At 58.1% G+C, this 57,671-nt stretch carries 49 protein-coding genes (2 of these 49 cut by a window edge); 36 read left to right on the top strand and 13 right to left on the bottom strand.

The window, feature by feature from the left end:
• The 4 genes from B150_RS21560 to B150_RS22660 all read left to right on the top strand — a co-directional run.
• On the top strand, window positions 1–597 hold the 3' portion of the coding sequence (locus B150_RS21560; protein ID WP_040565490.1) for a class I SAM-dependent methyltransferase. 63 nt of this gene lie to the left of the window's left edge; only the last 597 of its 660 coding nucleotides appear in the window; its start codon lies beyond the left edge, outside the window; its stop codon occupies window positions 595–597.
• Between the two features lie 44 nt (window positions 598–641).
• Window positions 642–1,646 (top strand): phytanoyl-CoA dioxygenase family protein, encoded by a 1,005-nt coding sequence (locus B150_RS0116105; protein WP_020400980.1) that lies wholly within the window; start codon window positions 642–644, stop codon window positions 1,644–1,646.
• A gap of 6 nt (window positions 1,647–1,652) precedes the next feature.
• Window positions 1,653–2,645, top strand: coding sequence for a class I SAM-dependent methyltransferase (locus B150_RS0116100; protein WP_020400979.1), 993 nt, complete (start codon window positions 1,653–1,655; stop codon window positions 2,643–2,645).
• Between the two features lie 91 nt (window positions 2,646–2,736).
• Window positions 2,737–4,044, top strand: a complete 1,308-nt coding sequence (locus B150_RS22660) for a glycosyltransferase (protein ID WP_162139716.1) — start codon at window positions 2,737–2,739, stop codon at window positions 4,042–4,044.
• An 81-nt stretch (window positions 4,045–4,125) separates the two neighbouring features.
• On the opposite strand, the gene B150_RS0116090 is transcribed toward B150_RS22660, so the two are convergent.
• The gene (locus tag B150_RS0116090; RefSeq protein WP_026168436.1) at window positions 4,126–5,568 is read right to left on the bottom strand and encodes a mannose-1-phosphate guanylyltransferase/mannose-6-phosphate isomerase; all 1,443 of its coding nucleotides are present in this window, start codon (window positions 5,566–5,568) and stop codon (window positions 4,126–4,128) included.
• Between the two features lie 239 nt (window positions 5,569–5,807).
• Between B150_RS0116090 and B150_RS22655 the strand changes: the two genes are divergently transcribed.
• Together B150_RS22655 and galE are read left to right on the top strand one after the other, a co-directional pair.
• The gene (locus B150_RS22655) at window positions 5,808–9,119 is read left to right on the top strand and encodes a glycosyltransferase (protein ID WP_020400975.1); all 3,312 of its coding nucleotides are present in this window, start codon (window positions 5,808–5,810) and stop codon (window positions 9,117–9,119) included.
• Window positions 9,120–9,161: 42 nt separating this feature from the next.
• Window positions 9,162–10,142 (top strand): UDP-glucose 4-epimerase GalE, encoded by a 981-nt coding sequence (gene galE, locus B150_RS0116080; RefSeq protein ID WP_020400974.1) that lies wholly within the window; start codon window positions 9,162–9,164, stop codon window positions 10,140–10,142.
• 2 nt (window positions 10,143–10,144) lie between these two features.
• On the opposite strand, the gene B150_RS0116075 is transcribed toward galE, so the two are convergent.
• Together B150_RS0116075 and B150_RS0116070 are read right to left on the bottom strand one after the other, a co-directional pair.
• Entirely contained in the window at window positions 10,145–10,960 is an 816-nt protein-coding gene (locus B150_RS0116075; protein ID WP_020400973.1) for a ferredoxin reductase domain-containing protein, read from the bottom strand.
• 54 nt (window positions 10,961–11,014) lie between these two features.
• On the bottom strand, window positions 11,015–11,644 hold the full coding sequence (locus B150_RS0116070; RefSeq protein ID WP_020400972.1) for a glutathione S-transferase family protein: 630 nt from the start codon (window positions 11,642–11,644) through the stop codon (window positions 11,015–11,017).
• 236 nt (window positions 11,645–11,880) lie between these two features.
• Here B150_RS0116070 and B150_RS0116065 point away from each other — a divergent pair, with 236 nt between their 5' ends.
• A complete protein-coding gene (locus B150_RS0116065; RefSeq protein WP_020400971.1) occupies window positions 11,881–12,444 on the top strand; it encodes a TetR/AcrR family transcriptional regulator in 564 nt (187 codons plus the stop codon).
• 68 nt (window positions 12,445–12,512) lie between these two features.
• On the opposite strand, the gene galU is transcribed toward B150_RS0116065, so the two are convergent.
• The 3 genes from galU to B150_RS0116050 all read right to left on the bottom strand — a co-directional run bounded on the left by galU (window position 12,513) and on the right by B150_RS0116050 (window position 15,465).
• Window positions 12,513–13,379 carry a UTP--glucose-1-phosphate uridylyltransferase GalU gene (gene galU / locus B150_RS0116060; protein ID WP_020400970.1) on the bottom strand — a complete coding sequence of 289 codons (867 nt, stop codon included), beginning with the start codon at window positions 13,377–13,379 and terminating at the stop codon, window positions 12,513–12,515.
• An 11-nt stretch (window positions 13,380–13,390) separates the two neighbouring features.
• Window positions 13,391–14,665: a glucose-6-phosphate isomerase gene (locus B150_RS0116055; protein ID WP_020400969.1), complete on the bottom strand. Its 1,275-nt coding sequence runs from the start codon at window positions 14,663–14,665 to the stop codon at window positions 13,391–13,393.
• Window positions 14,666–14,856: 191 nt separating this feature from the next.
• The gene (locus B150_RS0116050) at window positions 14,857–15,465 is read right to left on the bottom strand and encodes a 2OG-Fe(II) oxygenase (protein WP_020400968.1); all 609 of its coding nucleotides are present in this window, start codon (window positions 15,463–15,465) and stop codon (window positions 14,857–14,859) included.
• Window positions 15,466–15,668: 203 nt separating this feature from the next.
• Between B150_RS0116050 and B150_RS0116045 the strand changes: the two genes are divergently transcribed.
• Window positions 15,669–16,097: a hypothetical protein gene (locus B150_RS0116045; RefSeq protein WP_020400967.1), complete on the top strand. Its 429-nt coding sequence runs from the start codon at window positions 15,669–15,671 to the stop codon at window positions 16,095–16,097.
• A gap of 91 nt (window positions 16,098–16,188) precedes the next feature.
• A complete protein-coding gene (locus B150_RS0116040) occupies window positions 16,189–17,166 on the top strand; it encodes a calcium/sodium antiporter (RefSeq protein ID WP_025895711.1) in 978 nt (325 codons plus the stop codon).
• 36 nt (window positions 17,167–17,202) lie between these two features.
• Here the strand turns inward: B150_RS0116040 and B150_RS0116035 are convergent, their stop codons facing one another.
• The gene (locus tag B150_RS0116035) at window positions 17,203–17,796 is read right to left on the bottom strand and encodes a hypothetical protein (RefSeq protein WP_020400965.1); all 594 of its coding nucleotides are present in this window, start codon (window positions 17,794–17,796) and stop codon (window positions 17,203–17,205) included.
• Between the two features lie 297 nt (window positions 17,797–18,093).
• On the opposite strand from B150_RS0116035, the gene B150_RS21540 reads away from it, so the two are divergent.
• The 18 genes from B150_RS21540 to proC all read left to right on the top strand — a co-directional run bounded on the left by B150_RS21540 (window position 18,094) and on the right by proC (window position 37,441).
• Window positions 18,094–18,471, top strand: a complete 378-nt coding sequence (locus tag B150_RS21540; RefSeq protein ID WP_020400964.1) for a hypothetical protein — start codon at window positions 18,094–18,096, stop codon at window positions 18,469–18,471.
• A 223-nt stretch (window positions 18,472–18,694) separates the two neighbouring features.
• Window positions 18,695–19,240, top strand: coding sequence for a prepilin peptidase (locus B150_RS21535; protein WP_020400963.1), 546 nt, complete (start codon window positions 18,695–18,697; stop codon window positions 19,238–19,240).
• A 205-nt stretch (window positions 19,241–19,445) separates the two neighbouring features.
• Window positions 19,446–22,280: a hypothetical protein gene (locus tag B150_RS0116020; RefSeq protein WP_020400962.1), complete on the top strand. Its 2,835-nt coding sequence runs from the start codon at window positions 19,446–19,448 to the stop codon at window positions 22,278–22,280.
• Window positions 22,281–22,363: 83 nt separating this feature from the next.
• Window positions 22,364–24,982 carry a TonB-dependent receptor domain-containing protein gene (locus B150_RS0116015; protein WP_081611502.1) on the top strand — a complete coding sequence of 873 codons (2,619 nt, stop codon included), beginning with the start codon at window positions 22,364–22,366 and terminating at the stop codon, window positions 24,980–24,982.
• A gap of 58 nt (window positions 24,983–25,040) precedes the next feature.
• Complete coding sequence (locus tag B150_RS0116010; protein ID WP_020400960.1) at window positions 25,041–25,925, top strand: type II secretion system protein N; 885 nt, start codon at window positions 25,041–25,043, stop codon at window positions 25,923–25,925.
• Between the two features lie 23 nt (window positions 25,926–25,948).
• Window positions 25,949–27,931, top strand: coding sequence for a type II secretion system secretin GspD (gspD, locus tag B150_RS0116005; RefSeq protein WP_020400959.1), 1,983 nt, complete (start codon window positions 25,949–25,951; stop codon window positions 27,929–27,931).
• A 4-nt stretch (window positions 27,932–27,935) separates the two neighbouring features.
• Window positions 27,936–29,432 (top strand): type II secretion system ATPase GspE, encoded by a 1,497-nt coding sequence (gspE, locus tag B150_RS0116000; RefSeq protein ID WP_020400958.1) that lies wholly within the window; start codon window positions 27,936–27,938, stop codon window positions 29,430–29,432.
• On the top strand, window positions 29,419–30,639 hold the full coding sequence (gene gspF, locus B150_RS0115995) for a type II secretion system inner membrane protein GspF (RefSeq protein ID WP_020400957.1): 1,221 nt from the start codon (window positions 29,419–29,421) through the stop codon (window positions 30,637–30,639). Before gspE ends, gspF begins: the two co-directional genes overlap by 14 nt.
• Window positions 30,640–30,651: 12 nt before the next feature.
• Entirely contained in the window at window positions 30,652–31,107 is a 456-nt protein-coding gene (gspG, locus tag B150_RS0115990; RefSeq protein ID WP_020400956.1) for a type II secretion system major pseudopilin GspG, read from the top strand.
• A 16-nt stretch (window positions 31,108–31,123) separates the two neighbouring features.
• On the top strand, window positions 31,124–31,621 hold the full coding sequence (locus B150_RS21530) for a prepilin-type N-terminal cleavage/methylation domain-containing protein (RefSeq protein WP_020400955.1): 498 nt from the start codon (window positions 31,124–31,126) through the stop codon (window positions 31,619–31,621).
• The gene (gene gspI / locus B150_RS22650; RefSeq protein ID WP_020400954.1) at window positions 31,611–31,997 is read left to right on the top strand and encodes a type II secretion system minor pseudopilin GspI; all 387 of its coding nucleotides are present in this window, start codon (window positions 31,611–31,613) and stop codon (window positions 31,995–31,997) included. Before B150_RS21530 ends, gspI begins: the two co-directional genes overlap by 11 nt.
• Window positions 31,994–32,635 (top strand): type II secretion system minor pseudopilin GspJ, encoded by a 642-nt coding sequence (gene gspJ / locus B150_RS22645; protein ID WP_020400953.1) that lies wholly within the window; start codon window positions 31,994–31,996, stop codon window positions 32,633–32,635. Before gspI ends, gspJ begins: the two co-directional genes overlap by 4 nt.
• A complete protein-coding gene (gene gspK, locus B150_RS21515; protein WP_020400952.1) occupies window positions 32,632–33,657 on the top strand; it encodes a type II secretion system minor pseudopilin GspK in 1,026 nt (341 codons plus the stop codon). The genes gspJ and gspK overlap by 4 nt, the downstream gene beginning before the upstream one ends.
• A complete protein-coding gene (gspL, locus tag B150_RS0115965; protein WP_020400951.1) occupies window positions 33,654–34,751 on the top strand; it encodes a type II secretion system protein GspL in 1,098 nt (365 codons plus the stop codon). The genes gspK and gspL overlap by 4 nt, the downstream gene beginning before the upstream one ends.
• Window positions 34,748–35,230, top strand: a complete 483-nt coding sequence (gene gspM / locus B150_RS22640; RefSeq protein WP_020400950.1) for a type II secretion system protein GspM — start codon at window positions 34,748–34,750, stop codon at window positions 35,228–35,230. Before gspL ends, gspM begins: the two co-directional genes overlap by 4 nt.
• Window positions 35,230–35,976 carry a type II secretion system protein N gene (gspN, locus tag B150_RS0115955; RefSeq protein ID WP_020400949.1) on the top strand — a complete coding sequence of 249 codons (747 nt, stop codon included), beginning with the start codon at window positions 35,230–35,232 and terminating at the stop codon, window positions 35,974–35,976. The genes gspM and gspN overlap by 1 nt, the downstream gene beginning before the upstream one ends.
• Window positions 35,977–35,994: 18 nt before the next feature.
• Window positions 35,995–36,489 (top strand): hypothetical protein, encoded by a 495-nt coding sequence (locus tag B150_RS0115950; RefSeq protein ID WP_020400948.1) that lies wholly within the window; start codon window positions 35,995–35,997, stop codon window positions 36,487–36,489.
• Window positions 36,490–36,589: 100 nt separating this feature from the next.
• On the top strand, window positions 36,590–37,441 hold the full coding sequence (proC, locus tag B150_RS0115945) for a pyrroline-5-carboxylate reductase (RefSeq protein WP_020400947.1): 852 nt from the start codon (window positions 36,590–36,592) through the stop codon (window positions 37,439–37,441).
• Window positions 37,442–37,458: 17 nt separating this feature from the next.
• Here the strand turns inward: proC and B150_RS0115940 are convergent, their stop codons facing one another.
• From B150_RS0115940 to B150_RS22635, 3 genes are read right to left on the bottom strand one after another with little or no spacing between them, the layout of a single operon-like run.
• On the bottom strand, window positions 37,459–40,740 hold the full coding sequence (locus tag B150_RS0115940; RefSeq protein ID WP_020400946.1) for an error-prone DNA polymerase: 3,282 nt from the start codon (window positions 40,738–40,740) through the stop codon (window positions 37,459–37,461).
• A gap of 10 nt (window positions 40,741–40,750) precedes the next feature.
• Window positions 40,751–42,322 (bottom strand): Y-family DNA polymerase, encoded by a 1,572-nt coding sequence (locus B150_RS0115935; protein ID WP_020400945.1) that lies wholly within the window; start codon window positions 42,320–42,322, stop codon window positions 40,751–40,753.
• Entirely contained in the window at window positions 42,240–43,061 is an 822-nt protein-coding gene (locus B150_RS22635; RefSeq protein WP_020400944.1) for an ImuA family protein, read from the bottom strand. The genes B150_RS0115935 and B150_RS22635 overlap by 83 nt, the downstream gene beginning before the upstream one ends.
• Window positions 43,062–43,230: 169 nt before the next feature.
• On the opposite strand from B150_RS22635, the gene B150_RS0115925 reads away from it, so the two are divergent.
• From B150_RS0115925 to B150_RS0115905, 5 genes are all read left to right on the top strand, one after another.
• A complete protein-coding gene (locus tag B150_RS0115925; protein WP_020400943.1) occupies window positions 43,231–43,584 on the top strand; it encodes a hypothetical protein in 354 nt (117 codons plus the stop codon).
• 61 nt (window positions 43,585–43,645) lie between these two features.
• A complete protein-coding gene (locus B150_RS21500) occupies window positions 43,646–45,154 on the top strand; it encodes an efflux RND transporter periplasmic adaptor subunit (RefSeq protein ID WP_081611499.1) in 1,509 nt (502 codons plus the stop codon).
• Window positions 45,151–48,255 (top strand): efflux RND transporter permease subunit, encoded by a 3,105-nt coding sequence (locus B150_RS0115915; RefSeq protein ID WP_020400941.1) that lies wholly within the window; start codon window positions 45,151–45,153, stop codon window positions 48,253–48,255. The genes B150_RS21500 and B150_RS0115915 overlap by 4 nt, the downstream gene beginning before the upstream one ends.
• Before the next feature lie 100 nt (window positions 48,256–48,355).
• Window positions 48,356–48,775 carry a heavy metal-responsive transcriptional regulator gene (locus B150_RS0115910; protein ID WP_020400940.1) on the top strand — a complete coding sequence of 140 codons (420 nt, stop codon included), beginning with the start codon at window positions 48,356–48,358 and terminating at the stop codon, window positions 48,773–48,775.
• Window positions 48,772–49,947, top strand: a complete 1,176-nt coding sequence (locus B150_RS0115905) for a permease (RefSeq protein ID WP_020400939.1) — start codon at window positions 48,772–48,774, stop codon at window positions 49,945–49,947. Before B150_RS0115910 ends, B150_RS0115905 begins: the two co-directional genes overlap by 4 nt.
• Here the strand turns inward: B150_RS0115905 and B150_RS0115900 are convergent.
• Window positions 49,944–50,564 (bottom strand): hypothetical protein, encoded by a 621-nt coding sequence (locus tag B150_RS0115900; protein WP_020400938.1) that lies wholly within the window; start codon window positions 50,562–50,564, stop codon window positions 49,944–49,946. The two genes, B150_RS0115905 and B150_RS0115900, sit on opposite strands and share 4 nt — an antisense overlap.
• Before the next feature lie 95 nt (window positions 50,565–50,659).
• Here B150_RS0115900 and B150_RS0115895 point away from each other — a divergent pair, with 95 nt between their 5' ends.
• Window positions 50,660–51,142 carry a S26 family signal peptidase gene (locus B150_RS0115895; protein ID WP_020400937.1) on the top strand — a complete coding sequence of 161 codons (483 nt, stop codon included), beginning with the start codon at window positions 50,660–50,662 and terminating at the stop codon, window positions 51,140–51,142.
• Here the strand turns inward: B150_RS0115895 and B150_RS0115890 are convergent.
• The gene (locus tag B150_RS0115890) at window positions 51,139–51,972 is read right to left on the bottom strand and encodes a LytR/AlgR family response regulator transcription factor (RefSeq protein ID WP_020400936.1); all 834 of its coding nucleotides are present in this window, start codon (window positions 51,970–51,972) and stop codon (window positions 51,139–51,141) included. The genes B150_RS0115895 and B150_RS0115890 overlap by 4 nt on opposite strands.
• Window positions 51,973–52,197: 225 nt before the next feature.
• Between B150_RS0115890 and B150_RS21495 the strand changes: the two genes are divergently transcribed.
• Window positions 52,198–53,364 carry an acyltransferase family protein gene (locus B150_RS21495; RefSeq protein ID WP_020400935.1) on the top strand — a complete coding sequence of 389 codons (1,167 nt, stop codon included), beginning with the start codon at window positions 52,198–52,200 and terminating at the stop codon, window positions 53,362–53,364.
• Window positions 53,365–53,673: 309 nt separating this feature from the next.
• Window positions 53,674–56,790 (top strand): autotransporter outer membrane beta-barrel domain-containing protein, encoded by a 3,117-nt coding sequence (locus B150_RS0115880; protein ID WP_020400934.1) that lies wholly within the window; start codon window positions 53,674–53,676, stop codon window positions 56,788–56,790.
• Between the two features lie 68 nt (window positions 56,791–56,858).
• Here the strand turns inward: B150_RS0115880 and B150_RS0115875 are convergent, their stop codons facing one another.
• Window positions 56,859–57,140, bottom strand: coding sequence for a hypothetical protein (locus tag B150_RS0115875; RefSeq protein WP_155860099.1), 282 nt, complete (start codon window positions 57,138–57,140; stop codon window positions 56,859–56,861).
• A 146-nt stretch (window positions 57,141–57,286) separates the two neighbouring features.
• Between B150_RS0115875 and B150_RS0115870 the strand changes: the two genes are divergently transcribed.
• Window positions 57,287–57,671, top strand: the 5' portion of a protein-coding gene (locus tag B150_RS0115870) for an Lrp/AsnC family transcriptional regulator (protein WP_020400932.1). Its footprint extends 92 nt past the window's final position; only the first 385 of its 477 coding nucleotides appear in the window; the start codon lies at window positions 57,287–57,289; its stop codon lies beyond the right edge, outside the window.

The following is a 57,671-nucleotide window of genomic DNA, read 5'->3' as shown; positions in this document are numbered from 1 at the left end:
GGGCCCAAAAATATCAAGCCAGATTGGTGGAATGTCGATATTCGACCGTTTCCCGGTATAGATGCTGTAATGGATGTTACGAAGGTTTGGCCTTGGAGGGGTGTTCTCGACTATGTTTATGGCGAGCACTTTTTGGAGCATTTGTCACTTTCTGATGCCATTGACTTTCTAACCCATTCCCGCGCGGCCCTCAAACATGGTGGTGCCTTGCGGCTGACGACGCCTTCCGTTGAGTGGGTGCTTAAAACCCATTTCAAATTTAATGATGCTGGCGTCGATGCCAAGATGAATGAAACGTTTGCCATCAATCGCGCGTTCCACGGCTGGGGGCATCAGTTTCTCTACTCTAAAGATATGCTTGAGCAATTGATCGCAGCATGCGGTCTTACGTTGCGGGGATTCTATGACTATGGCGACAGCGATGATGAAAGCCTCAAAGGGCTGGAGCAGCATGGAGGTTGGAGTGTTACCGAAGGATATCCCTCTGTCTGGATCATCGAGGCAGTTAAGTCCGAAGAGTGTTCTGATGAAGTGACGTCGAATTTCCGCGCGCTGGCGGAAGAGAAATTTCTCCGCTATGTAGCCTCTGGACACTGACACTGGAATTTGCCGCGTTGGAAGATAAGTGAGAGACAGCAGAGATGGCAAGAAACGTATTTGCGCCTGATGGGAGTTTGGTGAGCCCACATTGGTTCGATAAATCCACCGCCCATGAGATTCTAGACCAGAAAATTTTAGCTGGAGAGATCAGTGGCGAATTGACCGAAACCCTTCATTTCTTCGTCGACAACGGATATTGCATTTACAAGGAAGACGTAAGCGATACAGTTTTGGACGTTGCTCGTGACGAAATAGAGCAACTGCTTGCAGATCGCCCATCGACAGTGCTTGCGGCATCGGTCAGGTGGCGGGAGGGGCGTCCCCAACCGCTAAGCTGGTTCCCTAAAGAGATTGGAGCAGCTCCAGGATTTAGGGTTTTGGATGCTCACTCTCATGCGCCGCAGCTCGCCCGCCTCATTTCACTAAAGAAAATGCATAGCATCATCAGAGCTTTGCTGGGGGAAGCAGTTGTTGCGACACAGTCGCTGTATTTTACGCACGGAAGCACGCAAAATTTGCATCGTGATCCTTGGTACGTCATTACCAATCCTGTTTCCAATCTTCTGGCTGCCTGGATTGCGCTTGAGGATATTACTGAGGAATCCGGACCGTTGACCTTTGTGCCTGGTTCACACACCATCCCTTATTTGCCGTTGAACACCGGTGATATTATTTTTCACGACCCTGCCGCCACTCTAGAAGCGAAGGCAGATCATCACCGACATATGCAAGAAGAAATTACTCGCCGCGACCTGAAAATAAAAAAGTTTCTGGCGAAGAAGGGTGAGGTGCTCATATGGCACGCATCGCTACTTCATGGCGGTAGCACCGTCTTGCAGCCTGAGCTTACACGCTCAAGTTTTGTAGTCCATTTTGACTGCCTCAAAGCCCACAATCGACATGCTCAGACATTAAAGTTGCCAGATGGAAGTTCTAAGGTGCTGGCGACGCATGAGATAGTTAATCGTAACGGTAGTCTTTATTACGATAATCCACTGGTTGAGGCGTCTGCTCGGTCCTTCCTCTTGAACGGTAACGCGGATTAACATGGAATGATCGAATTACTGAAGCTGGAGCCGACGGAAATTCGTGTGGATCGCGCAGGGCGTTATGCTCGAGAGCCGAGTGCGATATTTCTGCATCCGCCGGCCCCGGATGTGGACGCCAATGCTGTTTTTTATTCTAGCATTGCTATCAAAGACGAATTCCTATTTGAGTGCCAGTTGTCTCTCCCCACAGATAGTGCGCAGACCCGTTTTATATTTTCACTCATGGATCAAGAGGGGAATGTAGTTCTTGAGTGGACACGACAGCCGACGGTCGGAAAGATGACGCGCTGCCGAGAACGGTTGGATCTGCAAAAGGGTTTTTATACTTTTTCCATCCAAACGCGTGTTTTGGAAGGCCAGCCCAATAATAGCAAGGCTTGGGCGCGCATTCATGAACCTCGTCTAATTGGTCCCGCCGAAGTAGAAGGCGCGCTCGACCCTTTTCATTGTATTGCGACAAATGAGGATCATCGTTTTGCAACCGCAGACCCATGGTCATATGAACAAACACCGGACGATCTGGAACGCCGAAATAAACTGTTGAGCATCATACCCTTTCGCACGTATCGCCGGACACTTGAGATCGGTTGCGGGGATGGCTTTTTAACGTTTTCCCTTCCGGGAGCTCATCTGACTGGAGTGGACATCTCCGATCGAGCAATACAGCACATTCGTCATAGGAAGGAAGCCCGGGAGCGTTCTTGCGAGTTTCATGCTGGCTCTTTTCATGAGTTGCCGCAGATGGCATTCGAAAGGTTCGACCTTATTGTAATCGCGGGTGTACTATATCCCCACTATGTGGGGCGTGATAGTCATGCGATTAACGAGGTTATCGGAAGCTTGCTGGCCCCGGGCGGGATTCTTGTTACTTGTCATATTGTAGATTGGATGAGGCATCAGATTGCCTTATGCCGCGTGAATTCAGAGGAATATAGCTACAGGCAATTTCGGCACCACCTAGAGGTATATACAGATTATGATACTCACCTATCATAAAATTTCCCCATTTACGCCTACCCATTGGTGGATCGATGTCGATACATTTCGTGCTCAGCTTCTCGCTCTGAGAGGTAAGAAGGTGGTATACTTGGATGAGTATAACCCCCAAAATCCTGAGCATGTGGTGATTTCATTTGATGGGGTGTACGAATGTGTTTGGCGCTTTGCCATACCTATTCTCAGGGAATTTGGGTATTGTTTTGAGCTTTTTGTAATCGGCGATGTACTTGGTCAGGTGAACTACTTCGACGAACCTGAGCCGCTTGCCCGTTTCGCGAATATAGATCAATTGCGCGAAATGGTAGATGCGGGGGGCAGGGTTCAGTGGCATACCAGTTCGCATGCGCCCCTTGCGGGGCGCGATGACCATGAGTTGAAGCGAGAACTCCTCGTCCCAGATCATCTGCTCAAGCTATTTCCTGCACCTCATTTTCAGTGGTTTGCATATCCGCACGGCGAATATATGGAAGCGGCGGATGCCATCATTCGTGCGCACTATCGCGGTGCGGTGACCACTAACGAAATTAGTGAAGAGGATCCTTATCAATTTGGACGTCTGCTTGTGTTCAAAGAGACAAAGATCTCCAAGGATCGTCTTTCGCTCATCATCCCAAATTACAACTACGGCGTCTTCATTGGCGAGGCGATTTCAAGCGTTCTGGCACAGAGTGTATTGCCCGATGAAATACTTATTATTGACGATGCGTCAACGGACGATTCACGTTTAATTATCGATTACTACGCTGAGAAGTTTCCCAATCTGCTGCGGGCGGAATACAATTCCACAAACTTGGGGGTAGTAGATAACTTCCGCAAAGCCATTTCCCTCACTGAGGGCGACTTCGTTGTTTTCATCGGCGCTGATAACCGGGTGCGCTATGATTTTGTAGAGCAACACCTTGCGGCCCTGAAGATGTTTCCCGACGCAGCGGTGGCCTATTGCGACATTGTATTGTTTGGGCCTCGCGCGCGAATCCAGGCTAGCCGGTTGGAACCTCGCGAGGAGTTTTCCGTTAAACGCATTTTCGCTGACGTTGCAACTGGGGCAGAGCAATACTTATGGCGGTTCCCAGAGCCCTCGCCTGAGTTGATTGCCAATATGCATGAAGTAAACTTCGTTCATGGCTCCGCAGCTTACCGTCGGGATGCGTATGAAGGCGTCGGTGGCTATCAGGAGCGTAAAGGTGTTGCTGAAGACAAGTCTCTGTTTCATCGTATGCTTGCTTCTGGCTGGCGTGCTGTACACGTTCCAGAGCCGCTTCTGGAATATAGGCAGCATAGCCTCGATCAGGCCAATCAAGTGGTAGGGCGAGAAGCGTCTATTCATGCGCTGCAGCGTGAAAATGCTCGGTTGAAAACGAAAATTTCGGCGATCGAAAAAATACTCGGCAGCTAGAGTACTTCGCAACGGCAGGTCCGGGCCGCACAGTGACGTGCTCTACTTTCTTTTGAGTTCATACTGTTCGGGATGGCGGGTTCAGGTCTGGTTCGCTAATGAGCTCCGCCTATAGTCGTCTTCGTATCGGATGATGTCATCTTCGCCGAAATAATCTCCGGTCTGGACTTCAACGAGGCGGAGCATGCCTGTATTCTTGTTCTCGAGGCGGTGCCGGGTCCCGACGGGCAGGTAGACGGATTCGTTGGCGTTCAGGGTGATGATGTCGTCATCACGGGTGACGGTGGCCTGACCCTCGATGACGACCCAGTGTTCGGCCCGGCGGTTGTGGGACTGCAGACTGAGCCGCTTGCCGGGATAGACACACAGTTCCTTCACCTGGAAATGGCTGTTGATGGCGAGCGAGGTATAAAACCCCCACGGGCGGTAAACGGTGGTGTGGAGCTTGGCCTCGTCCCGGCCATTTGCCTTGAGCGCCTCGACAATCTGTTTGACGTTCTGGTCCTTGTCCTTGGGGGTGACCATCACGGCATCATCGGTCGCCACAATGACAAGGTTGCTGATGTCGGTGGCAGTGACAAGGCGCCTGTCGGCATAGACGAGACAGTCGCTTGAATTGAGGAGGGTGACATCCCCCTTTGTCACATTGCCGCGCGCGTCAGCCTCGCCGGTGTCATGAAGGGCGGAGAAGCTGCCAAGGTCCGACCAGCCGATGGTGCAGGGCACAACAGCGGCTTTGTCTGTCTTCTCCATGATCGCATAGTCGATGGAGTTGGCAGGCACCTTGGCGAAGCGGTCTTCAGGCAGGCGGTGGAACTGCAGGTCGCTCTCAAGCGCACCGAAGGCATCGCGGCAGGCGGCTACCATCTCGGGTACATGCTGCTCGGCTTCATCCAGAAGTGTCTGGGCGCCAAACATGAACATGCCGCTGTTCCAGAGATATTCCTTTGACGCGAGATACGCCTGTGCGGTGGCGGCGTCCGGCTTCTCCTTGAAGCTTGCAATACGGTGCGCATCAGCGGTGCCGCTTAGCGCCTCGCCGGGCTTGATGTAGCCATAGCCGGTCTCGGCGGAGGTGGGGTGAATACCAAAACAGGTGAGATAGCCACCCCGCGCGGCCGCGGCAGCACGTTCGACCGCGTCGTGGAAGGCGGGCACGTCGGTAATCAGGTGATCGGCGCTCAGCACAAGTATGTTGGCGTCCGGCGACTGCGCGACAGCCTCAAGCGCGGCGACGATCACTGCAGGTGCGGTGTTGCGGCCCATGGGCTCAAGGATGATGCGGCCAAGCGCAAGCCCGGCGTCGTCCGCCTGTTTGGCGAGGAGGAAGCGGTGCTCGTTGTTGGCAATGACAATCGGTGCCTTGAAGCCGTAGCGGTGGCCGACACGCTCAAGCGCTTGCACAAAAAGGCTCTTGTCCCCTGCAAGCGGCAGGAACTGCTTGGGCATGCCGGAGCGTGACAAGGGCCAAAGCCGGGTGCCAGACCCCCCACACATGACAACTGGGTAAATATCTCTAAACATCGACTGTCCTGAATAAAGCAAATAGAAACACAAACGGGCCAAGGCCCAAAAAAGNCTTCCCGCCGCAAATCTATAGAAATTATCCCGACCGAACAAGCGGTACCCGATACACTCGATCAATAAACCAACTCAACAAAACTGGTGTATTTGTTGCGCGCTTTTGTTACACCGCTTACGACATTGGTGTATCGGTCCTACGTTTTCGGGGGCGGGTACCAGAGATACGCGGGAGAGGGCGTTTGCGGCCTGATATATACTCACTTGGGTCAACAGTTCTTGTGCTGATGGACCACGCAGATGCAAATGACCTGACGGGCCAGTTGCCGGACGGCAGCACGGTTGAGTTTGAACGCGTTGGTCCCGAAGCGGCGCTTGCCGGTATAAACCTTCTTTGGAATAGCGACTTCAGTGACGAAGCAGTGCCGTTCAAGAGTGATGCTGACGGTGTCACCATTGGCCGCGATGTCGGCGAGGAATGGACGCTGGAAAACGCACATGTTGCCTATGCGCTCTTGGGCGACGGCGTGCCCTCAGCGCGCATCACATACCATGATCCTGAAATGGGCGACATGTTGCCCGTGGCGCCGGGTGCCCGGTTCATTTTCTCTGCAATGGTGGCTGCGCACCGGTGCGGGGCATCGCTGACGGCACAGTATTTTGGCCGTGACGGTGAAGACAAAGGGCAGCAGGTTACCGAATGCAAGGGCCTGCCTGTAGGCGGGCGCCAGCTGGACCAGTATTCACTGGAGTCCATAGAGGGTCTGGTGCCGGAAGGTGCGGCATTTGTGCGGCTGTCGTTCGTTGTCGATGATGTAGATGCCAGCGCGGGCGAGGGGGCATATCTCTTTATGGCCTTCGCGCGGCTCTATTTCTCACCGAGCCGCCTCACCCGCGGCTGGACCGAACGGCCATCGCCACTTTTGGGTCTTGTAAAGGGCGCGTTCCACGACGGGCGTGTCCTATTGCGTCCCAGCGCTGCACTAACTCGTTTCGGTACCGATACGGAGCTGACCCTGCAGTTTGAAGGAGAGGCAGTCTCGAAGCCGATTGCGCTGAAGGCAGCGCCTGTGCAGTGCGACGGCATGATGCTGCGCGGACGGCGGCTGAATGTGCTGCTTTATCATCCTGATGAGCAAAACCTCACCGACCTCTATGGTGATTTCAAGCGGCCAAGTGCGGCAGGCGCCCAAGTCATTGTGGACGGTGAGATTGATACGCTCGCTTTCGCGCATAAAACCGGTCGTCCGGACTACCGCGACCTATATGTGCGCCTGAGCCCCCACCTTTATGACGGCCAGCCGCACCATATTCTGGTACGCAGCCTTGAAGGGCAGGTGCTGGCGGAAGACATGTTGATCCTGTCGCCGCACGCCATGGACCTGAGTGCGATCAAGGAACACACACGCGCTCCCTACAAGTCGCAGATGAGTGCGCTCTCGGGGCTTCGCTACCGTTCGCTCGAAGCGCAATTGGCGCAGGCAGACAAGCTCGGGGTGGACGGCATCGCGCAGGTCGGTTTCTGCCATAGTGCGGTCGTGCTTGGCTTTGACCGGAACACGGATTTCCGCCCTCTCACCTTTCCGCACCTTGATGCGCCCAAGGTTTCGGTGATCGTGCCGGTGCACAACAAGTTCGCCGTTACCTATAACTGTCTGGCCGCCCTGCTGCTCGCCTACAATGAGACAGTGTTTGAGCTTATTGTGGTTGATGACGGCTCGTCGGATGAGACTGTGAAGCTGGCCGACTATGCGGCGAATGTCACCATTGTGCGGCACGAGAAGGCCAAAGGTTTCGTGGGTGCCTGTAATGCGGGCGCAGCGGCTGCCAGGGGCGAATTCCTCGTTTTCCTTAATAACGATACGGAAGTGACCTACCGCTGGCTTGATGAAGTGATGTTCACCTTCCAGCATTTTGATGGTGTGGGCCTTGTGGGCTCCAAACTCATCTATGCGGATGGCATGTTGCAGGAAGCAGGCGGTATTATCTGGGCTGAGGGCGCTGGCTGGAACTATGGCCGTTTCGGTAACCCGCATGAACCCAAGTATAACTATGTGCGGCCCGTGCACTACTGCTCGGGTGCGGCGATCACGGTCAGCCGGGAAGCGTGGGAAGCAGCTGGCGGCTTCGCGCGTGAATTTGAACCCGCTTACTATGAAGATACCGACCTTGCCTTCACGCTTCGCGCCAAAGGCTATAAAACGCTTTATAACCCGCTGTCGGTCGTGGTGCATTTTGAAGGCATTTCAAACGGCACAGAAGTGGCGTCTTCAGGCCTCAAACGCTTCCAACTGATCAACCAGCCCAAATTTGCCGCCAAACATGCTGACGCCCTTGCGGGTGCACCAGACGTGGGCGAAGACGCAGATCTTTATAAGGACGCAGGCGTTGAGAAGCGCGTGCTCTTCCTCGACTATCAGGTGCCGCGCACCGACTATGATGCCGGCTCCTACGCGGCCATTCAGGAAATGCGCATGATGCAGGCCCTTGGCTACAAGGTGACCTTCCTGCCCGATAACCTCGCCTGGCTTGGCAAATATGTCGAACAGTTGCAGCGCATCGGTGTTGAGGTGATTTACGCGCCTTTCTATGTCTCGACCGAGGAGTTCCTGCAGGAACGTGGTGCCGAATTCGATGCTGTCTTCATCACCCGCTACTATGTGGCGCAGGATAACATCGCCTATGTGCGCAAATATGCGCCGCAAGCCAAAGTGCTGTTCAATAACGCCGACCTTCACTTCCTGAGGGAAGCGCGCGCCGCAGTGCTTTCTGGTGACGCAGAGGCCATCAAAGCCGCCAAGAAAACCCGCAAGGAAGAGCTGGCTGTGATGAAAAAAGTCGACCTGCTCCTCAGTTATAATGAGGTGGAGCATGCGGTCGTGCTGTCACACAACTTTGAGAAAACCCGCGTGGCGAAAACGCCGTGGGTGGTGGACACCACAAAGGATATCCCGGCGTTTGACGCGCGCAGCGATATCGCTTTCCTTGGTGGTTATGGCCACCCGCCAAACGTGGAAGCCATGCAGTATTTTGTGCGTAACGTGATGCCGCTGCTGCGCAAGGCAAAAGCGGGCGTGAAGCTCTATATTTATGGCAGTGGTCTGAATGACACCGTGCGTGCACTAGAGGCGGATGATGTTGTTGTCGTTGGCCACGTGGACGATGTGGCGGAAGTCTATGAGAAACACCGGGTTTTTGTGGCACCGCTCCTTTCTGGTGCGGGTATCAAGGGCAAGGTGCTCGCCGCGATGGCGCATGGTATACCCACAGTGCTCTCGCGCATAGCGGCGGAAGGCACTGGTGTGCGCCACGGCTATGACTGTGAAATCGCGGGTGACGCGGAAGAGTGGGCGGCGTCGGTGATGCGGCTTTATGGTGATAAGGATTACTGGGCGGAAGTTTCCAGCCGCTCGCAAGCCTTCATTGAAGAGAATTATGCCTTCAAGCTGGCCTGCAAGGGTATGCGGGACGCGCTTTCCATGGTGGGGGCGCCCTATCTGGAAAGTGACGACAATCTGGTGATCAATTCGTCCACCATGATGCTTGATCTTTGATGGGCAAAAGTTTTTAAGCGCGGTTTATTTGAGGATTTGAGAATGGCGATACTGGTGACGGGCGGTGCCGGCTATATTGGCAGCCACATGGTGATCGAACTGGTTGAGAATGGGCATGATGTTGTCGTGCTCGACAACTTGGTCACAGGTTTCCGCGATGCGGTGAACCCGGCAGCCAAATTTATTGAAGGTGACGTCAGTGACGATGCCACGCTCGACACTGTGTTCAGCGAGAACAGCATTGATGCCGTTATCCATTTCGCCGGTTCCATTGTAGTGCCGGAATCGGTCACGAACCCGCTCAAATATTATGGCAACAACACTGCCGCCAGCCGCACGCTCATTGAAGCCTGCGTGCGCCACGGCGTAAAGAAATTCATCTTCTCCTCCACAGCAGCCGTGTATGGCGATCCCGAGGTGGTGCCGATTGGCGAGGACGCTGTGCTGTCGCCCGTATCGCCTTACGGCACGTCCAAATGGATGACTGAGCTGATGCTGAAGGATGTGGCAGCCGCGCACGACTTTTCCTATGTCGCACTGCGCTACTTCAACGTGGCAGGGGCCGACCCTGAAGGCCGCACCGGCCAATCAACGGCTAATGCCACCCACCTTATCAAGGTTGCGTGTCAGGCCGCGCTTGGTCGCCGCTCGCACCTCAGTGTGTTCGGCAATGACTATGACACGCCGGACGGCACGGGATTGCGCGATTATATCCATGTGTCTGACCTTGCGGCGGCGCACCGGCATGCGCTTGCCTGGCTCGATAAGGGTGGTGAAAGCGGCATGATGAACTGTGGCTATGGCCACGGCTTTTCGGTGCTTGAAGTGATCGAATCCGTCAAGCGTGTCACCGGCGTCGATTTTCAGGTCAAGATGGAGCCGCGCCGGGCGGGTGACAGCCCCAAAGTGGTTGCGAAGGTGGATAAAATTCGCGCGTCGCTTGGCTGGGAAGCGAAATACGATGACCTCGACACCATCGTGGCGCATGCCTATGCGTGGGAAAAGGGCCTGACGTCTATCTGATGTCAGGTTCTGCCTAGCCGCCTCGCGCCCATAAACGGTGCGAAGAAAAAGGCGAACAGACCGGTGCGGCGTGGGGCTGACGGCGCCGCCGGTGCTGCTGGCGCATAGAGTGCCCGCTGCCCTTCATCAAGCTTTTTCAGAAATGGTGAGCCAAAGGCAGGCGCCGCAGGTGCGGGGCCAATGCTGGCCACATGGATCTGGCTCGGCGCCACGCCGCGCGCGTTTAGAGCCTCTCTGCTGCGCTCCGTAAACTCTGTAGAGCCACAGACATAATAGTCTGCGTCGGCGGGGGTGCGGAGCGTGCTCATAAATTCAGCGTCTACCATGCCGTGGCTCATAGCTGGCCGCAGTGGGCGCCGGGCAAGCGGCTGCCTGATATGCAAGGTGAAGTGAGGCGACAGACCCCAGGCATACATGTCTGGCAGGAAAGGCGCTTCCTTGTCGCCCCGCACCTCGTGGATGAAATGCACGTCCACTTGCCGGTGCACCTGTTCCATCAGGAAACGCGCCATGGCGATCATCGGGGTGATGCCAATGCCTTCGGACATTAGCACAATCGGCTTCCGCCGGGCGCTGCCTGTGGCCGCGACAGGCAGGCAAACGTGGGAATGGCTGCCCCAGAGGCTTGAGTGCCATGACAGGTTTTTCTCCAACACCTTATCAAGTTTGATGCAGGACATGCCGCCGTCGCGGCCTTTCTGAGACTGTGGTGGGCAAGGGGGAATTGCTGGCAAGGTCTCAGCGCCTGGGTGTTCAAGGTCCGGTTTTGCCTGAGAGCGAAAGGCTGAGCCGGTGAGAAAAGAGGGGTGGTCTGTCATGATACATTCCTCTGGGGCGGGGCCGCCAGGGGGGCAGCGGCCCGGAGTGGTCGGTCAGGCTGCGGCCGCGGGCAAGGGGCTGCGCACCATGGGTTTAAATCCTGGAAGGGCCTCAACGCGGGTGAGCCACGCTGTGACGTGTTCATAATCTTCAAGCGGCACACCGCCTTCGGGGGCGTGCGCCACATAGGTATAGATGGCGACATCCGCGAAACTTGGCCGGTTACGCACAAGGAAATCGATACCCGTAAGCGCAGCATCAAGCCGCTCAAGGAACTGGAGTGCGCGTTCCCGCGTTTGCCGGGGGTCAAACGGCGCATGGAACAGCTGGATCAGGCGCGCCGCCGCTGGCCCATTCTGTAACTCAGACGCTGAAAGCGCATACCATTTATGCACTTCCGCGCGGCCTGCAGCGTCAAACGGTACCCATGTGCCGTCATCAAATTTGTCTGCCAGATAGGTGAGGATGGCTGTGCTTTCCGACAGCACCACGTCGCCGTCCACCAGCACCGGGACCTTTGCGGCCGGGTTGAGCGCAAGGAATTCAGGACTACGCTGCTCACCCGATTTCAGGTCAACGTTTTTGAGCGTGAAGGGAATACCAAGAAGCGAGAGGGCAAGCTCTACCCGGTGGGCATTGCCCGAGAGCGGAAAACTGTAGAGCGTGATCTGTTGATCCGACATGGATTGTCTCCTCCGTAAAAATCCTGCTGTAACGTGATTGTTAGTTACCTGTANTGATCGGTACATGTATGGTGTACAGATCAGTACACCCGGTCAAGTGCTTTTTTATGCGAAAATGCATTGCACTGGTGCGAGGCAGCTAAGTCACTGTTCGGTTTAAGGAAAAAAATTGATCAATCTTGACCGAACTTCATGTTATATGTACCGATCTGTACAGGTTAAGAAGGGAATCATTCATGACGGCGTCAAAAAAAGAAGAATTGATCGACAAGGCGCTTGAGGTTTTTTACCGCGAAGGCTTCCATGCCACCGGCATGGACCGGCTGGTTGCCGTGACCGGCATTTCAAAAACCTCGATGTACAAACATTTCAAGACCAAGGAGGATTTGATCCTCGCCACCCTTGAACGCCGCCACAAATATCTGATGAGCCTGATCATCGACCGCACCGATGAGCGCGCGGACACGCCGGCCAAGCGCCTGATCGCGGCTTTCGATAGCCTGAAGGACTGGATTGCCGGCGGCCGCTTCCAGAGCTGCATGTTCATCAAGGCCTCAAGTGAGTTTCAGGATCCCGCGCATCCGATCCATAAAATCTCGGCCGATCATAAACGTACCTTGCAGGACTATCTGGTCGCGCAGGCGAGGGCCGCGAACGCCCGCAATCCGGAACAGCTTGGGCACCAGCTGATGCTATTGCAGGAGGGAGCCATTGTAACCGCGCATCTGCAAGGCGGGTCTGAGGCGGCGGATGATGCGAAGGCTGCGGCTGAGGTGCTGGTTGCAGCTGCGCTGGCTTAGGTCTGGGCACATTAAAAAAGGCGGCCACATATGCGGGCCGCCTTTTTTTATGCTGTTGCCGATATGCCTTACTGGAAGGTGATCAGTTCCTTGAGTTTGGATGCAAGGTACGGGTCCTCTGCCGCCATCGACAGGTTCGCCATCAGCCAGCCAAGCTTGGAGCCACAGTCAAAACGGCGGCCTTCAAACTCAAGCGCGTGGAACGGCTGCTCGCCAATCAGTTTTGCCATGGCGTCGGTCAGTTGGATTTCACCACCTGCGCCTACGGCTTTCTCTTCCAAATAGGCCATCACCTCAGGCTGCAGAATGTATCGGCCCACAACGGCTTGGGTTGAAGGCGCGTCCTCGGGGTGTGGTTTCTCCACAAGGCCCTTAACCTCGATGTTCTTGCCTTTGCGGGCACCCGGCGTGATCACGCCGTATTTGGAAGTGTCTTCCTTCGCCACGTCCATGGTGGCAACAAGGTTGCCGCCCAGCTCGTTATAGGCTTCAACCATCTGCTTGAGCGCACCGGGCTTGCCTTTGATCAGGTCATCGGGCAGGGCAACGGCGAACGGGTGACCGTTCACGAGCTTGCGCGCGCACCAGATGGCGTGCCCAAGGCCAAGAGGGCGCATCTGCCGCACATAGGAAATGCGCCCTTCCTCAAGCAGCATGGAGCGTGAGATTTCAAGCGCTTCTTCCTTGCCCTTTTCCTGCAGGATTTTTTCAAGCTCATAGGCGTGGTCGAAATGGTCTTCCATCACCTGCTTGTTACGCCCCGTCACCAGAATGATGTCCTCAATCCCGGCCTCCAGTGCTTCCTCAACCGCATATTGGATAAGCGGACGGTCCAGCACCGGCAGCATCTCCTTGGGGATAGCTTTGGTGGCGGGCAGGAAGCGGGTGCCAAGACCTGCGACAGGCAGGACAATCTTCTTGATCGGGGCGTTCATTTTTTATCCTTTTAAATATCCAGTTCGTTCAAATACTGACGTGTCAGAACCTTGCCTTCTTCAACGGCGGGTTGGTCAAATGCATTCACACCCATCAGGTGCGCCGTTACCACTGTCTCCAGCATGAAGGACACAAATAGTCCTCCGAGGTTCTTTTCCGACAGGCTGTCGATCACCAACTCCCGTACCATGCGTCCCTTGGCGCGCAGGGTTTCCTGCGTTGCGCGGGACTGGCAGGTAACGGTATCGCCGATCGTGCGGCCCGCCATATAGTCAAGGCCATAAGCCTTGGCTTCATCCACGTCAATGCGCGGACCTTTGCCATAACTTGGAATTGTGACAAAAGTGCAGAACTTGTCATTCGGGCCATCAAGAAACAGCTGAAGCTGGCTGTGTTGGTCCACCGGGCCCACAGCGCGGATCGGCGTGGTGCCAAGGCCTTCCTTGCCAAGGCTTTCCGCCCACAGCTGGCCGTGCCAGCGGGTGAAAGCGCGCAAGCTTTCCGCGTACGGCATGATCAGTACTTGCGTCACACCCTTGTGTTCATTGAGTGTTTGCGTCAGCGCCGCACCCACAACGGCTGTTGCAGCTTCAGGCGACTTCATGAAATCGTCGCACACTTCCTCCGCACCCTCGCGGAAGGCTTTCACGGAAAGACCGGATACTGCGACCGGCAGCATGCCCACGTTCGTCAGCACGCTAAAGCGGCCGCCAACGTCTGTCGGGTGGTCAAGGATCGGCGAACCCAGCTTTTCGCCGTAGGTGCGCAAGGGGCGCTCACCCGGTTCGGTGATGAAGGTGAAATGATCGCCCAGATTGGCGCTGTGTTTGCCGCCTTCAATCCAGGCGCGGCAGGCCAGAAGCTGCGCCAGGGTTTCCGCCGTGGTGCCGGATTTGGAGATCGCCAGCACGTGCGTGCGCGCGGTATCAAGCTCACGGAACAGCAGGTCCATCTCAAAGGGGCACAGGCTGTCGGGCGTATGAATGCGCACCGGGCCTTTATTGAAGCGGGCGAGGGCGATGGCGGCTTGCGCGCCAAGGCTCGACCCACCCGTGCCGAGCACAATCAGGTCATCGCATGTGCCGGTAATGCGTTTGGCGGCGTCTGCCATTGGTCCCATGTCCGGCCCGTCGGACATCTGGCGCGCAAATGGCAGCAGACCCTTTGCGGTCAAATCCTTCGCATAAGCGACAGCCTTGTCCAGATTCGCCTTGAAGGCTGCGGTCAGGCCCTCGGCCTCAAGAAGGGTTTCGAGCGATTTTTCACCGAATGAATAGCTGAACATGATTTCCAAACTCTTTTGTTTCTGCCAATGACAACGTTGCCATATAGCCGGTGTCGGGCAAATGAATCAAGTATTTCCTGCATAGTGTCGGGACAGGTCGTTGCCAAAGTATGACAATGCACGCTCTGTTTATATCCCGAAACGCAGGGTTTTTTGTAATAATCTTATAAAATCAGGCGCTCGGTCGTTGCTCACATGTTGCGTGGTTCAGCCCTGAACCACAGATTGAATGCCCATTTCTCACCCTCAAGCACCGGCGTGCCCGCATGGAGCGACTTGGGATGCCGTTCAGTCGTACCCGGCAGGCAGTTGTGGAAAACCAGCAACTTGCCCTGCTCAGGGGGGATGCTAATGCCAAGTTTGGGAAATTCTGTGGCACCGCCCCGTGCTACTTTATTGAGGTAACCCAGCACGGTGATGATGCGTTGCCCGCCGCCCTTCATGTTGCGCTGGCCGGAGGTGGTGCTCGGGTCAAACGAGTCGAAATGCGGCTTATATTCCTTGCCTACACCGTATCGAATAAGCTGGAATTTCTCCGCATGGGTCAGGGGTACGCCCACGAGACCCGCAACTTTGAGCGCGATGCGCTTGCATGCCGGGTCGTCCGCATGGTCAAGCCAGCAAACATCATTGGTGCGCCCGTCCGAGATCACGCCGTCCGTATCGCCGGAGACGGTCGCGCGTTTCATTTCCTGCGTTTTGGCGCGGGCTATCATGTGCCTGCATTCAGGGCCATCCAGAAAATCCGCAATGGTGTAAACACGCGGCTCCAGGTGCAGGTCAATAATCGCACGTTTCATGTTTGCTCTGTCCCCCGTCGTCCGTACTGGCTCAAAACTGATTGTCGCTCGGACGCTTTCAGCCTGTCTAACATAGCTCAAGCGGCCAAGCAGCAATTTTTGCTGTTGTGCAAGCCCCCTCGGGTTTACTAAAAACATGGGAAGACAAATGCTATTTCAACCGTGTGCTCGTTTGCGTGCGGCAGACCGACGGGGAGGAAGATATGCAGCAATTTGGCAAGATGATCACGACACTGGCGCTGGCCGCCAGCATGTTGGCAGTACCGGGTGCCGCGCATGCGGCTGCCGCGGCAGCCAAGTCCAAGCAGGCGCAGCCGGTTGAACTGAGGAACGGTGAAAGCATTGGCGATGTGTCCATGCCAGCCGGTGCGCTTATTGACACCAAGAAGTCGGTAATCCTTGGCAACGGCGCCAACGCCTTCGGCAAAATCTATGTGAAAGTGAAGGCCGACCAGATGAAGGTCGCCGAATTTTTCAAAAATAATATGCCAAATGAAGGATGGGGTCTTATCAGCGAGGCTCAGGATGACGATATAATGCTGACGTTCCAGAAGCCGACGCGTGTTGCCACCATCCGGATCGAGCGTGGGTCGAGTGTCAAACTGACCGTTGTTGTGACCCCGCGAAACTAGTAAAGCCCGGCGCACGTAATCAAAAGGGGGCGTAAGCCCTGTCAGCCGCGCGGCCAGTGTTTGGGTCGCCGCTTCAGTGAGGTAGTGTCACGTGATTATGCCAGTGGTTGCCATTCTCGGCGGGCTTGTTGCCCTTGTCTGGAGCGCAGGTCTGTTTATCGACGGGGCAAAGTCGGTCGCGCAGCGCTTTGGCATGTCGCCGCTTCTCATTGGTATGCTGGTCATCGGTTTTGGTACCTCGGCGCCGGAAATGGTGGTTTCTGGCCTGTCGGCCGCACAGGGCAACCCCGGTCTCGCGCTCGGGAATGCGTTTGGCTCCAACATTACCAACATCGCGCTTATCCTTGGCCTGACAGCCATGATCCGCCCGCTTGGGGTGCAGTCTGCGGTTCTGCGCAAGGAGCTGCCGATCCTCGCGGGTGCGACGGCGCTTGTGGCGGTCCTCATGCTTGACCGGATCATCGGCTTTTACGATTCCGTTGCCCTGCTGGCAGTGTTTGTGGGGCTGACCTGTTGGTCCGTCTATGAGGGGCGCAAACACGCGCGCGACAGCTTTGGTAAAAGTGTTGACCATAGCCTCAATAAACCCGAAGGCCCGATGGCAAAGGCTGTCGCGGTATTGATCATCGGCCTTACGCTTCTGGTGCTTAGCTCGCAGGCGCTGGTGTGGGGCGCGGTACAGGTTGCGGAGAACCTTGGTGTCAGCGATGTGATCATCGGGCTCACGGTCGTTGCCGTCGGCACCAGCCTGCCGGAACTCGCATCTTCCATCATCGCGGCGCGCAAGGGCGACCATGAAATCGCGTTTGGGAACGTGATTGGCTCAAACCTTTTCAACACGCTGGCGGTAACCGGTATTGCGGGTAGCATTCAGTCCATCTCGGTTGATCAGATGGTCTTGGTGCGGGACCTGCCGGTGATGGGTTTCCTTACCCTCGCGCTGTTTGGCCTTGGTTTCGGCTTCCGTGGCATGGGGCGTATCAACCGCTACGAGGGTGCGTTCCTGCTGATCTGCTTCGTGGCTTACACGGGTGTGCTGCTGGAAAGCGCGCTGGACGGCACGGTCTAGGACCGCGCCACATCACCATACCTTCAGATTGCGGGATCAGATCTTGAGCGCGCGCTCAAGCTGGCGCATGACCTGCGCGCGGGCCTCAGCGTAGATGTCCCGCCCGTCAAGCTTTACGGCCGCCGCAATGGCGTCCTGCTCTTCAATCAGTTTGCCAAAGTGCGGGGATGATTCTTTTTCCAAAAGGATCGACTTCAGCTCACCCGCGTTGAAGTGGCTGCCGTAGATACCAGCCAGCATGTCACCCCATTCGGCACCATGTTCAAGCTGCGCCACGCGAATGGCGGACACGACCGTTTTCTGGACCTTGTCAAAACCGTACCGTTTGATCGCGGCCTGCACGTGCGCTTCGTTCTTCACGTCGTGAAGAAGCAGGAGCGACAGGTTTTTCACAACCCCGGTGTGACGCACAAAATCAAGCGCTGGCGATGCATCATCGGCCAGGCTGCTGCCCATCGGGCGGGAGGAGAGGGACGCCATGAGGGCCGCAGGCACTTCCGCGCGGTCAACCTGCGGCATGTTGCCGGGTGCCATGCTGGCGCCAGCAAACGACGGTGCCGTAATGGCAACCGTGGCAATGCCAAAGCCAAGCGATGCGATCAGGTTGAGGGTGCGAAATTTCCGCGTCATTCAGGGGTCCGATATCTGTCACAAACAAGGTGTTTCGACCCCTTGCTAGGCGAGAAATAGTGACAAATCCCCCTTTTTCTGGCACTGTCATAAAAAATTCATACACAGGTGCACGAATCACGTTCGTTCACGTAACTGATTGAACTTAAATGGTAATATTTTCGGCCTCCGCTTGAAAAAAAATTAATCCAAGCAGTTCAAAACGTTAAATCCTCCTTTGGCCCAAATTATCTCGGTGTTACATTAATCTGTAACAAACACGCCCATAATGGGAAGATTTGCCATAAGGAGGCCAGTATGCGTTTTGGAACTTTCGGTGCTCTTGTTGCTGCAACAATTATGACGGTTGGCGCGTCCGCAGATGAGACGCGATTCGCCGATGAAGCTCAAGCCGCCAACCCTGATCTTTATGCGAAAAGCGAACTCCAGCAAGGTGACTGGTCGCAAGCTGAAGCAGCCCTTCTGGGCGCTGACGTCGCGGCTGAAGACCAGGTCTTTGCAAAACTGAACCTTGCCTTTGTCTATAGCACCACGGGCCGCAAGGAACAGGCAGTCGCCATGTACCGCGAAATCCTCGATGGTCGCGACAATCCGTACGCGCTTCTGATGAACGGTGAGCCGCGCCGCGTGAAGACAATTGCAAAAACTGCACTCTCCCGGATGGGTGAGAACTAGTAAGCGCTGAGGCGCGTTCCTATATAGAAGGGACAACCCCGAACCACGTACGACAATTTGTTGGTGGTTTCATTTCCGCCCCCGCCGGTCCCCCTTGCGTCAACAAGGCCCGTGGGGGCGGCTCCATTTCTGGCCTATGCCAATTCTCGCGCGCTAACCGCTGCCGCTTGTGAACGCCTGTCGGTCGGGCTAGGGTCAGCCATCAGCAGATCGAGGATGGCTTATGGATACGGCAGACACGGGCAAACGCAGGTTTATCATCCCCGCGCTTCTGTTCCTGCTGCCGCTTGCTGCCCTTCTATGGTCTGACCGGCCTCTGCTGGTGTCGCTGGTGTTATACGCCAATCTCTATGCCCTCGCGCTTTATGACCATTTCACCTTCCGCTTGCCCAACTTGCTTGTTGCCACGCTGGCGGTGGTTGGGCTTTTGAACGCCTATCTTAATGCCGCGCACATGGCGCCCTATCTTATCGGGCTTGTCGCTGGCTTTATCGCACTCGCCGCCCTCGCTCTTGCCTATGAGAAGCTGCGCGGGCGGGCGGGGCTTGGCATGGGGGACGCCAAGTTTTTGGGCGCGGCGGGCGCGTGGGTCAGTTGGGCCGGACTGCCGCCTGTACTTCTCATCGCGTCGCTCGCCGGACTCGGCGGCTTCCTTGTGAAATCGGTTTCAAGCGGACGTCATAATTCCGCTGAACCCATCCCCTTTGGACCATTCCTTTGTCTCGGCCTCTGGCTTGTGTGGTTGTATTTTTCGCCTTTTGATGCGTAAAACGCGGCAGTTTTGCCACACTGTGCGTTCTGAAGTGCTGCATTTGCACCATATTCGGAATGTGACAGCAATGGTCAACGAACTGCAAACAAACTGAAACATAACCAGATTACCGATCATTCCCCGTGAGCCGACAGCAAAACGTTGGCCATTTCGCTTGCACCAATTTTTCAAGCGACATCTTAGGCGTCGTACGGGGAATACAATGACAAACCTTCAGATTTTGAAAAACACGCTTCTTGCAGCGGTTGCCGCACTGGCACTGGTTGCTTGTGGCGACGATAGCACAGAACTGGCTTCTCCGGGCAATCAGGGCCCGAACCCAGGCACCGGTAATCCGGGCAATGGTGGCGGTGATGGCGGTGGCGACGGCGGCGGTAGCGCTGGCGAATGTCCGACCGGTACCGAGACCGTAACTGTAGGCGATGAAGATCACTGCCGTCTTTCCGGCACGATCACGCAGGACCTTACCCTTACCGCAGACAATATCTACCAGCTTTCCGGTAAAGTGGTTGTTGGTGTTGACACAGGCGCGGATGGTTCCGCTGCCGCTGGCGACCCGGCTACCCTGACCATCGAAGCTGGTACGCGCATTTACGGCGCAACCAAAACCGATCTTCTCGTGATCTCCCGCGGCTCGAAAATCGAAGCTGTTGGTAGCCAGAGCGAGCCGATCATCTTCACCTCGGGCCTCGACCTCGGCCTCGCAGCCGACCTCGGCCTTACGCCGCGTTCCAGCCACAGCGGTTCCGCCCTGACCGAGCCTTACACTTCCGAGTGGGGCGGCCTTATCCTCAACGGTAAAGCCACCATCAACACCTGTAACCAGTCGGGCGTTTGTGAAGCTGAAGGCGAAGGCGACAGCGGCACCTACGGCGGCAGCGACGACACGGACGACAGCGGCACGCTGAAATACGTTCAGATCAAATACGCTGGTAACCCGATCACGGGTGACGACGAACTGAACTCGCTCGCGCTCCAGGGCGTTGGTTCGGGTACCGAGCTTGACTATATCCACATCCACAACGGTGCGGATGACGGCGTTGAGTTCTTCGGTGGTACGGCACAGGTCAAGCACCTTGTGATCACCGGTTCGGACGATGACGGTTTCGACTGGACGCAAGGTTGGCGCGGTAAGGCTCAGCATGTGATCATCATGCAGAACCCGAACCAGCCAGCTTCCGACCAAGGTATCGAAGCTGATAACTTCGGTGACGGTAACGACTTCCTGCCGCGCGCCAAGCCGCGTCTTGCCAACTTCACCATCGTTGGTACGCAAAGCCAGGGCGGCGAGAGCGACATCGGTATGCTTCTCCGTGAAGGTACCGGCGCGAACATCTATAACACTGTTGTATCCGACTTTGGTGACGCATGTCTCGACATCGACCAGGACGCTACCTTCGTGAACGCGGGCTCTTCTGCCACCAACCTCACGGGTAACCTGACGATCCAGAGCACGCTTCTCGACAGCGGTTGCGCCTCTGTCTTCAAGGACGACGGCAACAACTTCGACCTCGAGACCTACTTCCTCAGCCAAAGCAACAACGTTGTTGGCACGACGACCCTGTCGAACGGCTTCATCAACGGCTCTGCTGAAAACGCAGTTGTTGGCACCAACGTTCGCGCCATCGACACGTTCTTCGACAACACGAGCTATGCTGGTGCCGTACGCAGCACCGCCGGTTCCGACAACTGGACCATCGGTTGGACCTATGGCCTGAACCCGGACCCAGAGTGCCCGACCGGCACGACCGAGAACTCAAGCGGCCAGTGTGTGCTTTCCGGCACCTACACCGCTGACATGCGTCTCGTATCCGGCCTCGACTACGTGCTCGACGGTAAGGTTACCTTCGGTGTGGACATGGGTTCCGACCCGGCCAGCCCAGCTGCAAACGGTTCTGCTGCTACGCTCACCATCGAGCCGGGCGTGACCGTCATGGGTGCTGATCTCGAGAGCTACCTGATCATCTCCCGCGGTTCCAAGCTGAACTCTAACGGTACGGCTGATGCACCGGTAACCTTCACCGCCATCAACCCGGACACTCGCAACCTCGACACTGACACCTCCCTCTGGGGCGGTATCGTGATCAACGGTCGTGCCACCATCAACACCTGTAATGGTAGCGGTGTGTGTGAAGCGTCCGGCGAGGGCGACAGCGGTCTCTACGGTGGTGTTGATGACACGGACGACAGCGGCCAGATCTTCTACACCCGCGTAGTATATGCTGGTAACCCGATCACGGCTGACGACGAACTGAACGGCATTGCCTTCCAGGGCGTAGGTTCCGGCACGGAAATCGACTACCTGCAAGTTCACAACGGTGCGGACGATGCGGTTGAATTCTTCGGTGGTACTGTGAACGCGAAACACCTCGTGCTCACCGGCGCTGACGATGACAGCCTCGACTGGACGCAAGGTTGGCGCGGTAAGGTTCAGCACGTAGTGATCGTACAGAACCCGAACCAGCCGGCAACGGACCAAGGTATCGAAGCTGATAACTTCGGCGACGGTAACGACTTCCTGCCGCGCGCTCACCCGATGATCTCGAACGCAACCATCATTGGTGCGGCTGCCGCTGGCGGCGAGAGCGACATCGGTATCCTGCTCCGCGAAGGTACTGCTGCAAACCTCTACAACGTAGTGGTAGCTGACTTCGGCGACTCCTGCCTCGATATCGACCAGGACGCAACCTTCGCAGTGTCTGGCCCGAACGCAACCACGCTGACCGGTGACCTGACCATGCAGTCCACCCTGCTTGCAGAAAGCTGCGCTTCGACCTTCTCTGACGACGGCAACGTGTTCGACCTCGAAACATGGTTCCTGAACCAGAGCAACAACTTCGTTGCAGCTCACACCCTCAGCGCTCAAAGCGGTGCGGCGTCCTTCAAGAACTACATCAACGGCGCAACTGAAAACGGCGCAACCGCTACGAACGTAGCGAACGTTGACAGCTTCTTCGATGCCACCACCCACATTGGTGCGGTATCGGGCGCAAGCAACGACTGGGTTGCAGGCTGGACCGTCTGGCTGAACCAGTAAGCAAAACCATGAGCCGCGGTGGGGACACGAGCATCCTCGCTGCGGCTCCCGTTTATGAAAATCCCATAAGCTGGATGTGAAAAATGAAATTGTTCCACGATCGTCTTAAAGGCTCTCTGATGGCCTCGACTTTCCTGATTGCGGCACCTGCGCTCCTGGCGTCCGGTGCAATCGCGCAGGAGAGTGATAATCAAGACAGTGGTGTTGAGGAAATCACCGTTCAGGGCCGTTATATCCCGGACGAAAAGCGGGCTACTTCCGAGATTGCAAACGTCATTGACGCAGATGCCTTCTCGCTGGCGGGTGACAGTGATGTCGCCGTTGCGCTGCAGCGTGTGCCGGGTCTTTCGCTCGTTGGCGGCAAATACGTTTATGTACGTGGCCTTGGTGAGCGTTACTCCTCCACGCTTCTCAATAACTCGGGCATCCCAAGCCCGGAGCCGCTCCGCAAAGTGGTGCCGCTTGATATCTTCCCGACCTCGCTGATCGAAAGCGTGCTCGTACAGAAAACCTATTCGCCGCAGTATCCGGGCGAGTTCGGTGGTGGTGTGATCGACCTTCGCACCAAGGCTGTACCGGATGACTTCGTTCTCGAGATCGGTATCGAAGGCAAATACAACTCCGAAGCCACTTTCAAGGATGGCCTGAGCTATGACGGCACGGGTTCCGAGATTTTCGGTTTCGGTGGTTCGCGCCGTAACATTCCGGATGAGATCCTGAAAGACGTAACGCTCGAAAGCCTGACGGAAGAAGAGCGTGAAGCCGCAGGTGAAGCGCTGCCGAACATCTGGTCCATCGACCGCGAGACGAACCTGCCGGGCGCAGGCATCGATTTCGTATGGGGTAACCGTTACGATGTGGGCGACGAAAGCGCCTTCGGTTTCTTCACCGCTGTGACGTATGACGTGAATACCCGTCACCGCAACGGTGTGCGCCGCACGGTGACCACGTCTGACGCTGGTCCGGTTATCCGCTCCAACTTCGCACCTGAAGTTTGCTTCAATGAAGACTTTGAGGGCGCGGGCGGTGATGACTGTGGCGTGCGCCAGACCAACATGGATGTGTCACTGAATGGTATTGTCTCGCTCGGGTACGAGTTCAACAACGACCATTCGATCAACCTGACCTCCACGGTCCTGCGTCAAAGCACGAAGCGCTCCCTCATCGAGAAGGGCCTGTTCGCGCAGGAAGATTCGCTCCGTACCAAGTCGACGATCGACTGGATCGAAAGCCAGGTGTGGGCGAACCAACTGAGCGGTGAGCATAACTTCATGCTCTTCGGCAACAGCGACACCTTCCAGGACACCGTGTTCAAATGGCGTGCGAACATTTCGCGCTCTGACCGTGACGTGCCGCTGCGCCGCAACACGGTTTATGAATACAACGAAAACCTGGATGCTCACCTCATCCTCGCTCGGACGGACGGTAACACCACCTCCTACAACGCGCTGGATGAAGAAACCAAAGAGTTCGGTTTCGACCTTGAGCAAGCCATGTATATCGCTGAAACGCCGGTTGACCTGATTGGTGGTTTCACCTACGCGGAAAAAGAACGTAGCTTCGGTCTCGTACGCTACAACTTCGCTTTCCCGTCCGGTGCTTCGACCGAGCTGCGTGCCCTTGCGCCGGAAATCATCTTCGGTACTGCGAACATCGACCCGAACGGCATCCGCCTGACGGAAATCTTCGATGCGTCCGACTTCTACACCGCCAGCTTTGAAAACATTCAGGGCTACCTCGGTGCGGATATCGAACTGTCGCCGAAGATGCGCCTTGCGCTTGGTGTGCGCTACGAGGACAGTGACCAGATCGTCGATACTGTTGAACGGACGACCGACGAGCCGATCACGGTCACGCAAAAGGGTGAATACTGGCTTCCGGCCGCAACCTTCACCTATGAGATCATCGATAACATGCAGGTTCGCCTTGCATACAGCCAGACCATTGCCCGCCCGGACATGCGCGAGCTTTCGACGGCACCCTTCATCGATGACGAGCGTGGCCTGACCGTTCGCGGTAACCCGAACCTGCGTATCGCCGAGATCGAAAACTACGACGCTCGCTTCGAGTGGTATTTCGCCGCTGGTGAAAGCCTGACGGTCGGTGCCTTCTACAAGAAGTTCACCAACCCGATCGAGCAAAGTGCGCAAGCCTTTGGCGAAGGCCGCCTCATCACCTATGTGAATGCGGAATCGGCTGAACTCAAGGGTATCGAAGTTGAGGTCGAGAAGATCCTGTTCCTGCAGGACTGGTTCGGCTGGGACTGGCTCGGTAGCCGCGAGATGTTCATCAAGGCAAACGGTTCCTACATCGATGGTGAAACCATCACGGCGGAAGCGGACCTTGGTATCGTCACCAACCCGGTGCGTTCCTTCCAGGGGCAATCCGAGTGGCTCGGTAACGTCCAGATCGGCTGGCGCGACTATGACCGTGGTGAGAACCTCGCTCTCGTGCTGAACTATACCGGCAAGCGTCTGTCGCTCCTCGGTGTGTTCGGTACGCCGGACGAGTTTGAGAATCCGCCGCTCATGCTGAACTTCGCTTACAGCAAGGAATTCGAAATCGGCAGCAGCGTGCTTGAGATGAAACTCGAAGCTGAAAACCTGCTCGGTGACGAAATCCTCTACACCCAGTTTGGTGTGGCGACGGAACAGTATGACCTCGGCCGTACGGTATCGCTCGGCTTCAAGTATAAATTCTAGATGAGCCCCAAGGGGCACGGCCTAACGCTCCGGCGTTAGGCCTTGAGTAACGGAAAATATGGAAAACAGACTTCGCTCTTTCTTCGCCGCAGGTAAAAGTCGCGGCACACAGACCCAGAATGGACGGCAGGCCGTCCAGATGGCGGGCCCCCGTTCGGTCCGCTTTGGTGTATTATTGTGCGAAGTTGCGGCCACGCTCGCGCTCGCATGCGCGGCGGTCAAGCTGACCCACGACCTGATGGAGCCCGAAGCGAAGCTTGCGCCTGTCACGCAGGTCTCCGCTGTGGGCGCGCGTGAGAGTGCAGACCTTTCCGTCCTGACATCCTTTGATCCTTTCTTCCGTGCCGTCAGCGGCCCAACTGCGGTAACCGACAGCGCCGCGCCTGAAAGCTCGCTCAAGCTTGAGCTTTACGGTATGCGCGTCGACGGTAACGGCAAGGGTACGGCCATCATCTCCAATTCCGGTGAGGCCGGGCAGAAGCTCGTGCGCGTGGGGGAGGATATCTCCGCCGGCATCACACTCGCGGGTGTCTATGCCGACCGGATCGAGATCAGCCGTGCTGGCGTGCGCGAGGCTATTTACCTCAAGCCCAAGGGCAGCCGCGCTACCACCACTTCAGTGGCCGCCCCCCAGTCCGCGCCGCGTAAAGTGGCCGCGACCAGTGGTGCCGACCTCCTGAATTCCCTCGCCAAGCTGAAGCTTGAACCTGTGCGCCGTGATGGCCGCCTCATGGGCTTCCGCGCGGGCGAGGGCGCTGACACAGCCATGCTCAGCACCTTCGGGCTTGAGCGCGGCGATATCCTGACCGGTGTGAACGGTAGCCCGCTCACCTCCTTCGAACGGCTGAAAGAATTGCCCGACGAGTTTGCAAATGCCAGCAGCCTGACGCTTGAGATCGAGCGCAACGGCGCGCCCGTCACCCATTCCATAGACCTTCGGTAACGCTTCCTGAGATTGAAAACGCCATGCTGAAAAACATCCTGAAAAAGACCGTCCTGATCGCCGCGCTGGGCTTTAGTGTGCCCGCCTTCGCGCAGGAGCATGTGCTCAATTACCGCGATGCGGACATCCGGGTCTTTATCGACGATATCGCCGCGCTCACGGGCCGCACCTTCATCATTGACCCGCGTGTGCGCGGCAAGGTGAATGTGGTCTCAAGCGCTGAAGTCTCGAAAGACGGTGTGTTCCAGACCTTCCTTTCGGCCCTGCGCGTGAACGGCTTCACCGTGGTGACCACATCCTCAGGCGCCCTCAAGATCGTGCCGGACGAAGAAGCCGCACAGGAAGCAGGCCCGATTGATGAGGACCGCCGTGGTGACCAGCTCATCACCCGTGTGTTCACGCTCAAGTTCGCCGATCCCTTGGCCGTGCAGGCGGCTGCCAAGCCGTTTGTGTTCAAAAACGGCCGCACCTTCGCGCGGCGCGGCATGCCGCACCTCATCGTGACCGACTATGCCGATAATCTCTCCCGCATTGAGAAGCTGATCGCCAGCATGGATGTGGACAAATCCGTCATCCGCACCATCGCGCTTGAGAATACCTCAGCGGGCGAAATGGCGGACATCGCGCTCAGCCTCTCCTCGCAGCCGGGCTTTGAGGACAACGCCTACGCAACGCTTTCGGTCATCCCGCTTGAAAGCAGCAACACCATCATCCTCAAGGGCCAGGCGGAGGTGATCGACATGTTCCTGCCGGTCATCCAGGACCTTGATAAGAACAACGCCTCACGCGGGGACCTGCGCGTGATTTACCTCAAGCACGCCAGCGCGGACACACTTCTGCCGATGCTGGAGACCATCACCCAGTCGATCCGGAAAACGGACGGCGCGGTACAGACCGCGGCCAATGAAGTGACGGTCTCCTCCTACGCCGGCGCCAACGCCATCATCGTCAACGCAGCGCCTGAGATGCAGCAGAAAATCAGCTCCATCATCCGCATGCTCGATGTACCGCGTGCGCAGGTGCTTGTGGAAGCCATTGTTGTTGAAGTGTCGGAAGGCGCAGCCAAGGACCTCGGCGTTCAATATGTGCTCGCGGGCGGCGACAAGGACGGCATCCCCTTCACCGTGGCCAACTATTCCAACACCGCGCCCAACGTGCTTGCGGTGACCGGCGCGCTGGTGGTGGATGATGACAGTGGCTCTGGTGACGACGACAGTGGCAGTTCGTCCACGTCGGATCTTCTGCGCGCCGCGGCGGTTGATAGCCTGCTCGGCTTCAACGGCTTTGGCCTCGGCGTTGGTGGCCGCACCAAGGGCGGCGGTGTGTTTGGCGTGATCCTCAATGCGCTGGCGAGCGATACGGGCAGCAACATCCTCTCCACGCCCTCAATCGTGACGATGGACAATGAACCAGCGAGCTTCCTGTCGGGTCAGGAAATCCCGATCACGACGGGCGAGACACTTGGCAGCGCCAACTCGAACCCGTTCCGCACCGTTGACCGCAAAAACGTGGGTATCCAGCTTGAAGTAACCCCGCAGGTGAATGAGGGTGACGAAATCCGCCTCGCCATCCGGCAGGAGATCTCCTCGATCGCCGGGCCGATCAACAAGGATTCGACCGACCTCATCACCAACAAACGTGAGATCCAGACAACCGTGCGTGTGAAAGACGGTGAGATTGTCGTGCTGGGTGGCCTCATTCAGCAGAATGAAAGCACGTCCGTTGAGAAAGTGCCGTTCCTCGGCGATATCCCGATCCTTGGCCATGCGTTCCGCTCGGACAGCAAAAGTACACAGAAAACAAACCTGATGATCTTCCTGCGTCCGACCATCCTGCGCGGCAGTGAGGACATGAGCGCGGTCACCTCCCGCAAGTATGACTATATCCGCGCGAAGCAGGCCGGCGTGAAATCGCAGATGCCGATTGATGAACTGGTGCGCGACGTCATGGGCCGCGCCGAGGTGCCGGAAGGCGAAGTGCGCATCCTTGAGAACAGCCCGGAATAACGCGATGAGTGAGCGCCTGGACCCAATCCTCAAATACAGCTTCGCCCGCGAATATGGCTTCGCGCTGGTGGCATCTGGCGTAGACGACGCCACCGTGATGATACGCGACGGTGCGGACGCCATGATGCTGCGCGAAGTGCGCCGCGCCATTGGCCTGCCGCTGACGGTCGAACGCGCGTCGGCCAAGGATTTTGACGCGCATCTGTCGAACCTCTATGCCGCTGACGGCATCGGCGCGCATATGGACACGGACGTACCGGTTGAAAGCCTCGACAGCGCGCTTGAGGGCATGCCGAAGGCGGCTGACCTCTTGGCGAACGATGATGACGCACCGGTTATTCGCCTGATTAACGGCATGATGGCGGAAGCGGTGAAAACCAAAGCGTCGGACGTGCACCTTGAGCCGTTTGAAAACAAACTGTCCGTGCGGTTGCGCGTTGACGGTGTGCTGGCTGAAGTTGCCAGCCTGTCGGCGCGCCTCGCGCCCTATATCGTCTCCCGCATCAAGGTGATGGCGCGGCTGGATATCGCAGAAAAACGCATCCCGCAGGATGGCCGCCTGTCGCTCACCCTCGGTGACCGTACCTTTGATGTGCGGGTGTCTACACTGCCGTCCCGGCACGGGGAACGTGTGGTGCTCAGGCTCCTCGATACATCACAGGCGCATCTGGGGCTTGAAGACCTCGGCATGGAGCGCGGGGTGCATGACGGCATTCTGGACGCGCTCGCGGAACCCAACGGTATCATCCTTGTGACCGGCCCCACGGGCTCGGGCAAGACCACCACGCTCTATGCGGGCCTGTCGCTCCTGAATGACCAGTCGCGCAATATCATGACGGTCGAGGACCCGATTGAATATGCGCTGGAAGGCATCAGCCAGACACAGGTGAATGCGAAAGTCGGCATGACCTTCGCGAACGGCCTGCGCGCGATCTTGCGGCAGGACCCGGACGTGGTGATGGTCGGTGAAATCCGCGATATGGAAACGGCGGAGATGGCCATTCAGGCGTCGCTTACCGGTCACCTCGTGCTCTCAACCGTGCACACCAACAGTGCCGTGGCGGCGATCACGCGGCTGCGTGACATGGGTGTTGAACCTTTCCTCCTGTCGTCCACCGTCAAGGCGATCCTCGCACAGCGGCTGGTGCGGCGGCTGTGCCCAAGCTGCAAGAAGCCGGCGCATGACGAGAAGCTTATTCGCAAGCAGCTTGGCCTCAAGAAAGACGCGGACGCCACTTTCTTTGAACCCGTCGGCTGCCCCGACTGTGGCGGCAAGGGCTACAAGGGGCGTATCGGCATCTATGAGCTTGTGAAGATTGACGACAAGCTGCGCCGCATGGTGCAGGAAGGTGCGGCAGAGCAGGACATGGAAGCCCACGCCTTCAAACACGCCAAAACGCTGTCCGATAGCGGCTGTGACCTTGTCGCACGCGGCATGACCACGGTTGAAGAAGTGCTGCGCGTCTCGAAAGTGCAGGGAGCGGCGGATGCTGGCGTTTGAATATGAAGCGCTTGACGGCAAGGGCCGCGCCCGCTCCGGCGTCATCACGGCGGAGAGCGAACGTGACGCACGCGAACGGCTGAAAGCGAACGCGCTGTTTGCCACCTCGCTGTCGCCCGCCTCGCAGAAACGTGGTGGCCGCAAGGTCAGCCTGTTCAAGCGGGATGATGTTATCTCCACCAAAGACCTCGCGCTCATCACCCGCCAGCTTGCGACCATGCTGGGCGCAGCTGCCACGGTTGAGGAAGCCTTGGGCGCTATTGCGGCCCAAGCCGAAAAGCCGGGTCCGCGCCGCGTGCTGACCCGTGTGCGCTCAAGCGTGATGGAAGGCCTCAGGCTCTCACAGGCGATGGAGCAGGAACCAAAAAGCTTTGACCCCCTCTACCGCGCCATGGTCGCGGCGGGGGAAGCATCGGGGGACCTCGCGCGTGTGCTATCAAACGTGGCTGAACACCGCGAAAAATCGCAGGAGACCAAAAACAAGGTCCAGTCCGCGCTCATTTACCCCATTGTGCTCGCTGTTGTGGCCGTGGCGGTGGTGACCGCGCTGATGATCTTTGTTGTGCCCAAGGTGGTCAGCCAGTTTGAAAACTTCGGCTCTGACCTGCCTGTGCTGACACAAATTGTGGTTGGCGTGTCTGACTTTCTTGTGGGTTTCGGCCTGTGGCTTTTCCTTGGCCTTGCGGCTGCTATCTTCGCTTTCATCTCGGCCATGCGCCAGCCGGCGTTCCGTATGCAGGTGCATACAGCCCTGTTGCGTGTGCCGGTCATTGGCCGGCTTATCCGCGCGGTGAACGCGGCGCGATTTGCCCGTGCGCTCGGCACGCTTGTCTCGGGCGGCAGCCCGGTGCTTGAAGGCCTGATGGCCGCGAGAGAGACAGTCCGGAACGACCGTATGCGTGCAGCCCTTGACCGCGCGATTGACCAGATCCGCGAAGGCATGGGCACCTCAGCCGCGCTCAGGCAAGCGGGCGAGTTTCCGCCCATGCTTGGCTATATGGTGGCGGCGGGGGAGAAAAGCGGCCAGCTCGCGCACATGCTTTACCGCGTTGCAGACTATCTGGACGCCGAATTTGACGGCTTCACCAAAACGGCGCTCAGCCTGTTGGAGCCACTGATCGTGATTATGATGGGCGGGATTGTGGGGGCGATTGTGCTGTCGATCATGCTGCCAATCCTCAAGCTCAACAGCCTCGTGCTCGGGTAACGGAGAATGAACATGAAACGTTTTGCAAACCTGCTGAAAGCCCTCGCGCGCGTAAGCCGCCGCGATGAAGGTTTCTCGCTTATTGAGCTCATGGTGGTGATCGTCATCATCGGGCTTCTCACCACCGTTGTGGTTATCAACGTGCTGCCAAGCCAGGACCGCGCGATGATTGAAAAAGCCCGCACGGATGTGAGCCTGCTTGACCAGGCGGTTGAGATGTACCGCATGGATACGCTCAAATATCCCACACTTGAAGAAGGCGTTGAGGTGCTGGTGAACCCGCCAAAGGGCGCCAAATTCCGTTCGGAAGGTTACATCAAAAGCCTGCCGAAAGACCCATGGGGCAATGATTATCAGTATCTCATCCCCGGTGAACATGGCGCTTATGACATCTATTCCTTCGGGGCCGATGGCCGTCTGGGCGGCGAAGGCATGAACGCCGACATAGGCAACTGGAAAAGCGAATAGGGCATAAGGCACAGCCATGCGCGCGCTCTCGTCAGACAAAGGTTTTTCGCTTGTTGAGATCATGGTGGTGATGGCCATCATGGGCTTGATGGCGAGTGCCGTTGTGCTGGCGATGCCTTCGAAAGACGACCGGCTTGAGCGTGCGCTATCGGGCACCCGCAGCTATATGACGGCGCTGGGCCGCACGGCGGTGACCACAGGTCGTGCGGTGGGCCTGCGCTTTGACGATAGCGGCTACACGCCGCTGGTGCTGAAGGGAGGCGTGTGGGTCGCGGACAGCACGCTTGTGGGCCGCGCGCGCACATGGGACGGCGCAAGCCTTGTGGGCGTGGAGCTGGACGGTGCGGCGGTCAGCCTCGAGCTGAAGCGCGGCGAAGTCCTGCGCCCCCATGTGTGGTTCCTGCCGACAGGCGAAGCGGCGAGCTTCAAACTCTCGCTTGAGGTGGAAGGCGAACGCGGCAGCGTGCAGGGCAGTGGCACCGGCGCTATCGAGGTGGTGGCCCATGCAAGCTGACTTTAAGCAAAAGCTCAAGTCCGATGGCGGCTTCTCGCTCCTTGAACTGCTGGTGGCGATGGCGGTGCTGTCGCTCGCGGCCGTCACGCTCTTGGACCATCAGGCCTCTGCCGCGCGCATGACAGGCCGGGTGCAGGAACAGGCACTGGCCGCGATTGTGGCTGAGAACCGTTTGGCGCTGCTCTCCGCGCAGGAAGAAAGCCCGGCCATTGGCAGCCGCTCGGGCACTGAGGACCAGTTTGGGGTTTCGTTCCGCTGGGCCGAAGTGGTGCGCGTGGTGCCGGGGTCCGAGCTGATGTCGCTTGACGTGACGGTCACCGCTGAAGGTGGTGATACCCCGCTTGCCAAGCTCACTGCGTTCCGGAGGGTCGAATGAAGACGCTCAGGCAAGACGCAGGTTTCTCCCTTGTGGAAGTGATGGTGGCGATGCTGATTTTCGCCTTTGTCTCGGCGGCGGGGGTTGCCATTCTTATCAGCTTCAACTCTGGCGAACGCGCGATGGCGAGCGCTGATGACTTCATCGCCGATATTCAAACCACCAAAAGCATGCTGCGGGCTGACCTTAGCCAGGCGGTTGAGCGCCCCATGCGGGACGTGGACGGTGGCAGCTTGCCGGTGTTCATGGGTGGCATGCCTGCGCCTCGGTTATCGACCGGTGGTGAGGGGAGGGCAGAACCTTTCCTTCGGCTCGTGCGCGGCGGTCATCTGGCGGCGCTTGTCAGCGATGATGCGCCAGCCGTCCAGCGGGTCGAATATGTCTTCACCGACGGCAAGCTTGTGCGCCGGGCTTTCGCCCGGCCGGACGCCACACCCGAAACCCCGGTGACGGAGCAGGTGCTCTTGGCCAATGTCGAGGCTGTCCGTGTGCGGTTCAGGAACGATGCCGTCTGGTCGGTCGACTGGCAGGGCAAGGCGGGGGAGCGCGGCAGCATGCCCTCGCTCATGGAGCTTGAGTGTGATATCATGGGCCGTGGCACGCTTCGGCTGACCATGCAAGTGGGGGCAAGCGCATGAAAAAAGCGTTGCACAAATCCCGCACAGTTTTCGCACACTCCTTGCACACATTTTCGCACGATCGCGGCGCGGCGCTCATCACTATCCTGATGCTTGTCGCGCTCATGAGCGTGGGTGCCGCGGTCGCGTTCGACCGGCTCGGCTTCTCGATCAAACGTGCGACGGCGGTAAAAACCCATGAACAAGCAAGGCTTTACGCGCTTGGCGGTGAAGCCATGGCGCTTGCGGCGGCGGAGGAGCTTTACCGCGCCAACGCCAAGCTGGTGGCGCTGGTGGGTGGCCCCGGGCAGGCGGTTTCCTACCCGCTTGATGGTGGCACACTCGATGGCACACTGATGGATGCGACAAACTGCTTTAATATCAATAGCTTGGTGGTAAAGCAGAACAATTTCTTCATCGCAGACCCGGCAGCCATGCAGCGCTTCGTACGTCTGACAATGGCTGTCGGCTTCTCGGAATTTGAGGGCGAAAAACTCGCCGGCAGCCTCGCTGACTGGCTCGATAGTGATAGCCGCCCGCTGCCGTCGGGCGCGGAAGACTATGATTACGCTAACCTTTCTCCCGCCTACCGGGCGGCCAATACCTTGGTGGCAGACTTGAGCGAGCTTCGCCTTGTTCGTGGTTTCACGCCTGCGGTCCGTGCCGCGCTTGAACCACATCTCTGTGTCCGGCCCAATACTGACCCGGTCAAGCTAAATGCCAATACCCTAAGGGTTTTTGACGCCCCGCTCCTTGTCGCACTCGTTGGCAAGGGGCTTGACCCGCAGGCGGCCCAACGGGTTTTGGCGGAGCGTCCGGCCGCGGGCTATGCCGACAATGCGGCCTTCTGGCGCCACCGGGCATTTGAAGGCATGACGCTTGACCAATCCGTCCGGTCCCGCATTTCGGTCAAACCGCAAGCGTTTGATGCCCGCATTTCTGTTGAATATCATGATGCGACGGTGGAGCTTTCCTCCACCCTCGCTGTTGGCGATGACGGCAAGGCCCATGTCATTGCCCGCAAGTTTGGGGTGATCTATTGAGCGACTATCTTGTTATAAGCCTTGATGAATTCGGGACAGGCATCACCGCCGCCGGCCGTGTGTCGAAGGCAGGCGACTGGCTTGAAGCTGTGCCGCTTGATAGCATCGGCAGTGTGGAGGCGAGCGAAGTGATCGCGGTGCTGACAGGCACCGGCGTCACCGTCTGGCGCGAAAGCCTGCCCAAGCTGCCAGCGGCCAAGCTGGCCCGCATCGTGCCCGGCATGATGGAAGATCGCCTCGCGACACCAAGCGCTGATCACCACTTCGCCATCTGGCCTGTAGGGGATGAGAGTTTTGTTGCGGTAACGAAACAATCATTGATGGACAGCGTTTTCACTACGCTTCGGGCCCATGGCCTTGAGCCCTCGCGCATTGTGCCTGACTTCATGTTGGTGGACATGGGCGAAGCGACCGCTGCTGCTATCGGGCTCGATGGTTTTGTGCGCGTCCGCCAGCCGGAGGGCACGGGCTTCACCGCCGAGCGTGCGCTCGCGGAAGCCATGCTGCCAGAGGGCAGCGCTGAGGGTGTGGACCTCAACTGGAACAGTCTTCTGGCCCGTGCCGTGACCGCAGACTTCAATCTTTGCCAAGGCCGCTTTGCTGCCCGCGCTGATGTGATGGCGTTCGTGCTGTGGTTCCGCCGCGCCGGGCTGATCCTCCTGGCCGCTTTTGCTGTCTGGATTGCCGCAACGTTGATGGAAACCAGTAAGCTCGCGGACAGCACCGAAGCGGTCTATGCCGAGACAGAAGCGCTGTTCCGGTCCAGCTTCCCAGATGTCAAACGCATCGCCAACATGCGCGCGCAGGCCCGGCAGGAAGTGATGAAGCTCAGGCAGCAAAGCGGCGGTGAATTCCTCAAGCTTTCGGGCATCCTGTTCAAGGAAACCAGCCTGTCGGACGGTACCCTGATGGACGGCCTGCGCTTCGATAACGCGCGCGGCGAACTGGCGGTGACCCTCTCCTTTGCGTCCTTCGCGGAAGGTGAGGCGTTCAAGAAAAAGCTCACCGCCGCAGGTATTGATGTCAGTGAAGGCGGCAGCCGTCAGGAAGGGGCCCGCGTGGTGACGGACCTGGTTTTGAGGAGCGCGTCATGAAGGATTACTGGAACAACCTGACCGCGCGTGAACGTCTGATGCTGGGCGTCATGGCGGCGCTGTTGGCTGTGGTTGCCCTATGGCTTGGCATCATCCGTCCGCTGGAAGCCGCGCGTGAAAGTGCTGCGCGGGATCATGCGGCAGCCGTTGTGCTTTATGAAAGTGTGGCAACGTCAGCGGCTGAGATGCGCGCACTTTACGCGGAAGGCCGCGATGCCAAGGCGAAAGCTGGTGATGAACCGCTCCGTGTCGTGGTGGCAGTGGCGGCGCGCACGGCGGGGGTTTCCATTAGCCGTATCCAGCCGGGCGAGGACGGTACGCTCACCATCTGGGCGGATGATGTGACCTCGCCTGCGCTCTACGGCTGGCTCACTGCCCTCGCAAGCGAGCGGCAGATCACGCCAGTGAAGGTCTCCTTGCAGAAAGCGGGCAATGGCCAGCAACTCAGGGCGCAAATCCAGTTCAGTGAGGCAAGCTGATGTTAAGCCGTAACCATCTGGCGCTGGTCTTTGCCGCGGCATTCGTGCTGTTGTTTGTTGTGCTCATGCCAGCAAGGCTCGCGGTTTCATGGCTCGGCCTTGATACGCGCCTCAGCTACAGTGACGTGCAGGGCACCTTGTTTCATGCCGAGCTTTCCGGCGCCACCTACCGAGGCATGCCGCTTGGCAATGTAACGGTTGAGCCGTCTCTCGGGGCACTTTTTACGGGCTCCCTCTCGGGCGATGTTCAGGTGCGTGGCCAAGGCATTTCTGGCAGCGCTGTGGTCCGCGAAACTGACGCCGACATATACAGCTTCACCAACCTTAAGCTAGTTACGCCTGTTGCAGCGGGCGCTGATGGCTGGCCGCTGCGTGGCAGTCTTTCGCTCACGGCATCTGAGCTGGTGCTCGGGCCGCAGGGCTGTATGGGCGGTAGTTTCACCCTGCGCACCGACGCATTCAGTAGTGCACTAAGCCAGCTTGGCGCGGGCGAGCTTGTGCTCGTGGGCGATGGCGCTTGTTTATATGGTCAACCAACCATGGCGCTTGCGGGCGAAAACGAGCAGCTCTCGCTCACACTAAACGCCAAGGGCATGACGCCGGGTACATTGGTTGCTGAGGTAACGCTGATCCCAAAAGCAGCGCTTGCTGGTCGTGACGACTTGCAAATGGCGCTTAATTTTGCTGGACTGCGGCGGAACGGGAATGCCTGGGCTGGCGAGATACACCTGCCGCTCGGGTTCTAGGCCAAGGGAATGACAGCCATGAAAAAGATAGCGGCGCTCGCGCTGGTGATGTGCGTTGCGGCTTGCGCGACAGATGGCGCAAAGGGCCCGGATGCTCGCGCGCGTCAGGCGGCCAGTATGCCTCGCCTGGGCTCTGACGAGGTTCTGTCGCGTTTCAGTGCACTGCCTGCCCAAACCTTGGCTGAGGGCGAATGCGGCCTGTTCCTGTGGCTCAAGCGCGAGGACGCGCCGCTGGTGTTTTTCCAGCGTTCCAACAGCCTCGCCGCTGAGATGATTGTGGACGGTAGTTTGCGTTCCCTCACCCGTGACGGGGCGGAGCGGCCTATCGGCATGTCTTTCTTCGAGAAGCAGAATTTTGTTGGCGATGACCTGCGTGTCACTTTGCGTATCGCAGTGGAATCCGACCGCACGCTTCAGGGTGGCCTCAAAGTACCAAGCGGCATGATCTCCATCGATACCATGGAAGGCTGGTCCGCTGCACTTCCCGTTGCGGGCGCGATTGGCTGCAAATAGCGCTTTCTGCCAAATAACCGTCGTGGGTACGACTTTGCTTGCCCCGCTGCAGGGTTGGGGCTAAAGGGGTTCATTGCGCATTTGAGCGGAGCCCACGCCCATGAACGAGCTTGTGCCTGATCCCGTGACCGATGTGGTCGACCTGCCAACCATTGCGTTTATTGGCGGGGGTAACATGGCGTCTGCCATCATTGGCGGCCTTGTTGCGCAGGATTTTGCGCCGCGTGACATCATCGTCGCGAACCCGGGCCTTGGGCGGCGACTTCACCTTGCCGAAAAATTTGGCGTACGTACGACGGACAGCATTGCCGAAGCCGTGGCGGCCGCGCCCGTTGTGGTAATCGCCGTCAAGCCCGACGCCATGGGCGCGGTGCTGGCAGACATCGCAGCCGCCGGGCGTATCAAGGGGCGGCTTTTCATCTCCATTGTCGCGGGCAAGCCGGTGAAAGTGATGGAAAAGGCGCTGGGGGCCGAGGCCGCGATTGTGCGCACCATGCCGAACACACCGGTGCTTGTGGGATCGGGCGCGACCGGCATTTATGCCAATAGGAATGTGAGCGATGAGCAGCTGAATACCGCCATCGCGCTGATGTCCGCCGTTGGCATCTGTGTGCCGCTCGATGACGAGGCCCATCTTGATACGGTCACTGCGCTGTCGGGCACCGGGCCCGCCTATTTCTTCTTGCTGATGGAGGAGATGATCAAGGCGGGCGTGCAGCTCGGGCTTGACCATGAAACCGCGCGGGCGCTGACGCTTCAGACCGCGCTCGGCGCGGCGGAACTGGCGGTCTCGTCGGACGAAAGCCCGGCTACCCTGCGCGGCAGGGTTACCTCACCAAACGGCACTACAGAACAGGCGGTGGGCAGCTTGGTTTCCAGCGGTTTTGGTCCGCTGATTGAGCAGGCGATCCGCAAGGCCAAGCGCCGCGCGGCGGAACTTGCGGCTTCCTGATTTTTTCATATTTGGCCTCAATGGAAATCCCGGCTTTTGGGTACAAGCCCCTTCACGTTGCGCGGGTGCATGGCAGGGCGGTAGGTGGGCAGGCGGGTGTCGCCCGCCGTTGGGCGCAGGGCTTCATCTGCGGCAATAACCGGTAGTTTTAGCTTCTCGTCCGACAGACGCAGTAGTTCCACCGAGCGGTCCATCACATCATCTGCCACGATATGGGTGACACCGTCCTGCCGCTGCAGCCGTCCACGCACAAAAGCCAGGCGGCTGCCCATGACGGCGGCGCGCACACCCTCGAATACCTTTTTCCAGACGATGATGTTGGCGACACCGGTTTCATCCTCAATCGTCATGAAAATCACGCCCTTGGCGCTGCCGGGGCGCTGGCGCACCAACACAAGGCCCACGATCACCAGCCTGTCGCCGTCTTTCATGCTGTGCAGATCGATGGCCCGCACAGCCCCTTCGTGCGTGAACAGGGGGCGGAGGAAGGAAAGCGGGTGAGCCTTCAGGGATAGCCTGAGAGTTTGATAGTCATTCACCACATGCTCGGCGAGCGGCATTTCAGGCAACGTAACTCGTGGGTCCGTGCCGCGTTCGTTTGTCTCTGCGTGAGTAAAGAGGGGCAGGTTCGGTGTGTCGGCGAGTGCGCGGATCTGCCAAAGGGCGGCGCGGCGGTCGAGCGCGCAGGAGCCGAAGGCGTCAGCCTCCGCCAGTTTTTCCAGCTGCGCGACCGGCAGCCGTGTGCGGACGTGCAGGTCCTCTACATCAAGATACGGGCGTAGGCGGGCGGCTTCAATTGCCTTTGCACAGTCTTCCCGCACACCTTTGATCTGCCGCATGCCCAGCCGCATGGCGAAGCCCCATTTGTTACCCGGTGCAGGCTCAAGCGTGCTGTCCCAATCGCTTTTGTTGATGTCCACTTCGCGCACCTCAACACCGTGTTCGCGCGCGTCGCGTACAATCTGGGCAGGGGCATAAAAGCCCATGGGCTGGGAGTTGAGGAGCGCGCAGGCGAACACATGCGGATAGTGGCATTTCAGCCATGAGGAGGCATAGGCCAGCATGGCAAAGGCGGCAGCGTGGCTCTCGGGGAAGCCATAGTCGGCAAAGCCCTTGATCTGGTCAAAACAGCGCATGGCATAATCATGCTCATAGCCCCGACTGGTCATGCCGGTGATGAATTTTTCCTCGAACTTGTGGATGGTGCCCTGGTTGCGGAAAGACGCCATGGAGCGCCTGAGCTTGTCTGCCTCCACCGCGGTGAAACCCGCGGCCACAATGGCGATTTTCATCGCCTGCTCCTGAAAGAGTGGCACGCCATAGGTTTTGGCAAGCACGGCTTTCAGCTCATCCGGGTCCCCATGTTCGCGCGCGGGGCTCGGGAACGTGATGGGCTCCTTGCCTTGCCGGCGCTTGAGGTAAGGGTGCACCATATTGCCCTGGATGGGGCCGGGGCGCACGATGGCGACCTGCACCACAAGGTCATAAAACACATTGGGCCTGAGGCGCGGCAGCATGCTCATTTGCGCGCGGCTCTCGATCTGGAAGACACCGATGGTGTCGGCCCTGTGCGTCATCTCATAGGTCGCGCGGTCATCCTTCGGGATATCATGCAGGGTGAGCGCAACGCCGTGATGGGTGCGGAGTAACTCAAAGGATTTTCGGATGCAGGTGAGCATGCCGAGGGACAGCACATCCACCTTGAGGATATTGAGCGCATCAAGGTCGTCCTTGTTCCATTCAATCACCGTGCGGTCAGCCATCGCAGCGTTCTGGATCGGCACAATTTCATGCAAGGGGCTTTCCGTCAGCACAAAGCCGCCCACATGCTGCGACAGGTGGCGCGGGAAACCGACAAGTTCATGCGCGATCTCAAGTGTTTGCCTGAGGCGCATGTCATCCGGATTAAAGCCGGCTTCCTGCACCCGTTCATCGCTGATCTCGCGGCCATAGGAACCCCATACTGTGCCCGAAAGCGCGGTGATGGTGTCTTCCGACAGGCCCATCACCTTGCCCACGTCGCGCACGGCGCTGCGCATACGGTAGGTGATGGTGGTGGCCGCGAGCCCGGCACGGTGGCGGCCATAGCGCGCATAGATATACTGGATCACCTCCTCGCGGCGCTCATGCTCGAAATCCACGTCAATGTCCGGCGGTTCCTCCCGCGCGTCCGAGACAAAACGCTCGAACAGCAGGTCAACCTCAAGGGGGTCCACGTCGGTGATATGGAGCGCGTAACAGATGATCGAATTGGCCGCCGAACCGCGACCCTGACAGAGGATTTTGTGCGCGCGGGCATAATGCACAATGTCATGCACGGTAAGGAAATAGGGCGCATAGTTTTTCTGCGCGACGATGGCCAGCTCACGCTCCAGCGTTTCGGCTTCGCGCACCGGCACACCTTGTGGGAAACGTTTCTCCATCCCGGCGCGGGCGAGGGTTTCAAGGTGCGCTTGCGGGTCTATGCCTTCGGGCGTTTGTTCGCGCGGGTAATTGTAGCGCAGTTCATCCAGCGAGAAGATGCAACTGTCCGCCAGCGCAAGCGTGTTCGCCACTGCATGCTCAAACCCCTCAAACAGTCGCAGCATCTCAGACGGCGGCTTGAGGAAACGTTCCGCATTCTGTGCTGCGAGGTACCCGGCGCGGTCGATATTTGTATGCTTCCGCACGCAGGCCAGCACGTCCGCCATCACCCGGCGCGCGGGTGCGTGATAAAGCACATCATTGGTGGCGAGGAGCTTCGCGCCGGTGTGGCGCGCGATATGGTCCAGCCAGTGGATGCGCTGCCGGTCCTGCCCCTGATAGCGGTGGGTGGCGGTGAGGTAGATGGTCTTGCCGAGTGTATCCTGCAGGTGAGGGATGAAGGTGGCGAGGTCGCCTGTGACGGTTTCTGGCAGCAGCGCGAACTGGATGCCTTCAGCGTGAGATGCCACATCTTCAAGCCACAACTGGCAGTGGCCTTTGGCGGCGCGGCGGTTTCCGGTGGTGAGAAGCGTGGTCAGCCGGGCATAAGCCGCGCGGTCCGTAGGGTAGGCCAGTAGGGAGATGCCGTCCGGCACCGCAAAGGCGTCCACCTCCCGCACCTTGCCTGCCATCAGGTCAAGCCGCACGGCGGGAATGAACTTGAGGTCGTGTTCCTTCGCCGCCACATGGCCGCGTACGATGCCTGCAAGTGTGTTGCGGTCGGTGATTGCCATGGCCTTGATGCCGTGCATTTTGGCGTAAATCACCAGCTCATCAGCGTGGGAAGCACCGCGAAGGAAGCTGAAATTGCTGCTAACCTGAAGTTCGGCGTACATTGGCAGCCCTTCAGGCAAAAAAACCGTGCAGGAACCAGTCCGGCAGTTCGCTTTCACCCCCGCGCACGCCGGGTACGGCATAAAGCCCGCGCCGGAACAGCCAGAAGCGGCTGCCGCCTGTCACTTCCACGCGGTAATAGTCCCGCGTACGGTCATCCGCCTGTGTCCACCATTCGTTGGCAATGCGCTCCGGCCCTTCGGCGCGCACCACGCGGTGTTCAACCCGGCGCCAGCGAAAGCTGCGGGGTGCACCTTCCGGCACGGCGGAGAGTACATCCACCGGCTCGGGGCGCGGCAGCAGGCGCAAGGGGCGCGGTGCGGTGGTAGTGGGGCAGTGGTCCCAGCCCAGCTCATCCGCGTCTAAAGTCCGGCTGCCTTGGGTGGTGACGGTTTGTGCACGCTCGGGCAGGTGGCTGGCGTTATGCCTGAGCCTGAGCACCGCGCCGGGGCCAAGCCGCGCAGCCAGCCGGTCCATCAGAAGCGCGGTGGAATGCGCTTCTTCTTGCCGTAGGTCTCCCACCTGCGCGGGCATCAGGCGTTCGCTCTCGAGCGCCGAGAGGGTGAGGAGGTCAAAGCCGAATCCGGCCTCAAGGCCCGCGAGTTTCTCATTGAACAGGCGCAGCATATGCGCCTTGTCCCGGCTTGGGCGGGTAAGGCCAACAAGCAGGCTTTGCACCGTGCCGTCGACCCGGTAGGCATCCAGTCGCAGACGCCGTGCGCCGCGTTCCCCTTCCGCCAGTACGAGGCAGAGGTCATCCACGAGCGCCGCGAGCGCAAGCTCCACCTGTTCAAGGTGTTGGGCGGGTTCCATGAAGGCCTGTTTGACCTGCCATTCCGGCAGCGGTGTTAAGGGGTTGATGGGCTCGTCCCGCCGCCCGATAGCCTGATCGAGCCGTTCCAGCAGTTCCGTCACTGCCTTCGCCGGGTTGCCGCGAAACCGCCGGGCAAGCGCCGCGCGGGGCAATTCGCTGATATTGCCGATGGTCTTGAGGCCAAGGCGGTTCAGCATCAGCGATGTTGCGTCATCGAGCCTCAGCGCACGCACGGGCAGGGGGCTGATCGCTGCAAGGCTGGTGCCCTTGTCGATAATGCTGCCCGCCCGATTGTCCGTCTTGTAGCGCGCCAGCGCCCATGCCGCGCCCACGGTTTCTGCCATGGCGGCGCAGGCGGTGATGCCCGCGCGGGCAAGGCGGTTCTTGATGTCAGCGAGCATGGCTTGTTCGCCGCCGAACAGATGCGGGCAACCGGTCACGTCCATGAGGATTCCGTCGCGGCTATCAAGCGCCACGAGCGGGGTATAGCGCACCAGATAACGCGCTAGGGCTTCAAGCGCTGCTGCGTCCGCTGCCGGGTTCGCAGCGTCCGTCAGGATGGGCGGGTGGATGGCGCGGGCTTCGGCAAGTGTCATGCCCGCCGTGAGGCCGAGCGCACGGGCATGTGGCCCCACGGCATAGAGGCGCTGGGTCTGCTGCGCGGTTTCTGTCAGTGCGAAGACAGTCTCAGCCTGCTGCGTGTTGTTGTTCGCGCGGTTGTAGCGGTCGATCGGCCATTGGGGCAGCCACAGGGAAACTATCCGGCGCATGGGTCCACTCCAGAACATGATCATGGGGGCGTTTGCCGCCCCGGTGTTTGACAAGATTTGCGTGGGCGCGGCTTTCCCCCGGGGCTTGCGCCGCGAAATGCGGTGGCTCGCTCGCCTGCGCCCGCAGCGCTACCCGGCTATAGGACGCGCTTGAGGGGGCCTTTTCACTGCGCAGAATAAGGATGCAGCGCGTCATGCGCTCCCGCGTGGTGAGCGACAGGCGGCGACTTTCCGTGAGGTCAATGCCCTCCACTTCCCCCACCACGGCGGCGAGCTTCTGGGACTTCAGGCCTTCCTCGACCGCCCACAGGGCGTCAAGCCGGCTCCCGGCCCGCACGATGACAAGCCGGGCGGGGTCAATGCCGAAACGCTTGAGGCCGGGGCCATAGGGCAGGCCATGTTCCTGCACCATGCGCGGGCTTGTGACCCACAATATGGTGCCGTCGCTGGCCCCGAGCCCTGCCAGCGCATAGGCCATGGCCGGGGTGAAATCATCGGGCCGTTCAGCCCATACTTCATGCGCCCAACCAGCGGGAAAATCGGGTCGTTCGCTTGTAACTTCCTGATGTTCTTCTTGTTTCTCCACCTCCGGCAGGGCGTAGGCGTCCGGCCGGGCTTCAAGTTTGCTCACCGTCTGGCGGAGCGTTTGCAGCAGTGCTGCTTTTGGGTTGGTTTTTCCGTACGTTTTTGCCGCCTTCTGGGCGGTTGGCAGGTTATCGTTTTGCGCCAGATTGTGCACGGTTTTGCCTCAGATACTGTCGTGACTCGGGATGTTATTTGTTCCCTATTTGTTCTCATAATTGGAGCAAAGAGTCAAGACGGGCGGAACAGAACGCACGACGACCTCACCAAGCCTTGATCATAATCTGCTTGACCCCGGACTATGGTCAAACCTTATAGTGGCGGCCATGAACCGCGTGAAACATATGCTGGGCCTTGCGCTCATTGTTGTTGCCTTCCTTGGGCAAGGCATCGCCGCATCTGCCGATCAGGCCGGGTGCTGCGCCCCTGAAATGCGCGCGGCCATGCAACAAGCCATGATCGCAGGCATGGACATGCCGTGCCATAGCGACGCCATGGGCGACCCGGCAGATGTGAAGGCAGACAACTGCTGCAAGGACATGGCAAGCGGCCCTGTGATGGCCGACCTTGGCAGCATTGAAGCCCTCGCCACTTTCACGGAAAACCAGCCGCGCAGCTTTGAAGCAGTGACCGCTGAAGGCCGCACGCCGGACTATATTCCTCCACCACCCAACGCCTGACCTTCTGTTCGCGCAGGTCACACGTGTGCCTGCTTGGTTCAAGACGGTTAGGTGATACAAAATGAAATTCATGCAAGGCCTCGCAACCGGGGCAATTCTCGCCATTCTTGGTGTTGGTGCGCTTTATATGAGCGGCGCGCTTGACGGTGTGCTGACAGATAATGGCGCGGCTTCCGAGCGCGCGAATACCACAGCAGTTGAGAAAGAAATCCTCTACTGGGTCGCGCCGATGGACCCGAGCTACCGGCGTGACGGCCCCGGCAAATCCCCCATGGGGATGGACCTGATTCCCGTTTACAAGGGCGAGGAACAAAGCGGTTATAACGGTGTGGAGATTGACCCCCGCCTTGCCGCCAGCATCGGGGTGAAAACCGCGCCGGTGAAGCGCGAAACCCTGACACCCGAAATTGCCACCATCGGCCAGTTCACCTATGACGAACGGCGCATGGAACATGTGCATGTACGCGCCGCCGGCTGGGTGGAGAAACTGTATGTGCGCGCCGTGGGCGAGCCAGTAAACGAAGGCCAGCCGCTGTTTGACGTTTATGCGCCCGAACTGCTGGCCGCACAGGCCGATTATATCCAGGCGATGGAGACCGGGCAGAAACAGTATCTGGACGGTGCTGTGGAACGGCTGCGCGGCCTTGGCTTGACGGATGAGGACATTAATGCCCTCAAGGGTCGCAAGAACCTCAAGCCGCTGCTGACCATCCGTGCGCCGCGCGCGGGCGTTATCCACCAGATGAACATTGGCGACGGCGACCGCATCAATGTGGGTGTGCCAGCGATGAGCATCACGGAGCTTGACCCCATGTGGCTGATCGCCAATGTGTTTGAGGCTGATACGCCGCTTGTGAAAAAAGGGGCGGATGTCACCATCACCCCGATGGATGGCGGCGCGGGCGTGAGCGCCAAGGTGGATTATATCTACCCCACCCTTGATACCATGACCCGCACCAGCCGCGTGCGTATTGTGGTTGCGAACCCCGATGAGGCCTTCCTGAACGGCATGTATGCGCGCGCCAACATCGCGCGTGCGCCGATTGCTGATGCGCTGACGGTGCCCACAAGTGCCGTTATCCGCCTCGGCCACGGTGCGCATGTGCTGGTGGCGGAAGGTGAAGGCCGTTTCCGCCCCACGGAGGTTGCGCTCGGCGCCGAAGTGGGTGAGCGCACCGTGATCACGGAAGGTGTGCAGGAAGGCGACGCTGTTGTGGTGCGCGGCCAGTTCATGATCGATTCCGAGACCAGCTTCCAGGGTGCGAAAATGCGCATGCTGGGCGAGGATGAGGCAGCGGACGACATGGATATGTCCATGGATATGGGCGAGGCCGATACCGATACGGTCGAAGGCACCGTGAACGCGGTGGACCTTGAAGCCCGCAAGCTGAACATCAGCCATGGGCCGATGGAGAACTTCGGTATGATGGGCATGACCATGGACTTCCCTGTGGGTGAGGACGTGGTGCTAACAGGTGGCCTTGAAGGTGCGCGTATCCGCTTCACGGTCAGCCGTGACGGCATGCGCTTCACCATCACCGCCTTCGACGTGCTGGAGGCCGGGGAATGATTGCCGGGCTTATTCGCTGGTCGCTTGGCAACCGGTTTCTGGTGCTGGCTTTTGCGGCCCTTTTGACCGGACTTGGTTTCGTTGCGGTCAAGAACACACCGCTTGATGCCATCCCTGACCTGTCGGACGTGCAGGTGATTGTGAAGACATCATACCCCGGCCAGGCGCCGCGGGTGGTGGAGGACCAGGTCACCTATCCGCTGACGACAGCGCTGATGGCGGTGCCGAAGGCAACAACGGTGCGGGGCTATTCCTTCTTTGGTGACAGCTATGTTTATGTGCTGTTCGAAGAAGGTACGGACCTTTACTGGGCGCGCTCAAGGGTGCTTGAGTATCTCAATCAGGTTTCAGCAAGCCTGCCGTCTGGTGTGCAGCCCTCGCTCGGGCCCGATGCCACGGGCATTGGCTGGGTGTACCAGTATGCGCTGGTTGACCGCACCAGCGCGCATGACACCGCTGACCTCACCAGCCTGCAAAACTGGTTTTTGAAATTTGAGCTGCAGTCGGTGCCCGGTGTTGCCGAAGTGGCGACCATCGGCGGCATGGTGCGGCAGTATCAGGTGACGCTCGACCCCGACCAGATGCGTGCCTATGGCCTGACGCTCGCGAACGTGCGGCAGGCTATTATGGCAGGTAACGCCGAAGTTGGCGGGTCGGTCATCGAGATGGCGGAAGCGGAATATATGATCCGCGCGCGTGGTTATGTGAAAAGCCTTGGTGACCTTGAGGCCATCCCTGTCGGACGGCTCTCTAACGGCACACCGCTGATGCTTCGGGACATTGCCACCATCGCCTTTGGCCCTGAGATGCGCCGCGGCGTGGGCGAGCTGAACGGTGAAGGTGAGGTGGTGGGTGGTGTCATCATCATGCGCATGGGGGAAAATGCGCTCGGCACCATCGAGCGGGTGAAAGAGAAACTAAATGCCCTCAAGGCCGGCCTGCCGGAAGGGGTTGAGATTGTCGAGACCTACGACCGTTCCGGCCTCATCCTGCGCGCGATTGATAACCTGAAGGAAAAGCTGACCGAAGAATTTATCGTGGTGGCACTGGCGTGCGCCCTGTTCCTGCTGCACATCCGCTCGGCCTTCATTATTATCCTCACGCTCCCCTTGGGGGTGCTGGCGGCATTCCTTGTCATGCGCACGCAGGGAATCAACGCGGATATCATGTCGCTGGGTGGTATCGCCATTGCCATTGGCGCGATGGTCGATGCGGCCATTGTGATGGTCGAGGCCCTGCATCGCAGGCTTGAAGAAGAGGCTATCACCAAGGAAAACCGTTGGCAGATTGTGACAGACGTATGCACCGAGGTGGGGCCTGCACTTTTCTTCTCTCTCCTCATCATCACCGTCAGTTTTGTGCCGGTGTTTGCGCTTGAGGCGCAGGAAGGGCGCATGTTCGCCCCGCTGGCCTTCACCAAAACCTACGCGATGGCGGGCGCGGCGATCCTGTCCGTCACCCTTGTGCCGGTGCTGATGGGCTACCTCATCCGTGGCCGCATGCGGCCGGAGACCGCGAACCCGATCAACCGCCTCATGCTGGCGCTTTACCGCCCGGTGCTGCGCCTGTCGCTTCGGTTCCCGAAAACCATCCTGATGTTGGCGCTTGCGGCGGCGGTGTCTGGCATTGTGCCGCTGTCAAAACTCGGCAGCGAATTCATGCCGGACCTCAATGAAGGTGACCTTCTGTTCATGCCGTCTGCTTTCCCGGGTGTGTCTGTCGGCAAAGCGCGGGAGATTTTGCAGCAGACCAACAAGATGATCATGACCGTGCCGGAAGTGAAAACCGCGCACGGCAAGGTGGGGCGTGCGGGCTCGGCCACTGACCCCGCGCCGCTCACGATGATTGAAACCGTTGTGCAACTGAAGCCGCGTGCGGAATGGCGTGAGGGTGTGACGCTCGCGGATATCAAAGCCGAGTTGAACGCAACCGTGCAAATGCCGGGGCTGACAAACCTGTGGGTCATGCCGATCAAGAACCGGATCGACATGCTGGCGACGGGGATCAAAACCCCCATCGGCATCAAGATCGCAGGTGCGGACCTTGAGGTGATCAACAAGATCGGCGGCGAGCTTGAGGCACTCCTCACGCCGCTGGAGGGCACAGCGTCTGTTTACGCTGAGCGTGTTGTGGGTGGCCGTTATCTGGACGTGGACGTGAAGCGGGAAGAGGCCGCGCGCTACGGCATGTCGGTCGCGGACGTGCAGGAAGTGGTACGCTTCGGCATCGGCGGTGCCAACATCGGCACCAGCACCGAAGGGCTGGAGCGCTACCCCATCAACATGCGTTTCCCGCAAGCGGACCGTATGACACCGGCGGTGCTTGAACGCCTGCCGGTGGTGACCAAATCCGGCGCGCATGTGCCGCTTGGTGAACTCGCCACCATCCGCGTAGAGGACGGCCCCGGCATGATCAGGAGCGAAAACGCCCGTCCCGGCGGCTGGGTCTATATTGATATCAATGACCCTGACGTGGGCGGCTATGTGAAACGCGCCAAAGCGGTGGTGGACGCGGGGCTTGATCTGCCCACGGGCTATACGCTGCATTGGTCCGGCCAATATGAGTTTATTGAGCGCGCGACCGAACGCTTGCAGGTGATTGTGCCGATCACCCTCGCGGTTATCGCGCTCTTGCTCTTCATGGTGTTCCGTCATCTGGGTGATGTGGCGATTGTGATGCTGTCGCTACCTCTGGCTTTGACCGGCAGTTTCTGGTTCCTGCATCTGATGGGCTTCAACCTGTCTGTCGCTGTGGTGGTAGGGCTTATCGCGCTTGCCGGTGTGGCGGTGGAGACGGCTGTGGTGATGCTGGTGTTCCTGCATGGCAGCGAGAAACACTACAAGGCCAAGTATGGCGAGGAGTATGACATCAAGGCCATGGTGATGGACGGGGCGCTCTTGCGCCTGCGCCCCATTCTCATGACCGTGATCACCGTGATTGCGGGCCTTGTGCCCATCATGCGCGGTGAAGGCACGGGCTCTGAGGTCATGCAGCGTATTGCCGCGCCCATGGTTGGTGGCATGGTGACGGCGACCATCCTGTCGCTCATCGCTATCCCGGTTATCTTCTATTTGTGGCGGCAGGCGAGGGCCAAAAGATAACCTATTGACCCTGTAGTTACCTACAAGGTGTAGAATGAATGCGAATCAGGCCAAAGACCGGTTTATCTCCGGCCCGAGGCGACAGATGAGGAGCATAACCATGAAAGCCATGACAATTGGCAAACTGAGTAAAGCCACCGGCGTGGGCACCGAGACCATCCGCTATTATGAGCGTAACGGTTTCCTGCCCGCGCCGGAGCGGTTGCCGTCCGGTTACCGCGTCTACAGCAGCGACGCCGCCAAGCGGCTGAAGTTCATCAAGGAAGCGCAGGCGCTTGGCTTCACGCTTTCCGAGATTAGCGAGCTGTTTGCGCTGACGGACGACCCGGAAACAGACTGCGCGGATGTGAACGCCCGTGCGTCAGCCAAACTTGCCGAGATCAATGAGAAGATCGAACGCCTGACCCTGATGCGCGAGAGCCTTGAACGGCTGTCGCGCTATTGCCCGGCGGATGAACATCCCATTAGCGAATGCAGCATTATCAACCACCTTTACGGTAAATCGGGGTTCGACGCATGAGCACCCATGACCATACATCAAGCTGCTGTCATAAACCTCAGCAGGAAAGCTCCTGCTGCCCGAGCACGCAGGAAAAACACGCCCACCACCATGCAGTCGCAGCGGATAGCTGCCATGCGGAAGCGTCCCATCATGATCACGGGGCAGGGGATAGTTGTTGCCCGCCGAAGGAGAAGACGGACTGGCTGCTTTGGGGCAGTGCGATCCTCGTCGCCATCGGCTTTGTGTTGGCGCTGCTGCCGTTTGAGCTTCCCGGCTTCCTGAATACCTACGCTGAAGGCGTTTATGAACTTGCCTCCCGCATGTGGTGGGGTGTGCTTATCGGCCTTGTGATGGTGGGGTTTCTCTCGAAAGTGCCGCGGGAATTTGTGCTCTCGGTCATGGGGAAGGGCGGCACGTTCACGGGCCTCGTGCGCGCGGTCTTGGCAGGCGTTCTTCTGGACCTTTGTAACCACGGTATCCTGATGGTGGGGGCGAAGCTTTATGAGCGCGGTGCATCATACGGCCAGGTTGTGGCCTTCCTGGTGGCGAGCCCCTGGAACAGCTTTTCCCTGACCCTCGTGCTGGTGGCGCTGATTGGCCTCAAGTGGACCATTGCCTTCATAGTCTTCTCCATGGTGATTGCGCTCGTGGCTGGCGTTGTGTTTGATGTGCTGGAGCGCAAGGGCATTATTGCCGCTAACCCGAACAAGGCCGACCTGCCGGAAGATTTCCACTTCTGGACGGAAGCCAAAGCGGGCCTCAAGGCCGTGCGCTGGGACGGCGCCTTCTTTGCCGATGTGGCCAAAAAAGGCGTGAGCGAAAGCCGCATGGTGCTGCGCTGGATCCTGTTTGGCATCGTGCTTGCCGTTGTGGTGCGTGCCTTCATGACCGGCGACATGTTCAGTGATTATTTTGGCCCCACGCTTCTTGGCCTTCTGGCGACCATTGGTGCGGCGACGATCATCGAGGTATGTTCGGAAGGCTCGACACCGCTTGCGGCTGACCTCATCACGCGCGCCAATGCGCCGGGAAACAGCTTCGCCTTCCTGATGACCGGAGTTGCGACCGACTATACCGAGATCATGGTGCTGAAATCCGCCACCGGGCGTTGGCTCAACGCCCTTCTGCTGCCGGTTGTGACCGTGCCGCAGGTGCTGGTGGTGGCCTACTTCCTCAATATGGGCGTCTAGTTACGCTTATTCTCTGGCAACTGCCTGCGGGCAGTTGCCGCAAGGCCGATATAGTCAGCCGAGCTTTGTTTCTCCACCAGCAGGCAATATTGCTGGGTGCTGGCTTCCTTCGATTCCCGGTCGTCATTCTGCGTCGATAACGCGGCGGCAAATTCAAACGCATAAACATCGTGTGCCATGTCAGATAGCCACGCACGGGTCTGGTCATCGGTCATGCCGACAAATTTTGCCCATTCGGGTTCCTCATATTGTGAGGTGATGATCTCAATGAGGTTCATGGTCGCGAGCCGGTTGATCGGCTTCATATTCACATTGAGTTCATGCCGTTTGCAGTAGGAAGAATAGGCGCGGAACTTCGCGGCAGATAGAACATAGTGATAGAGCGGGTGGTTGGTCAGCCGGATGCGGGTCCATTGTTCTAGGGTGAACAAACGAAGCGCCGCGAAGCTATCGCCTTCCGGGGTGTATAGGTCTTCCGGCACATCATAATGCGGCAGGTCACCGACGTTGAGGCGGTCTTTCCCGCTTTCATCAATGTCTTTTTCCTGTGCAAAAATGGGCGTACTGATAAGCGAACCCAATAAAAATAATGCCAAAACCGGCTTATAAACCCGCATGATGTCCCCGCTGCCTGAAAGTGTGACGGTATTTTCGCTGTTTTCAAATTCGGTTCAAGCGTTAAAATGACACAAAGTCATCAGGTGAATGCAAAATGATTGTTGAAATCCTGGCATCTCTCATGTTTTTGGCCTCGCCTGAGGCGGACGCCGATTGTGTGCCCATTGAAAAAGAGATTGTTGGAAAGTCACTGGAAGGCCAGTTGGCGCCGGGCCAGACCGTGCATGCGCTGCCCATTGACTGCGCCGAACCCCGCCGCATGGATTTTGTGATTTTCACCGATGATGAGAGCCAGAACCTTGTGATCAAACAGGTGTGGGGCTTGCCGGGTGACGTGTTCCATGTCGACGAAAAGGGCTTCCTGTTTGTGAACGGCGAACCTGCGCTCACGTCTTTTGACCGGCCCTATATGGTCAACCGTTTCTACAAGAAGAAGCTGATGAAGTTTGAGGGCGAGCTTCAAGGCTACCTGGTACTTGGACACCCCGGAAGCCTTGATAGCGGGCGTATTGGCCCGATCGGCAAGGATGTGATGGTGGGTGTGGTACGCCGCGATGAAGGCCGCGCACGCGACTAGCTGAGCGCTTCTGCCAGTTTCGCGCGGTAGCGACGACTGACCGGCAGGGGCGTGCCGTCCACCAGTTTCAGTTCTGCATCGCCGTCACCTTTCGGGGTCACTTCTGTTACCAGTGGGACTGCTACAAGGTAGGAGCGGTGAATACGCACCACAGCAACCCCTGCATCCTTTAGTGTGGCCTCTAACGCGCTCATGCTCATGCGCACCAAATGGGTTTCACCGCTTTTCAGCAGCAGTTCCACATAGTTGCCGGCCGCTTTGGCGTAGGCGAAGTCATTTGCGTTCAAGAGGATGGTCTGGCTGCCGCTTTTGAGCTGGATACGCTTGCCGCCCTCGGCCGTCGCAGGTTTCGCGCGGGCCTGAATGATGTGCGCCAGCGCAACCACCATGGCGAAGGTGATAACGTCTTTGCGGTACTCATAGGCACTTTCGCGCAGGATATCGCCGAAAAAGGTGTAAGTGCCATCGAAAAGCAGCCAGATGGCAAGCTTGCGGATGGCCACCATGGCGGTCACATGAGCGGCGGAAAATAACACGCTGAAGCCGATGTAAAGCGGCAGGTGGGTTTTCCAGTTATCGGTGGTGAGCGGCACACGGCGTACCGCGAGGAGTAGGGCGGGATAAAGCGCCAGCAGGGCGATCGCGCTCGATATCTCGTAAAGCCAGGGCAGGCGGGTGTCTATGATACCGCCCGAACGCTCCGCGTCCACAATGACGGTGACCGAATTCACACACGCAATGGCGGCGGTGATCGCGATCAGGAACAGGAAATAAAGCCGTTCCTCGCGCGTGGGCAGAAGCCAGTTTATGAGTGCAGTCGCCTTTGTCATGGTGTCACTATAGTTGGCAGTCTGCCGCGCCGAAATAGAAAAGTCCCGTTACTGGTCCCGCATTCGCCGCCGCTCGCGTCAAGCGCGCCGCCGTTCGTCCCTGAAGCGCGGGTTTCGGCCGCCTTCCGTCCCGTCCTGCCGCCGCTTGTGTCATTGCCCTCGCAAGCCCTAGTCGCTTTGATTAGCTCTGAAGTCATAACCCGAGTACCATAGCGAGGAATGACAATGAACACCATGACATCAACCCGGCGGTACGACCTGGACTGGCTCCGTGTCATCGCCTTTGGCCTGCTGATTTTCTATCACGTGGGCATGTATTATGTGACGTGGGGCTGGCACGTGAAAAGCCCCTATGAAAGTGACTTTCTCGAGCCAGCCATGATGCTCCTCAACCCGTGGCGCTTGCCGCTGTTGTTCGTGATATCGGGCATCGCTGTTCGCTATGCGGCGGAGAAAACGGCAGCGGGGCCTTTTGCCTGGTCTCGTTTCAAGCGGTTGATGGTGCCGCTGTTGTTCGGTTCCTTTTTCATCGTGCCGCCGCAAACCTATTTTGAACTGCTGGGCAAAGGCGTGATAGAGCCGGGCTACTGGGATTTCTACAAGCTCTATGTAGATTTTGGCCGTCACTGGGAGGTGATGACGCCGACCTACAATCACCTTTGGTATGTGATGTATGTGTTGATTTATACCCTTATTGCCATCCCGCTTCTGGGAATTGGAAAGCGCGTCCCGCTGCCGGCCTTTGTTGGGCACGTGTTTGCGTCGCCCCTTGTGCTGCTGTTGCCGGTGATCCCCTTCCTTGTTTACCGCTTCACGCTCGATACCCAGTTCGCGGAAACGCACGACTTCATGAACGACCCGGCAGGCCACGCGCGCTATGGCACATGGTTCTTGCTCGGCATGATGTGCGCGAAGAGTGAGCAATTCTGGCAAGGTGTGCGGTCCTATTGGAAGCTCGCGCTTGGCCTCGCCATTGCAACAGGTGCTGTGCTCACGCCCATCTGGGCCGACTGGAACAGCATGGCGCCAGAAGGGGCCGCTATGCAGACAGCACGTGCTTTCCGCGTGTTTTACATGTGGTGGGTCATCGTCGGCCTGTTTGGCCTTGGCGAGAGATATCTGAACAAGAAAAGCAAGGCGCTCAGCTATTTCACTGAAGCCGTTTTCCCATACTACATCCTGCACCAGACACTGATTGTCCTTATTGGTGTCGCCCTTGCACCCTATATGGTGGGTGCAGTGCCCGAATTTATTCTGGTCGCGGGCGGTACAGCTTTTGGTTGTTATATACTGCATGAATATGTCATCCGCCGGGTTGGCTTCCTCAGGCCGTTTTTTGGCTTGAAGGCTGCGATCCCTGTCGGGCGGAAACCAGCGGCAGAAGCGGCCTAGCGCCTATCAGTGCGTGTGGGGAAAGTATGAGTGACAGGGGCAGCTTCGGCTGCCTCTTTTGTTTAAATTGGGCAATAAACCAAAGTTTTATCGACGTTCAGGTTGCGTTCAGCTTTGAAGCCATAAACGACTAACTATTGCACGACCTGGGGGTGCTACGTCGAGCGGTCGGGCTGTGGAAGGCGAATGCCATATCCGCGGCCCGCCTGTGTATAATAAACCCGGAAACTGGCTGTTTTTCTGCGAGTATCCAAAGGGCCAAGACATCATCCCCGTATCAGTCGTACCATCAAGGCTTGGGAGCAAAACATGTCTTCGACCAATAAATTTCGTTATTTGCCCACTTTTTGTATTCTCGCGTTCACCGGCACTGTCCTTCCTCCCATCTCATCTGGCGCACTCGCTGAGGACAAGACGGTAGACAACGACCGCACGACCGCCATTTCAACAACCAACTTTCTGGGTGCCACCGGTAAGTTGACCATTTCCGAAAACGGGACCATCACCACATCCGGTGCGCCACTTACCATTGACGGCAACCATACGCTCCTGATGCAGGGTACGCTGACCTCCACCAGCAAGCTCTCCGGCATCGGTCTCAAGGTTGATACTGGCGACAACTTGCGCCTTACCTCCGGTATCGTCATTGAAGGCGATATTGAAGTTCCTGGTCCCTCCGGTACGGGCGACAACATAAACGAGGCGTCAGAGAACGTAGGTCTTGGCCTCTTCGGTTCTGGTGTTTTTGATGGTGACCTCACGCTCAAGGCTGGCAGCACCATCTCTGTCGGTGGCGGCAATGCCAAGGGCCTTTATATCGGGTCTGACCTCGAGGGCGACCTCTTCATGAATGGCACCATCGAGATGGCGGGCGCAGGTAGCATCGGTGTTCATATTGAGGGCGATGTAGACGGTGACGTCACGATCGATGGTTCCATCGTCGCGCGTGTGCGCAATGGTATCGGTGTATTGCAGGAAGGTGCGATTGACGGCGCATTTGTGCATGAGGGCGGCATCAATATCGGCCGTGCGGCAACTACGGACAGTGATGGTGACCCCGTGGCAGCAGTTCCGGGCATTGCCGGGATTTATCTGACCAATGATATCTCTGGCGGTGTGCTCCTCGGCGGTGTTGGGGTGAACGACAACCCGGACGACGATGAAGTTGTGCCGGTTTCCACCATCACATCCAACGGCGGTGCACCGGCCCTGCTGATTGAAAACAAAAAGACTGATGGTAGCGATCTTGCCATTGGCAAGGTCAGCGGTGTCGATTTCGGTATTGTGCACAAGGGCGCCATGGCAGTTAACGGTTCCTCGTCGGAAGTGGATGCATGGGGTATCCGTATCCTCGGCGGTGAGGGCGATGCCTGGACCCGCGTGACCGGCGGTTTGCACATCGATAAGGGCCGCGTGGACGTAGCCACACTTGATGCTGTTGCGACAGGGGTTGAAATTGGTGAGCGCGCGGACGTGCCGGTTATCCTGAACCGCGGCATCATTGAAGCCACGAGCGGAGTGACCGACACTGACACCACCGACGCCGTCAAGTATAGCGAAGGTGGCGATGCCATTGGTGTGCTAGTGCAGGAAGGCTCAAACGTTACTACTTTCCGGAACGCCGGCACCATCTTTACCTCCGCCGCCGGGGAAGACAAAGACAGCTTTGGTCTTGTTGACCTGTCAGGCAACATCACCAATATCTCAAACGCAGGCACATGGGTCGCAGCCCTTGGTACCGGCAACGAAGACGGCAGCGCGGTGGTGATTGACGTACGCGCAAACACGTCTGGTGTTCGGGTGGTCAACGAAGGGGCGATCATTGGTGATATCTGGCTCGGCTCAGGCAATGACACGGTGCAGCTCAAGGATGGTGAACTTGACGGTGACATCAGTTTTGGCGCTGGCGCCAACAAGCTGATCCTTGAGGGGGATGCCATCTTCTCGGGCGGCGTAAGCCACGCGGGTACGCTTGATCTCACCATGTCTGCAGCTGAACTCTCGATCGGTGCAAGCGATAATTTCAACGTGACGACCGCCACTCTGGACGGAGAATCCACTCTTTATTTCACTATCGACCCTGTGCAGGACAAGGCTGGGCAGCTGAATGCCACGGGTACTGTTGTCATCGGGGATGAAGTTGAAATCGCACCCATCTTCCGCACCTTTGTGACGGAAGAGAAAAGCTACGACATCATCAACGCTGGTTCGCTGGTGCTGGGCGGCGATATGGAAACACCGACGCTGACAAGCAGCGCTTTCATCTTCAATACCTCGCTCTCGCTCAGTGAAGGTGGCAATGGCCTTGTGCTGACCGTTCGCCCCAAAACATCAGAAGAACTGTCGCTGACCGGCAATAAGGCGACCATCTATGAAGGTCTGCTCGAGGGTCTGCCTCCGACGGATGATCTTGGTGCTGCACTCGCCAGCCTCGAAAACGAAGCTGAGGTCAATACCGCGATGGAGTCCATCCTGCCGGACACCACCAACAGCATGTTCCAGATGGTCTACAGCGGTGTGCGCCAGTTTGAAGCCACCCTCAATGACCGCATGATTGAAACCACGGCACGGCGTCGCCTGCAAGGCGGCTTCTGGGCGCGCGAAATTGTGGGCCTCGGCAAAGCCAATATCGTGGATTCATCAACCAATGCCGACTATCTCGGCGCGGGCATCATGATCGGTTTTGACAAAAATATCTCCGAAAACTTCCTTTGGGGTATCAGCACGGGCTTCATGCTGCAGGGGACTGACCGCAAAGGTGACGTGGGTGACGACGTATCGCTGTTCACGCCTTATGTCTCCACCTATGCCATTGCCAGCAACGGTGCGATGTTCATCAGTGGCTCCGCATCCTTCTGGTACAACAGCGTAACGCGCGACCGTGCGCTCACCGTGGGCTCGCTATCCAAGTTTGTAGACAGCAGCTCAAGCGGCTGGACTGGTACTGCGGACGCGCATGTGGGTTATGACCTGCAGCTTGGTGGCTTGCATCTGCGGCCGAAAGTGGGCGTAAGCTACATCCGCACCAAGGAAAGCAGCTACATTGAGGAAGGTGCGGTAGGCGCCGCACTTGAGGTGGATGGCCGCAGCTTCAACCGTCTTGACGGTGTGGGTAGCGTGGCGCTTGGGCATGACTTCAAGTGGAAAGGCGAAGGCGATAACGCTGTTTATATTCGCCCTGAACTGACGGCGGCTTACCGCAAGCGTCTTGGTGGCACGAGCGAGTTCATCACCAATGCCCGTTTCCTCGAGAGCGAGGAAATCATGGTGCTGACGAATGATGAAATCTCGGACACAAGCTATGAGATGGGCGGTAGTCTCAACATCTTCAGCGGCTTTGGCGCTGCATCCCTGCGTTATACCTACGAGAAGCGGGACGAGTGGACGGCCCATTTCGCGGGCTTCAACTTCAAGATGGAATTCTAGGCGGATCAATAAAAAAGCGGTGTGGTCAAATCTGGCCACACCGCCGTCTAATTGATGATGTCATAGGATCAGGCCGCTAGGTTGGAAAGGCGTAGGACAAGCGTCTCAATTCTGGCGCTTTTGACTGTCACGATCTGGCGGATTTTGTTGAGGAGAACACCCGCGCTCTGATCGTCAAGGTCTGAACAATCGAGTTCAATCCACTGGTTGCCTTCGGTTGTGCGGCGTGCTGCCATGTTGTCGCAAGTCAGGCCGCGGATGGTGAAAAGTTCCAATACGCGCGACAGCGTGTTGGGTTCAAATTCCGCCAAGACGGAAAAGCGGGTTCGGGTATTTCCTCTTAAAACCATGGTTCTGGTGTCCTCATAAGGGCGGCAGGGCCGCTGTTGGTAGTTCAGAGAAAATAACCATGGCGGGGCGAGAAAGGGTTCCTAAGTTAGCGCTTTTTTGTTCTAATATGGGAAATTTTCTCAAAATAATATAATGAGGCGGGATAATGGCCGAGAAACTTGATGATCTGGATGCACGTATCCTGAATTTGATGCAAGACGATGCGCGGATTCCGCTCGTTGATCTTGCCGACAAAGTGGCGTCCAGCCGGTCTGCTGTTTGGCGCCGGATTCAGAAGCTCGAGGAAGCGGGTGTTATCAAAAAACACACTGTTCTTCTTGATGCAGAGAAAGCCGGCTTGGGCGTTCTTGTGTTCGCACAAGTGAAGATGCAGGCCCACAGCCGGGACAGTTTACCGAATTTCATAGAACGTGTGAGAAATTTCCCCGAGGTAATCGAGTGTCACACCCTGATGGGCGACATTGACTTCATCCTCAAGGTACGGGTGCCCAGCATTCAGGCCTACGAAGACTTTTTCTGGAACCAGTTGT

Source organism: Kordiimonas gwangyangensis DSM 19435 = JCM 12864 (assembly GCF_000375545.1).
Classification (GTDB): Bacteria; Pseudomonadota; Alphaproteobacteria; order Sphingomonadales; family Kordiimonadaceae; genus Kordiimonas; species Kordiimonas gwangyangensis.
The sequence above is the reverse complement of the archived record's forward strand: the minus strand, read 5'-3'. Positions and strand labels throughout refer to the sequence as shown.

Bases quoted from the DNA above. Each gene is read 5' to 3' on its own strand.
- B150_RS0116105 (WP_020400980.1), top strand. From the start codon at position 642: ATGGCAAGAAACGTATTTGCGCCTGATGGGAGTTTGGTGAGCCCACAT.
- B150_RS0116100 (WP_020400979.1), top strand. From the start codon at position 1,653: ATGATCGAATTACTGAAGCTGGAGCCGACGGAAATTCGTGTGGATCGC.
- B150_RS0116090 (WP_026168436.1), bottom strand. From the start codon at position 5,568: ATGTTTAGAGATATTTACCCAGTTGTCATGTGTGGGGGGTCTGGCACC.
- galE (WP_020400974.1), top strand. From the start codon at position 9,162: ATGGCGATACTGGTGACGGGCGGTGCCGGCTATATTGGCAGCCACATG.
- B150_RS0116075 (WP_020400973.1), bottom strand. From the start codon at position 10,960: ATGACAGACCACCCCTCTTTTCTCACCGGCTCAGCCTTTCGCTCTCAG.
- B150_RS0116070 (WP_020400972.1), bottom strand. From the start codon at position 11,644: ATGTCGGATCAACAGATCACGCTCTACAGTTTTCCGCTCTCGGGCAAT.
- B150_RS0116065 (WP_020400971.1), top strand. From the start codon at position 11,881: ATGACGGCGTCAAAAAAAGAAGAATTGATCGACAAGGCGCTTGAGGTT.
- galU (WP_020400970.1), bottom strand. From the start codon at position 13,379: ATGAACGCCCCGATCAAGAAGATTGTCCTGCCTGTCGCAGGTCTTGGC.
- B150_RS0116055 (WP_020400969.1), bottom strand. From the start codon at position 14,665: ATGTTCAGCTATTCATTCGGTGAAAAATCGCTCGAAACCCTTCTTGAG.
- B150_RS0116050 (WP_020400968.1), bottom strand. From the start codon at position 15,465: ATGAAACGTGCGATTATTGACCTGCACCTGGAGCCGCGTGTTTACACC.
- B150_RS0116045 (WP_020400967.1), top strand. From the start codon at position 15,669: ATGCAGCAATTTGGCAAGATGATCACGACACTGGCGCTGGCCGCCAGC.
- B150_RS0116035 (WP_020400965.1), bottom strand. From the start codon at position 17,796: ATGACGCGGAAATTTCGCACCCTCAACCTGATCGCATCGCTTGGCTTT.
- B150_RS21540 (WP_020400964.1), top strand. From the start codon at position 18,094: ATGCGTTTTGGAACTTTCGGTGCTCTTGTTGCTGCAACAATTATGACG.
- B150_RS21535 (WP_020400963.1), top strand. From the start codon at position 18,695: ATGGATACGGCAGACACGGGCAAACGCAGGTTTATCATCCCCGCGCTT.
- B150_RS0116020 (WP_020400962.1), top strand. From the start codon at position 19,446: ATGACAAACCTTCAGATTTTGAAAAACACGCTTCTTGCAGCGGTTGCC.
- B150_RS0116015 (WP_081611502.1), top strand. From the start codon at position 22,364: ATGAAATTGTTCCACGATCGTCTTAAAGGCTCTCTGATGGCCTCGACT.
- B150_RS0116010 (WP_020400960.1), top strand. From the start codon at position 25,041: ATGGAAAACAGACTTCGCTCTTTCTTCGCCGCAGGTAAAAGTCGCGGC.
- gspD (WP_020400959.1), top strand. From the start codon at position 25,949: ATGCTGAAAAACATCCTGAAAAAGACCGTCCTGATCGCCGCGCTGGGC.
- gspE (WP_020400958.1), top strand. From the start codon at position 27,936: ATGAGTGAGCGCCTGGACCCAATCCTCAAATACAGCTTCGCCCGCGAA.
- gspF (WP_020400957.1), top strand. From the start codon at position 29,419: ATGCTGGCGTTTGAATATGAAGCGCTTGACGGCAAGGGCCGCGCCCGC.
- gspG (WP_020400956.1), top strand. From the start codon at position 30,652: ATGAAACGTTTTGCAAACCTGCTGAAAGCCCTCGCGCGCGTAAGCCGC.
- B150_RS21530 (WP_020400955.1), top strand. From the start codon at position 31,124: ATGCGCGCGCTCTCGTCAGACAAAGGTTTTTCGCTTGTTGAGATCATG.
- gspI (WP_020400954.1), top strand. From the start codon at position 31,611: ATGCAAGCTGACTTTAAGCAAAAGCTCAAGTCCGATGGCGGCTTCTCG.
- gspJ (WP_020400953.1), top strand. From the start codon at position 31,994: ATGAAGACGCTCAGGCAAGACGCAGGTTTCTCCCTTGTGGAAGTGATG.
- gspK (WP_020400952.1), top strand. From the start codon at position 32,632: ATGAAAAAAGCGTTGCACAAATCCCGCACAGTTTTCGCACACTCCTTG.
- gspM (WP_020400950.1), top strand. From the start codon at position 34,748: ATGAAGGATTACTGGAACAACCTGACCGCGCGTGAACGTCTGATGCTG.
- gspN (WP_020400949.1), top strand. From the start codon at position 35,230: ATGTTAAGCCGTAACCATCTGGCGCTGGTCTTTGCCGCGGCATTCGTG.
- B150_RS0115950 (WP_020400948.1), top strand. From the start codon at position 35,995: ATGAAAAAGATAGCGGCGCTCGCGCTGGTGATGTGCGTTGCGGCTTGC.
- proC (WP_020400947.1), top strand. From the start codon at position 36,590: ATGAACGAGCTTGTGCCTGATCCCGTGACCGATGTGGTCGACCTGCCA.
- B150_RS0115940 (WP_020400946.1), bottom strand. From the start codon at position 40,740: ATGTACGCCGAACTTCAGGTTAGCAGCAATTTCAGCTTCCTTCGCGGT.
- B150_RS0115935 (WP_020400945.1), bottom strand. From the start codon at position 42,322: ATGCGCCGGATAGTTTCCCTGTGGCTGCCCCAATGGCCGATCGACCGC.
- B150_RS0115925 (WP_020400943.1), top strand. From the start codon at position 43,231: ATGAACCGCGTGAAACATATGCTGGGCCTTGCGCTCATTGTTGTTGCC.
- B150_RS21500 (WP_081611499.1), top strand. From the start codon at position 43,646: ATGAAATTCATGCAAGGCCTCGCAACCGGGGCAATTCTCGCCATTCTT.
- B150_RS0115915 (WP_020400941.1), top strand. From the start codon at position 45,151: ATGATTGCCGGGCTTATTCGCTGGTCGCTTGGCAACCGGTTTCTGGTG.
- B150_RS0115910 (WP_020400940.1), top strand. From the start codon at position 48,356: ATGAAAGCCATGACAATTGGCAAACTGAGTAAAGCCACCGGCGTGGGC.
- B150_RS0115905 (WP_020400939.1), top strand. From the start codon at position 48,772: ATGAGCACCCATGACCATACATCAAGCTGCTGTCATAAACCTCAGCAG.
- B150_RS0115900 (WP_020400938.1), bottom strand. From the start codon at position 50,564: ATGCGGGTTTATAAGCCGGTTTTGGCATTATTTTTATTGGGTTCGCTT.
- B150_RS0115895 (WP_020400937.1), top strand. From the start codon at position 50,660: ATGATTGTTGAAATCCTGGCATCTCTCATGTTTTTGGCCTCGCCTGAG.
- B150_RS0115890 (WP_020400936.1), bottom strand. From the start codon at position 51,972: ATGACAAAGGCGACTGCACTCATAAACTGGCTTCTGCCCACGCGCGAG.
- B150_RS21495 (WP_020400935.1), top strand. From the start codon at position 52,198: ATGAACACCATGACATCAACCCGGCGGTACGACCTGGACTGGCTCCGT.
- B150_RS0115880 (WP_020400934.1), top strand. From the start codon at position 53,674: ATGTCTTCGACCAATAAATTTCGTTATTTGCCCACTTTTTGTATTCTC.
- B150_RS0115875 (WP_155860099.1), bottom strand. From the start codon at position 57,140: ATGGTTTTAAGAGGAAATACCCGAACCCGCTTTTCCGTCTTGGCGGAA.